Origin of the sequence: Cellulophaga algicola DSM 14237, from assembly GCF_000186265.1 — a bacterium.
Lineage (GTDB): Bacteria > Bacteroidota > Bacteroidia > Flavobacteriales > Flavobacteriaceae > Cellulophaga > Cellulophaga algicola.
Map to the genome: position 1 here is coordinate 1,845,486 of NC_014934.1, position 57,671 is coordinate 1,903,156.

Genomic DNA, 57,671 nt, shown 5'->3' on the forward strand with positions numbered 1-57,671 from the left:
CTTCAAAATCATCGCTTCTATAGCCATTTAGCGTAACGTATACGCGTTCCTTTTTATATTTAGAAGCTAAAACTCGTGTAACCCAAAGGTTTTTTGGTAAGGAGTTAGCGATGTTGTCCCAGCTGCCGCCACCATTTTGTGACATGTACACCAAGCCATCATCACTACCGGTATAGATTAATCCAAATTTAAAAGGAGACTCTGATAGCGTAGTTAATGTCCCGAAAGCTACATTTCCTTCTTTTCCGCCGTTTGTTAAATCCGTAGAGATTGTTTCCCAATCTGTTCCTTGATTTAGAGATCTATGTAATTTATTACCTCCCAAGTAAAGTATATCTTGGTTATGAGAGGATAGTAAAATAGGAGTTTGCCAATTAAAACGATAGGGTGTTTCTCCTAATTCATGTTTAGGCTGAATATAATCTTGCTTTTTGTTTTCTAAATCTAAACGAAAATAGTTTCCAAACTGAAAACCTGTGTATACAATATTTGCATTGCGACTGTCTATTTGAACCTGCATACCATCGCCACCCATAATGGATTTCCAAGGGTAGTCTCCGCTTTGATGCCATTCTACATTCTCTTTTGCTGTATGTGCACCTTTCCAAACACCATTATCTTGAAGGCCACCATAGATGTTGTAAGGTTTTTCATTATCTACATTAATGGCATAGAATTGGCCTACTGCAGGTGTATTGCTTTTAATCCAATTAGCACCATCATCGTATGAGATGTTAATACCACCATCATTTCCATTGATTAAATGACCAGGCATTTTAGGATTTACCCATAGGGCATGATGATCTGCATGAACATTATCACCATTTATAGAAGTATAAGTTTTTCCGCCATCATCAGATTTAATAATAGGTACACCAGCTAAATAAATCTTATTTACATTACTAGGGTCTACATTTATTTGAGCAAAATAATAGCCGTAGCTATAAAACAAATCATCTATATAGTTTTCATTTTGTTTTTTCCAGGTAGTACCACCGTCGTTACTTCTGTAGACTTCAGCACCAATTACTGGAGTATCAAAAAGCATAGAATTGGCATCTTCTAAATATTTGGCTAAATCTATTGGTTTAACGCTCCCGCTTCTTACCAATTGTTTTACATTGTCTGCGCGGTATTTTTCTTGAAATCCATTGGTTTTTAGGTATTCATTTAGTTTTTTGTCTTCTGTCTTTAAAAGGTCATCAGCAGACATTGTTTTAAAATCTTCTTTTGTTAATCCTTCTGATTTTTTTAAAGATCCTGATTTCTCTCTTCTAAATTGATTGTCGTGAACCGCATATACTGTGTTTTCATCAAAAACAGCTAAACCAATTCTTCCGACACCTTTACCTGTAGGAAAGCCGCTTTCTGGCGTAGTTATTTTTTTCCAAGTAGCACCTGCGTCCTTACTTTTATATATTCCTGAACCATTGCCATTCCCAGAAAAATCCCAAGCTTTTCTATTTTTTTCCCAGGTTGCTGCATACATGATGTTAAAATTATTAGGGGCAACAGCAACATCAATAACGCCTGTGGCTGCATTAATAAATAAGGTCTTTTTCCATGATTTACCACCATCTGTTGTTTTGTAAATTCCGCGTTCTTCATTGTCAGAATACAAATGACCAGTAGCGCCAACAATTACATCGTCTGCATCGTTAGGATTTATCAATATTCTACCAATATGTTGAGCATCTAATAAGCCAACATTTTCCCATGTTTTTCCCTGATCTGTAGATTTTAAAATACCAATACCGGCATAAGAAGATCTAGAAGCGTTATTTTCTCCAGTACCCACCCAGATAATGCCGTTATTCCAATCTACAGCAATATCCCCTACATTCTGAGTAGGAGCATTGTCTAAAATAGGGGTAAAAGTGGTACCATTATTCTTGGTATGCCAAACCCCTCCAGAGGCATAACCGACATAAAATTCTGTTGGATTTTGTGGGTTTACATCAACATCTACTACGCGGCCACTCATTACAGTAGGTCCTACATTAGTAAAAGGAATGTTTTTTACAATAGAACTATTTGTTAATTGTTCTTTTTGGTGTAACGCATTTAATACATCTTCTGAGCTTGAAGGTGAATTCTGAGCAAAGATAAATGTAGCAGAAAGTAATAGGGGTAAGCCTAGAAATTTGTTCATTTGGAGTTGGTTGTAATTAGTCATCGGAAAGTTAAGAAATCTAACGCATAAATTATAAGGTCCTGCGTGTAAAAGAGAAAAATATTACCTTTCTATTACTAAGGGCTTGTCTGTATTAATTCTTATTTTTGAAGTGGTTAAAAGTAGTAGCCGCTTTATTTCACAAATCTCGTGATTTATATGACCAGGCAAACTCTAGCCGATTTTAATAAAAAAAATACCAGTTATAATGAAATACGATTTAATACCAAATACCCTTTTTATAAAAAACAGAAAGAAATTTATGGCGGCTATGCTTCCAAAAAGTATTGCTGTTTTTAACTCTAATGATGTGTATCCTATAAGTGCAGATAGTACCATGCCTTTTGAGCAACACCGGGACATATTTTATCTTTCAGGAGCAGATCAAGAAGAAACTATTTTACTTTTATTTCCAGATGCATTAAATAAAAAACACCGTGAAGTACTCTTTGTTCGTGAAACAAATGAACATATTGCTGTTTGGGAAGGAGAGAAGCTAACCAAAGAAAAAGCAACTATAGTTTCTGGGATAGAAACAGTATACTGGTTAGAAGATTTTGAAAAGATTTTCTTTGATGTAATGACGGAAGCTAATACCGTTTACTTTAATACAAATGAGCATTACAGACAGGCGGTAGAAACACAAACAAGAGAAGATCGTTTTATTCAAAAATGTAAATTGCAGTTTCCAGCACATCAATATGCAAAAAGCAATCCTATTTTACAGGAAATTAGAGGTGTAAAAGAACCAGAGGAATTAGCGTTAATGCAAACGGCGTGTACTATCACGGAGAAAGGTTTTAGAAGATTGCTTAGTTTTGTTCAGCCAGATGTTTGGGAGTATGAGATTGAAGCAGAACTATTGCATGAGTTTATTCGCAATAGGTCAAAAGGTTTTGCGTATACGCCAATCATAGCATCGGGAAATAATGCTAACGTACTTCATTATATTGAGAATAACCAACAATGTAAATCGGGTGATTTAATTTTGATGGATGTTGCAGCAGAATATGCAAATTATTCAAGTGATTTATCTAGAACTATTCCTGTTAATGGAAAATTCACACCACGGCAAAAAGAAGTTTATAATGCCGTGCTTCGGGTAAAAAATGAAGCGACCAAAATGTTAGTTCCTGGAACTATTTGGGCAGAATACCATAAGGAGGTAGGTAAAATGATGACCTCTGAATTAATCGGACTTAAATTACTTGATACGGCAGATGTTCAAAATGAAAATCCAGAATGGCCTGCCTATAAAAAATATTTTATGCACGGTACTAGTCATCATATAGGATTAAACACCCATGATTATGGGGCACTTAAGACTCCGATGAAAGCCAATATGGTTTTTACTGTTGAACCAGGAATTTATATTCCTAATGAACATATGGGAATTCGTTTAGAAGATGATGTGGTAATTCAAGAAAAAGGAGCTCCTTTTAATTTGATGCAAAATATTCCTATTGAAGCAGAAGAGATTGAAGATTTAATGAATAAAAACTAAAATTTTACCTATGATTATAGATGTTCATACACACATAAATAACTATCACGAAGATCGGGTGGTTTCTCTTGAAGAGTGCTTAGATAAGCTTACCGAAACCATGATTGAAAATAAGGTAGATTATTCTTTGGTATTAACCTCGTATAAGGTAAATGAACATAGACCTAGCACAAAGCAAGTGGTTGAGGCTATTAGTGGTAGAGATAATTTGGGTGTTGTAGCGGGGATTAGTTATTTGAATTATACCTACCGGGATTTAAGAGAAATAGGCGATTATCTGGAACAAGGACTTATAAAAGCTTTGAAATTTTATCCTGGATACGAGCCATTTTATCCCAATGATATTCGGTTAAAAGTGGTGTATGAAATGGCATTGGAGTATGATGTTCCGGTAATGTTTCACTCTGGAGATACCTACGCACCAACCGGTAGGATTAAATATTCTCATCCTATACATATTGATGATTTAGCGGTTGATTATCCCGATTTAAAAATTGTTATTTGCCATGTAGGAAATCCGTGGATAAAAGATTGTATGGAAGTGGTCTACAAGAATAAGAATGTATACGCAGATATTTCTGGTCTGGTTTTGGGTGATTTTTCTACGAAGTTCGAAAAATACATGAAAAAAGGGATTGAAGAAATGATTACCTATGCAGGGAATCCAAAATACTTACTCTATGGTACAGATTGGCCCATCTCTAATATGAAATCATATTTAAAGTTTATGAAACACTTAAATATTCCAGAAGATAAGAAAGAATTAATTCTTTGGCAGAATGCTGCAGAGTTGTACAAGATTGATGTTTCTAAATTAAAAAAATAAAAAAAACGACCCTATAGGGTCGTTTTTTGTTTCAGAAAGCGCTTGTATTACATGCCTGGTAAGACTACAGTGTCAATGACATGTATAACTCCATTCGATTGGTTTACATCTGCAATGGTCACTGTACCCATATGCCCTGTTCCATCTATAATTTTAATGGTATCCCCATCAAGCATTACTTTTAAAACACCTCCATTTACAGTTTTAAATTCGGCTTTGCCTTTTCCTTTGTTCACAGCTTTCATAATATCCTTAGCAGCATATTTCCCTGCCAATACATGATAGGTTAGAATGTCCTGTAATTTCTCTTTATTTTCCATCATCAGTAAGTTGTTTACTGTGCCTTTTGGTAGTTTTTCAAATGCAGCATTAGTAGGTGCAAAAACGGTAAATGGTCCTTCACCTTGTAATGTAGTTACCAAATCGGCAGCCTTCACGGCGGCAACTAGCGTCGTATGATCTTTAGAATTTACAGCATTAGAAACAATATCTTTAGAAGGGAACATTTCTGCTCCACCAACCATTTTTGTTTCCACATTCATTTTTTTATCTTTTGCCATTGACATATCTTGTGCCATTGATAAACTTACGGTCATAAATGCCACTGTTAGACTCACAGATTTTATAATTGCAATAGTTTTCATACGTATATTTTTAGTTAAGTATGTCTTATCTACGAGCTTGTTCTCTTTAAGGTTTGCTTTTAAAATATCTTTATGAAGAGTTTAACAAAATGAGCAGTGTAATTTTAGGGTATGTTTTTTTAATTTGGAGCCTTGGTTTGGCATGTATTCGTGTTTTAACCTTTGGTACTATAATGTAGGTTTATTATGAAAGAAATAATTACGACTATATTTTTCTTAATTGCGGTTATTGATCCTTTAGGTTCAGTACCTGTTTATTTAGAAGCAACTAAGAATTTTGATACCAAACATAAAAGAAAAATAGCGGTAAGAGCTTCGTTAATAGCTTTTATGATTTTACTCTTTTTTATAGGTATTGGTCAATTTATTTTAGAAGGAATGGAGGTTTCTTTAGATGCATTTCAAATTTCGGGAGGTGTTATTCTTTTCTTGTTTGCCTTAACAATGATTTTTGGTGATGGAAAACCAGAAAATGAAAAAAATCAGATTAAAGACTATAAGCACGTTTCAATTTTTCCAATTGCAATTCCTTCTATTGCATCGCCAGGAGCAATTATGGCGGTAGTATTAATGACAAACAACAATATTTACTCCTTAGAACAGCAGGCGATAACCACTATTTTAGTTTTGATTGTAGTGGCCTTAACCTGTTTACTATTATTGGCTGCCAATGTAGTCCAGGAAAAAGTTGGAGAATACGGTATAACGGTAATTAGTAAAGTGATGGGGTTAATTTTGGCATCTTATGCTATCCAGAGTATTTTGACAGGTTTAAAAGAATTTTTTACAATACTACATTAATTTTGATTTTTCAAAAATGAAAACTATAAAATTTCCCACTGCTCAAACCATCTTGATGGTAATTGCATTATTAGTAGCAATTTTAACTTGGTTTATTCCTGCAGGAAAATATGACTCCTTAAAATACAATACTACCAACGACACCTTTGAAATAAGCAGTACTACCGAAACAGAAACTATTCCTGCCACGCAAGAGAGTTTAGCGCAATTAAATATTCAAATACCTTTAGAGAAATTTACAAGTGGAGCAATCTATAAGCCCATAAACATTCCGAATACCTACACGCAATTAGAAGCAAAGCCACAAGGCTTCTCTGAGTTTGTACAAGCGCCAATAAAAGGAATTATTGAGGCGTCTGATATTATATTCTTAGTCTTAATTATTGGCGGGTTAATTGGAATTATGGATTACACCGGTGCCTTTGATGCTGGAATAGCAAGTTTAGCAAAAACACTGGATGGCCGTGAATATATTCTAATCATTGTGGTTACGACCTTAGTGGCAATTGGAGGAACAACTTTTGGTTTGTCAGAAGAGACAATGGCCTTTTATCCAATATTAATTCCTGTCTTTTTAGCTGCAAAATACGACGCTTTAGTGGGGCTGGCATCCATTTTTATAGGATCTGCAGTAGGTTGTTTATTTAGTATTACCAATCCCTTTGCCACCATTATAGCTTCTGATGCTGCGGGAATAAGCTGGACAACTGGTATGATGGGGCGCTCTATAATGTTACTACTCTGTTTAATTGTTTGTATTGTTTATATTCTTAAATATGCTAAAAAAGTAAAAAAAGACCCAACAAAGTCCTTAATTTATGATCAGAAGGAAGAAATGAATGCGGCTTTTGGATTAAAGTCAGGGCATCAAAAAGAATTAACCGTAAGATTAAAATTAATTCTTCTAGTATTTTCCTTATCCTTTGTGGTTATGATTGTTGGCGTATCTTTTCTGGATTGGTGGTTTGTAGAAATGACGAGTACTTTTTTAGTAGCAGCAGTTCTTATTGGGATTATAGCTAAGATAAAAGAGCATCAATTTGTTGCAGCATTTGCAAAAGGTGCGGGAGAATTACTGAGTGTTGCTTTTATTATCGGGATTGCACGCGGGGTTACCATTCTTATGAATGATGGATTAATAAGTGATACCGTATTGTATTATGCAAGTACGGCCACTGATGGAATGAACAAAGGGGTGTTTGCAAACCTGCTGATGTTTATCTATTCTGGATTGGCATTTTTTATTCCTTCACAATCAGGAATGGCAGTATTGACTATGCCAATTATGTCTCCTTTAGCGGACACGGTGGGGGTTGGCCGTGAAGTGGTAGTAAATGCTTATTTGTATGGGATAGGGTTATTTTATTTTATAAACCCCACGAGTATGATTTTGGCGGCACTTTCTGTGGTGAAAATTGGTTATGATAAGTGGCTTAAATTTGTTTGGCCTTTGCTATTAATTTTAACGCTACTGGCGATGGTATCCTTAACTATTTCAGTTTATCTGTAATGTTATGTTGCAAATGGTTTTCCGCTTCTGATACTGTATCTTTGCGGTAGTATCTAATTCAAAAAATAAAAAATTATGCTTGGTTTAAAATTGGCAACAGACCCACGTTGGGCTAAATTAGTTGAAACCAATATTGAAGAAATATTGACAGACCATGCCTGGTGTGAGCAAAAAGCAGCCACCAACGCCATTACGATAATTTCTTTAAATTCTGAGCATGAAGAATTAGTGACAGAATTATTGAAGTTGGCACAAGAAGAGTTAGAGCATTTTCAAATGGTGCATGATATTATTAAAAAACGTGGATACACTTTAGGAAGAGAACGTAGAGATAGTTACGTGAATGAATTGTTTAAGGTACAAATGAAAGGTGGTAGCCGCCAACAAGCTTTAGTAAATAGGTTGTTGTTTTCTGCTATGATTGAAGCACGTAGTTGTGAACGTTTTAAAGTGCTCTCTGAAAATATTAAAGACGAAGAATTATCTAAATTCTATAAAGATTTAATGATTAGTGAGGCTGGACATTATACCACATTTTTGGGTTTTGCACGAAAATATGGTGAAGGAATAGATGTAGATAAACTATGGAAAGAATTGCTGGTTGCCGAGGGCGAAATTATTAAAAACTACGGCAAGTCAGAGACTATTCATGGATAGGTTTTTTACTGCCTAATACATTAACAATAGCAAAGCTTAGAAATCCAGGTATTACCCACCCCATATTGTATTTGCTTAATGGGATAAGTTCTTCAAGAAAGATTACTTCATTATCATACCCTATAGTACTTAAAAAATCTGGGATACTAAAAATTGCCGTTACGATAACAACACTTCTAAAAACTAGTGTAGACGCATATTTTTCGGGTAGAATATTAAGCAAGATTAGCACTATAGTAATGGGATAGATAAACATTAATGCTGGCAAAGCCACATTAACGATGTATGCTACATTAAATTGTCCCATAACTACACCTAAAACACAACCTAAGACTGCTGTAATGATATAGGCTATTTGAGAATCATTAAACAAATGCCTAATAAAATCGGAGGTTCCTGTGACGATACCTACGGCTGTGGTAAAGCATGCAAGACTCACTAAGATGCTCAAAAATAGATTTGCAGTACTTCCTAAGGTTTTTATACTAATACTATTTAAGAGTGCGGTTCGGGTAATGTCTGCATCAAACTGATTGTGCATTACCGCTCCCGTAAATATAAGTCCTGCGTAGATAACAAATAAGGCAATACCAGCTAACCAGCCAGCTTTTCGTATTAGAACTCGTTTTTCTTCAAATGTCTTTTCTTTATTACTGATATTTACAGAAACGATAATTACACCTCCTACCACAACAGCACCTATAGCATCAAATGTTTGATAGCCTTCCAATATTCCGTAGGTGAATGGGTTATCAAAATGCGTAGTTCCAAAATTAAAATCGAAATAAAATACGGTGATGCCTATAATGGCTAATAAAATAAGGATGATGGCCGGAGTTAGGACCTTTCCTAAAATATTTAAGAGCTTAGATCTGTTCATTACAAAAATAAACACCAAGGAAAAGTAGATAATACTGGTGACGATGTAAGGAGAGTCAAAGAAAGGCTGTACTGCTATTTCATGCGTTACAGATGCTGTTCTAGGGGAAGGTAAACTTACTGAGATTGCATAAATTAAAATGGAATACATTAAGCTAAAGGTGCGGGACACTTTCTTTCCAAAATCGAATATGGTACCTTGAATTTTAGCGTGGGCTAAAATTCCAAATAAAGGGATAAGGACAGCAGATAAGCAAAAGCCTAAAGCCACTAACCACCACATGTTCCCAGACTGGAATCCTAGAAGTGGGGGGAATATTAAATTACCAGCTCCAAAAAATAAAGAGAAAAGAGCAAAGGCTGTTACTAAGGTTTCTTTAGTATTCTGCATGATCAACTAAAATAAAGGAGGAAAGATACTAGAAAATATATTAGTTTCGCAGTGTATTTTATCGATGATTTAAGTATTTAGACGAATAAATGTGCGTTTTATCATTTTCGTAAAAAAATAATAGCGTGGTATTCAATAAAACACTAAGAACATCGTTCTAACTACAGAGCAATTACAAAATGTTTTTGCGACCCAATTTTATAACAATCATTTGCAATACTATAAGTTCCCAAAGCTTACGTGCATCATAAAAAACTAAACTATGAAGAAAGTAATTTCTAGCTGCGGCTCAAGATTTAACGCCTTTTGCTGCTCTATTTTCGGACATCATTATACCATGTCTAGAAAAGTAACTTCTCATATTAAAGAATACAAATGTCTTCATTGTGAAAAACAAGTGACTACAGATGCTAATGGAAAATTAGCACGCTTAACCCCTGAAATGCAAGATATTAATGCAGCTTTAGAACATATATATCAAAAAAGACATTCAACGTCACACCAACAGGTGGCGTAATTTATGCTTGGCAAATGAATTTCAGCCCTAAATGGCTTAGAAATTTAAAAGTAATTCCTGATTATATTCGATACTTTGTTTTTCGTCTTGTGCCCTAAGACTTTACAAAGATATGTCGTTTATTCTCGGGAATTCTTCTTTTTACTATGCTCCAAATGAGTTCCAGCCCTGAGCGGTTAATCCAATTTTTGACCCGCTTCTCGTAACCATATTTGCGCCTAAACTCTTGTCGGTCATATGACCAATAACAGTCAGGTTAGGATTTCCTTTTATTTTATCAAAGTCTTCTTGATCTACGGTGAATAACAGTTCGTAATCTTCGCCACCACTTAAGGCTACAAGAGTACTGTCTATTCCAAATTCTTCACAAGAAGAAATAACGGTAGGATCTAAAGGTATTTTATCTTCATATAAATCACAACCAACTTGGCTCTGCTTGCATAAATGTAATACTTCAGAAGAAAGACCGTCACTAATATCAATCATTGAAGTTGGTTTAACTTCTAGTTTTTCTAACAATTCTACAATATCTTTTCGTGCTTCTGGCTTTAATTGTCGCTCAATAATATAGGAATACGGTTCTAAATCTGGCTGGCTGTTAGGGTTAACTTTATAGACTTCTTTTTCGCGTTCAAGAACCTGGAGCCCCATATAAGCGCCGCCTATATCGCCAGTAACCACTAATAAATCATTTGGTTTAGCGCCATTTCGGTAGGTAATATCAGCCTCATTGGCAACCCCAACAGCGGTTACGCTAATTAATAAACCTGTTTTTGATGAGGTAGTGTCTCCGCCTACAAGATCTACATTGTATGTTTTTGTAGCTAATTCTATGCCTGCATAAAGTTCTTCCAAAGCTTCTAAAGGAAACCTGTTTGATACAGCTACCGAAACCGTAATTTGGGTAGGAATCGCATTCATAGCGTAGATATCAGATAAATTAACCATAATAGCCTTGTAGCCTAAATGTTTTAAAGGCATATAGCTCAAATCAAAGTGCACGCCTTCAATTAATAAATCAGTAGAAAGAATAGTCTTTTTATCTTTCAAATCAAGTACTGCGGCATCATCACCAATAGCTTTAAGTGTTGATTCTTGTTTGCTTTCAAACGATTTTGTTAAATGTTCTATTAAACCAAACTCGCCCAATTCTTCTAACGAAGTTTTTTTCTGATTTTTATCTTCTATCATGCTGCAAAAGTACATAGTATTCCCTTAAAATGAAATGCTTTACGGATAAAGTGATGCGTTAAATTGATTATAATTGCCGCTATAGATAATCATTATGTTATCATGCATTATATAAATGTTAGTTAACATAGAAAAAAGCGACATATACCTTATATTTGTATAATTATTTAGAATAAATCCAATTAATATGATTCAAGTATCGGAGACGGCAAAAAAAAGAGTGATTTTGCTTATGGAAGATGAGGGTTTCGATGCAACTAAAGACTATGTACGCGTTGGCGTAAAGAGTGGGGGTTGCAGCGGACTATCTTACGAGCTAAAATTTGATGATAAAATAGGGGAAACGGATAAAGTTTTTGAAGACAATAATGTTAGAATTATCGTTGAGAAAAAAAGTTTTCTTTATTTGGCAGGAACAGTATTAGAATATTCAGGAGGACTAAACGGTAAGGGTTTTGTATTTAACAACCCTAATGCACAGCGTACTTGCGGTTGTGGAGAAAGTTTTTCATTATAGACTAAGTTTAGAATAGATAGATTAGAAAATTAAATTTCCCTTAGGGGGAAGTAAAACGGGCTTATGGCATATACAGAAGAAGAGCTAAAAAAAGAATTGGAAACCAAAGAGTATGAATATGGTTTTTATACAGATATAGAGTCAGATACATTCCCAATCGGATTAAGTGAAGATATTGTTCGTGCTATTTCAAAAAAGAAAAACGAACCACAGTGGATGACCGATTGGCGTATTGAAGCGTATCGTGTTTGGGAAAAAATGGAAGAACCAGAATGGGCAAACGTTCATTATACTAAACCAGATTTCCAGGCAATATCTTATTATTCAGCTCCAAAAAAAGCAGATCCTAATAAATCTTTGGACGATGTAGATCCGGAGTTATTAGAAATGTACAAGAAATTAGGAATTTCTGTTGATGAGCAAAAAAAACTGCAAAATGTTGCTGTTGATATTGTAGTGGATTCTGTTTCTGTTGCGACAACGTTTAAAAAGACATTAGGTGAAAAGGGAATTATCTTTATGCCTATCTCTGAAGCAATTATAGAACACCCAGAATTGGTTAAAAAATATATGGGTTCTATTGTTCCAACAACAGATAATTTTTATGCAGCATTAAATTCAGCTGTATTTACAGATGGTAGTTTCTGTTACATTCCAAAAGGCGTACGTTGCCCAATGGAATTATCAACATATTTTAGAATCAATCAAGCAGGTACAGGTCAGTTCGAAAGAACTTTAGTCATTGCAGATGAAAGTAGTTATGTTTCCTATTTAGAGGGTTGTACTGCTCCATCGCGTGATGAAAACCAATTACACGCCGCTGTTGTAGAGCTTATTGCTTTAGATAATGCTGAAATTAAATATTCTACCGTACAAAACTGGTTCCCTGGGAATAAAGAGGGTAAAGGTGGTGTTTATAACTTCGTGACTAAAAGAGCTTTGTGCGAGAAAAATGCAAAAGTTTCTTGGACACAAGTAGAGACTGGTTCTGCAGTAACTTGGAAGTATCCTTCTTGTATTTTAAAAGGAGATAATTCTATCGGAGAATTTTATTCTATTGCAGTAACGAATAACTACCAGCAAGCAGATACGGGAACTAAAATGATTCACTTAGGGAAAAATACTAGAAGTACTATTATTTCTAAGGGTATTTCTGCGGGGAAATCTCAAAACAGTTACCGTGGTTTAGTGCAGGTAAGTAGTAGAGCAGATAATGCGCGTAATTTCTCGCAGTGTGATTCGCTTTTGATGGGGAATGAATGTGGTGCACACACATTTCCATATATTGAAGTAAAGAATAAAACTGCGCAGATAGAACATGAAGCTACGACTAGTAAAATTGGTGAAGATCAATTATTCTATTGCAACCAAAGAGGGATACCTACAGAAAAAGCAATTGCATTAATTGTAAATGGTTTTAGTAAAGAGGTGTTGAATAAGTTGCCAATGGAATTTGCTGTTGAAGCGCAGAAACTATTGGAAATTAGTTTAGAAGGCTCAGTAGGATAAAAAATAATTAGAAAAAGATATTAAATCACAATCAGGATGTTACAAATAAAAAACCTACATGCAAGTGTAGAAGGTAAAGAAATCTTAAGAGGAATTAACTTAGAAGTTAAAGCAGGAGAAGTTCATGCAATTATGGGGCCTAATGGTTCTGGTAAGAGCACCTTGTCTTCTGTAATTGCTGGTAAAGAAGAGTTTGAGGTTACGGAAGGTCAAGTTATTTTAGAAGGTGAAGATTTAGAAGATGTTTCTCCAGAAGAAAGAGCACATAAAGGTATTTTTCTTTCTTTCCAATATCCTGTAGAAATTCCAGGAGTATCGGTTACTAACTTCATGAAAACCGCAATTAACGAAGGACGTAAGGCTAAAGGATTAGAAGATATGCCAGCAAAAGATATGCTGAAATTGATTCGTGAAAAATCTGAAATGTTAGAAATAGACCGTAAGTTCTTATCACGATCGTTAAACCAAGGTTTTTCTGGTGGAGAGAAGAAGCGTAATGAAATTTTTCAAATGGCAATGTTAGAACCAAAATTAGCCATCTTAGATGAAACTGATTCTGGTTTAGATATTGATGCGTTACGTATTGTAGCAAGTGGTGTTAATAAACTAAAAAGTAAAGACAACGCAGTAATCTTAATTACACACTACCAACGTTTATTAGACTATATCATTCCTGATTTTGTGCACGTTTTGCACAATGGTAAAATAGTTAAGTCTGGCGGTAAAGAATTAGCGTTAGAATTAGAGGAAAAAGGATACGATTGGATTAAAAATGAAAATGAAGAGGTAGTTTAAAAAAGTACCTAGTACAAAGTAATAAGGCCATCGTACTTATATACTTAATACTCCCTACTTAAAACTTATAATAATGGATTTAAAAGATAAATTAATTTCTTCATTTATGGCTTTTGAGAACAATGTTGATGTAGATCATCCTGTTCACGAAGTACGCTCAGAAGCAATGAAGAATTTTGAGACAAAAGGTTTTCCTTCTAAAAAGGATGAAGCTTGGAAGTACACTTCTTTAAATGGCTTGCAGAAAATAGATTTCAGTATTTTTCCTAAAGAGGTAAATGCTTTAGAGTATAGAGAGGTTAAAAAATACTTTATCAATGAAATTGACACCTATAAAATTGTATTTATAGATGGTATTTTTAGCTCTAATTTATCTGAAACTACGCATGACGGTGTTGATATTTGTTTAATGAGTTCGGCTTTAAATAAGCCAATGTACAAGCAAATCATCGATGTGTATTTTAATAAAATAGCGTCAAAAGACGAGTCGCTTACCACGTTAAATACTGCATTTAGTAAAGAGGGAGCTTATATTTATATCCCGAAAAACAAAATGCCTAAAAAGCCTATCGAAATATTACATTTCGCAACAGGTAATGAAGCTTCTTTAATGTTACAACCGCGTAACTTAATTATTGTAGAAGAGCATGCTGAGGTTCAAATTATAGAACGTCATCAAAGTTTAACCTCAAATGAAGTGTTGACCAATTGCGTTACTGAAATTTTTGCAGCTAAAAGTGCTATTGTAGACTATTATAAAGTTCAGAATGATGACGCTAATGCATCATTAATAGATAATACCTATATTGATCAGAAAGATAAAAGTGATGTAAAAGTACACACGTTTAGCTTTGGAGGAAAGTTAACAAGAAACAATCTTAATTTCTATCAGAATGGTGAGTATATAGATTCTACCATGAAAGGAGTTACTATTTTGGGTGATAAACAACATGTGGATCATCATACGTTAGTACATCATATAGAACCTAATTGTGAAAGTCACCAAGATTATAAGGGTATTTATAATGATAGCTCTACTGGTGTTTTTAATGGGAAAATTATTGTAGAAAAATTAGCGCAAAAAACCAATGCTTTTCAGCAGAATAATAATATTTTAATTAGTGATAAGGCGTCCATCAATACAAAACCTCAATTAGAGATTTTTGCAGATGATGTTAAGTGTTCTCACGGTTGTACTATTGGCCAGCTAGATGAAGATGCTTTATTCTATTTACAGTCTCGTGGTATTCCTAAAAAGGAAGCTAGTGCCTTATTAATGTATGCTTTTGCGAATAATGTTTTAGAAAGCGTTCGTATTCCAGAATTAAAAATTAGAATTAATAAACTGATTGCAAATAAATTAGGGGTTAATCTTGGGTTTGATTTGTAGTTGATATTTTAAAAATAACTAGTATAAGCCTCGTATTTTGTTCTCAAAATGCGAGGCTTTTTGTTTGAGGAGTATTAGTTGAGTAGTTATATGAAAATTAGACGTCTCATGCGCTTTTTTTTTTCACCTTAGAAGATTCTATAGGCTTTGTTTTTTAATGCTAATTGGGGTGTAATTTTAACAGATGATGTTAAATTAGCGGTCCTTTTTTTGTGAGAAACAGTCTTATAAACCATTTAATTTTCAATGGATTCTAAGCTTTAGTCGGTATCTTTGTATTCAATTATTTGAGCTATGATAGACGTTACTAAAATTCGAAAAGATTTTCCAATATTAAAGAGGGAAGTTAATGGAAAACCCTTGGTTTATCTTGATAATGCAGCAACATCACAAACACCGCAACAAGTTATTGATGTTATTGTAGACTATTACAGCAACTATAATGCAAATATTCACCGTGGCGTACATGCTTTATCTCAGGAAGCGACGGATAAATATGAGCAAGCAAGAATAAAAATTCAAACACACTTTAATGCAGCGAAGGCGTACGAGGTTATTTTTACTTCGGGAACAACGCACAGTATTAATATTGTAGCCAACGGATTTTCTACCTTATTAAAAAAAGGAGATGAGATTATTGTTTCGGCAATGGAGCACCATTCAAACATAGTGCCTTGGCAAATGCTTTGTGAGCGAACAGGTGCAATTCTAAAGGTTATCCCTATGAATTTAGAGGGAGAATTAATATTAGAGGATTATCATTCTATACTTTCTGATAAAACAAAACTTGTATTTTGTAATCATGTATCTAATGCATTAGGGACCATAAACCCTATAAAAGAAATTATTGATGCTGCGCATAATGTTGGAGCCGCTGTATTAATTGATGGTGCACAGGCTGCACCACATATTAAAGCAGATGTACAGGAATTAGGTGCTGATTTTTATACGGTATCTGCACACAAAATTTGTGGGCCAACTGGAGCGGGAATTTTATACGGAAAAGAAGAATGGCTAAATAAATTGCCTCCCTACCAAGGTGGTGGAGAAATGATTGCAGAGGTTACTTTTGAAAAGACCACCTATGCAGATTTACCGCATAAATTTGAAGCAGGAACTCCTAATATTTGTGGCGGTATTGCAATGGCTGCAGGATTAGATTATATGAATGCCATAGGTTTTGATGAAATAGCAGCTTACGAGCATGAGCTTTTAGAATATGCTACTGAAAAATTGTTGGCGATTGACGGATTAAAAATCTATGGTACTGCTAAAGAAAAAACAGCAGTCATCTCTTTCAATGTAGGAGCAATACACCCTTATGATATAGGTTCAATATTAGATAAATTAGGGGTTGCAGTTCGTACAGGGCATCATTGTGCACAACCAATTATGGATTTCTTTAAGATTCCGGGTACGGTAAGAGCTAGTTTTAGTTTTTACAATACACTACACGAAGTTGATGTGTTGGTGGAAGCCGTGAAAAAAGCAAAATCTATGTTAGAATAAAGTGCGATTTTAAGGTGTGGTAATCATTTCCTTATTCAAATAAATCAAATCAATACTTATTGTATTTTTGTACAATACTAGAAGCCATTTTTTTAGTGGTTTTAGAACTTGAAATAGTAAAAAATGAACATTAAAGAAATACAAAACGATATCGTAGATGAGTTTTCAATGTTTGATGATTGGATGCAGCGATATGAGTATATGATAGACTTAGGTAAGTCATTACCTTTGATTGAAGCGCAATATAAAACCGATGATAATATCATAAAAGGATGCCAAAGTAAAGTTTGGGTTCACGCAGATTTAAAAGATAATAAATTGGTATTTACGGCAGATAGTGATGCCATTATAACAAAAGGAATTATTGCTATTTTAATCCGAGCATTTAGCAACCAAAAACCTAAAGATATTATAGACGCAGATACTGCGTTTATTGATGAAATAGGTTTAAAAGAACATTTATCACCTACAAGAGCTAATGGTTTGGTTAGTATGATAAAACAAATAAAATTATACGCAATAGCGTATCAAACTCAGGTAGGTTAATTAGAATACCTTAAAATTTAAAAGATGAGCGAAGAAGCAACAATAGATACAGCAGAATTAGGAGAAAAAATAGTAGGTGTTTTAAAAACAATCTATGATCCTGAAATACCAGTAGACATTTATGAATTAGGATTAATCTATGACGTTTTTGTAAATGAAGACAATGAAGTTAAGATTCTAATGACCTTAACATCTCCTAACTGTCCAGTAGCAGAATCATTACCTGCTGAAGTTGAAGAAAAAGTAAAATCTCTTGATGCTGTTAAAGATGCAGAGGTAGAAATTACTTTTGACCCGCCTTGGACCCAAGAATTAATGAGTGAAGAAGCTAAGTTAGAATTAGGAATGCTTTAATAGGGACTATTTAAACATTTTCTTTATCATTTCTTTAAGCTATTAAACTCAATTTTATGGATGAAATATTAAATAAAGTCTCTCAGAGCAAATTAATCACTTTTGATTTGGAAGATTATTATCCAAAGGGAGAGCGCGTAGTTTTAGATATTAAAGACTGGCTTTATGAAGGTTTTATTCTTCGTGAAAAAGATTTTAGAGAAGTAGTAGCATCACACGATTGGAACCAATATCAGGACAAATTTGTAGCGTTAACTTGTTCTACGGATGCCATTATTCCTGGGTGGGCTTATATGCTTCTTACAACTAGGCTTCAGCCCTTTGCTAAAAAGGTTGTTGTGGGAAGTTTAGAAGATTTAGAGACCTCACTCTATCAAACTATTATAGAAAACATTGATGTATCTTCTTTAAAAGATCATCCTGTAATTATTAAAGGATGTAGTAAAAAACCTGTTCCAGCTAATGCATACCTACAAGCTACAGCTAAAATACAGACTGTTGCGAAGAGTATTATGTATGGTGAGGCATGCTCTTCAGTGCCTTTATTTAAAAGAAAATAGGCTTTTCTTGTTTAGGTTATAGCTGCAATTTGTAAATTTGCGCTTCAAAATTTTAAACGCTAAACATTAAATTATGAAAAAATTAGTATTCACAATGATTGCAAGTTTTGCAATCACAGCAGGTTTCTCGCAAACTGTTGAAGAGCTTAAAGCAGAACAAGGTCCTAAAAAGGATTCTATTGCCGCTCTTCAAGGTAGAGTAGATGCCCTTCAAGCTCAAATTGATGGTATGCCAGGTTGGAAAATTGGTGCTTTTGGTACTATCGGTGGTAGTATTTCTAGCTTTAGCAACTGGTACGCACAAGGTACGCCAGACAATAGTTCAGGAAACATTGGTTTTACGGTTAATGCTTTTGCAAACCTTAAAGAAGAAAAATTCTTCTGGAGAAACTCTGCAAATGTAAATTTTGCTTGGGTAAAATTAGATGATAAAAATGATCCTACAGATGATGATAGCTTCCAAGCAACATCAGATGTATTTCAATTAACTTCATTATACGGTCGTAACATAACAAAAACTTTAGCAGCTTCTGGGTTGGCAGATTATAGAACTACGGTTTTAAACAACTTTAACGATCCAGGATACCTAGACTTGGGTATTGGTGCTACGTGGACTCCAATTCAGGATTTAATAGTTGTAATTCATCCTTTAAACTATAATTTTGTATTTAGTAAAGGCGATGATTCCATTTTTGAATCTTCTTTAGGGGCTAAAATTGTTGCAGATTATACTAGAAAAATTGGAGCAATAAACTTTAAAACAAATTTATCTATGTTTCAAAGTTATAAGAGCGCTGATTACTCTAACTTAACTTGGACAAACTCTTTTGGATATACTTTATGGAAAGGTATTGGAGTAGGATTTGACTTTGGTTTAAGAAGCAATAAGCAAGAAGCATTAAATTATGCTATTAATACTTTAGAAGAAACAACGACAACTTTTGATACTGTTGACAATAAATTACAAACATATTGGATGGCAGGTTTAAACTATTCTTTCTAAGAAAGTTTAAAATCTATTCTAACAAAAAACGCCCTTCGAAAGAAGGGCGTTTTTTTTGCTTTGTTAAGTAGGTTTTTGGTAATTTGGAACTTATACTTATTGTTAATCATGTGCTTCGATTGGGGAACCGTTACACGGGTTTTTAATTTAATAGCTTCATTAATTTGGGGAAAAACTCCGCTATTAAATACGATGTAAAGGTACTGAGGAAGATGGGTTTTTGAAGAAGTTTTGTTGTGAAGCTGTCCTATTTTGTTGTAAGACATATAAACGGTTCAATTTTATCGATAAGAGGTTTTTATTCCTTATTTTTTCCTACAAATTAAAGTTGCTTACGTGCTAACTATTGAATACAAAAAAAGCCTGCGAGTTTAATTTCTTAAACATGACAGGCAAATTTTTTGGCTAGTCTTGGGGGACTAATAATTTTTTGTAAGCTTTCGTAGGTCAAGCACATGATTTGGGAATCTCAATGCTTTTCGGTTAATACATAAAGTGTAACTTGGGGTAAACACGATAGGTTAACTACACCTCAAAGATAGTAGCAAATACCGTAAGTGACACTTTTATGTTGTGAACCCCTGCTTTTTTGTTGCGAAAATGTCAACGGTATCATTTCTTCGATTAAATGCCTATTTTATGATTATAGGAGGTAAGAAAAATAACCTAATACTCGTCTAAATGCTCTGGATAAAGAAAATTATTATACGGAAAACGAGTTACATGAATATCTCGTACTTCGTCATAGATTCTTTTTCTAAATTCGTCTAGATTTTCTTTATTAATAGCAGAAATAAATAAAGCTCTATCTCCAACTTTTCGCATCCAAGTTTGTCGCCATTCGTCTAAGGTAAAATGTTCCTCTGTTCGTTCCGTAATAAGGTCATCATCATCTATCGTTTCATGGGTAAACTGGTCAATTTTATTAAAAACCATAATGGTCTTCTTATCGCCACTTCCTATTTCTCCTAAAATTTTGTTTACAGAAGCTATATGCTCTTCAAATTGGGGGTGAGAGATGTCTACTACATGAAGTAATAAATCTGCCTCCCTAACTTCATCTAGCGTACTTTTAAAACTTTCGACTAATTGCGTAGGAAGCTTACGTATAAAACCAACAGTATCACTTAATAAAAAAGGTAAGTTGCCAACAACTACTTTCCGTACGGTAGTATCTAGCGTTGCAAATAATTTATTCTCTGCAAAAACATCACTTTTACTAACCACATTCATTAAAGTAGACTTCCCAACATTGGTATATCCTACTAAAGCTACACGAACTAATGCACCGCGATTTCCTCTTTGAGTTTCCATCTGTCGGTCTATCTTAAGGAGCTTCTTCTTTAATAAAGTAATCCGGTCACGTACAATACGTCTATCTGTTTCAATTTCTGTTTCTCCAGGTCCACGCATACCAATTCCCCCTTTTTGACGCTCTAAGTGGGTCCATAGACCTTTTAAGCGAGGTAGTAAGTATTCATATTGTGCTAGCTCAACTTGTGTTCGAGCATAGCTTGTTTGGGCCCTTTGCGAGAAAATATCTAAAATTAGGTGTGTACGATCTAGAATTTTACACTTTAATTGCTTTTCAATATTTCGTTGCTGTGCAGGAGAAAGTTCATCATCAAAAATAACACAACCAATTTCGTGCTCTTCAACATAAGCTTCTACATCCATCATTTTACCACTACCTATGTATGTTTTAGGGTTTGGTAAGTCTACTTTTTGAACAAATCGTTTATAAACTTCGCCTCCCGCAGTATAGGTAAGAAATTCTAGCTCGTCTAGAAATTCTTTTACCTTGACTTCGTTTTGATCCTTATTGATAACACCAATAAGTATCGTTCTTTCATAATCTATTTCTTTTTGTTCTAACATATGTCAAATTAAAGTACAAATTTACGGAATACTAGTGTAGCTATTTTGTATTTTTGAAAAAGAGGCTATTAATTTAATAATAGCCTTGTACCTTTTGTATTTAGCCGTATTCATTAATTAAGGTTATATAAAATTAGGCAACAAAACTTCATTCTTTATTTTATGTTCTTTTCAAAATTTTTTAAGAAAAAAGTACAAGATAGTATGCATACTGTTGCATTCTACAATTTAGAAAATCTTTTTGATACAGAGGACAATCCTGATAAATTAGATACAGATTACACGCCTAACGGAAAATTGAAATGGACTCCCGAGCGCTATCATTCAAAACTTTTTAAATTAGCATCTACTATATCTAAAATTGGTTTTGATGCTATAGGCAAAGCTCCAGTATTAATTGGTGTGGTTGAAGTGGAAAATAAAAAGGTATTAAAAGATTTATTGGCAGAACCTGTATTAGCATCCAATGCGTATGATTTTATTCATTATGATTCTCCTGATGAACGAGGAATAGATAATGCCTTAATTTTTGATAAACGTTTTTTTCAAGTTATACATTCTGAAGCGATACCTCTAAAAGTTTTTAATTTAGATGGTCAACAAGATATGACTCGAGACATTTTATATGTTCATGGAAAATTGAATGAAGAAGAAGTACATATTTTTGTGAACCATTGGCCGTCTCGAAGAGACGGTGGCGATGAAACAGAGTATAAAAGAATAAAGGCTGCAGCTACAATTATTAACTTTATGAAGGTTCTTGAGGAGAAGTATAGCGAACCTAATTATATTGTTATGGGAGATTTTAATGATGGACCCCAAACAGCTAGCGTTAAAAAACTCGTAGGTGAAAAAAATCTTTTTAATCCTATGGAAAAACTTTTAACACCTAAAAGAGGAAGTGCCAACTATAAGTTTAAATGGTCTTTATTTGATCAAATTCTTATTTCTCACAGTTTTTTGAACTTCGAAAAAAAGACACATAGTTTCAATTCTTCCAATATCTTTGATGATCATTTCCTAACGGAGTTTAAAGGAAAATTTAAAGGGAGCCCTTTTAGAACCTACGTTGGGAGACGGTATATGGGAGGGTATAGTGATCATTTTCCAGTGTACATACACCTAAAATTTAACAAATAAGACACTTAAGTGTTAAAAAATGATAAACGTATTTCGTCGAATATAAGGTGTTACTTGTCGGTAGTTTAGTGGGTTTGGTGTATGTTTGTAATCCAAATCTTACTAAACAAACTATCATGGACTACAGTAGACTTTCCCCAAACCGGGTTTATTCGTGTGTTTTAATGGCCATAACAATGTTGAGCTTATCAGCTATTCAGGCACAGTCAAAATCCAAAATTCAACATATTCAATCTAAATACAATAAAAGTGCTTTAGCCAAAGTACAGGATGAATTTTCTAGAGATTTCACAAAAAAAGATATCACCCTTAGAGCTTTTGCTAAAAACAATGGCCTAAAAATTTCTGAAACCTTAAATGATGGCAACCAAATAGAGCTTGTTGATATAGGAGCAGATGGTACCCCCTTATATTATAGCACATTCAGTGATAATTCAAGTATGGTGTCCAGAGCAAATACCTTGTATACAGGCGGTGCGCTAGATTTAGGCATCAGTGGACAAGGAATGAAAGTTGGTGTTTGGGATGCGGGAATAGCGTTACTTACCCACCAAGAATACAGCTCTAGAGCAATCGAGGGAGACAATACCTCAGAAATAAATGCTCATGCTACTATGGTATTGGGTAGTATGATTGCCAAAGGAATTAAATCTCAGGCTAAAGGGGTTGCTTATAATGCTACTGCCATTTCTAGCGATTGGAAAGCAGATAAAGTAGAAGTGATTACAGCGGCTGCAAACGGATTGTTATTGTCTAATCATTCTTATGGCATTAGGCCTGATTTTGTGCCTGATTGGTATTTTGGTGCGTACATTCAAGTAGCTAAAGATTGGGATAGAATTATGTATAACGCTCCTTACTATTTAATGGTAACTGCAGCAGGAAATTCTCAAAAATTAAAATTTAACGATGCACCTATTTACGGTAAGACTACAGATGGGTTTGATTTGTTGCTAGGCTTTTCTACTACTAAAAACGGAATAAACGTTGCCGCTGTAGAATCAGAGATTGATAATAATGGAAACTTAGTAAATGCTGCTGTAGCTAGTTATAGTAGTCATGGACCAACAGATGATGGCCGTATAAAGCCAGACATTGCAGGTTGTGGTGCAAATATCTTATCTACACAATCTAGTGGAGAGAAAAATTATGATACCTATTCTGGTACTTCAATGGCTGCTCCAGGAATTACAAGTGCAATGCTATTGCTACAAGAATATTATGATAGACTCAATGGAGACTTCATGAAAGCATCTACCTTAAAAGGTTTAGTATTACATAGTGCTGATGATGTGGCTGCACCAGGACCAGATTATAAAATGGGCTGGGGTGTCATGAATACTAAAAAAGCAGCGGAATTAATTGTAAATAATGAATACTCTTCTTTAATCATCGAAGAAAGTTTAGCTCAAGGGGAAACCTATAGTATTACTGTTGATGCTAGAGTAGGCGAAGAATTTTTGGCTTCTGTCTCTTGGACAGATCCTGTTGGAGATTTTGTAAATAAAGGAGAATTAAATAGTATGACTCCGGCATTGGTTAATGATTTAGATATTAGAGTTACAAAAAACAATGTGGTTTCATTGCCTTGGAAGTTAGATCCAAGAAATGCTAATGCTGCAGCTGTAAAAGGAGATAATCTTGTAGATCCTTTTGAAAAAATTCAACTAGATAATGCTACAGGTACCTATACAATTACTATTTCGCATAAAGGTAAATTAACGAATGAAAATCAGGTGTTTTCATTAATCGTTTCCGGTGCATCTACTTCTAAATGTAATGCAATTTCTCCTTCAGAATTTACGATGAGTTCTACTTATTCAGATGCCATAGACATCAGTTGGGAAGCTATAGCAGATTCTTTTTTTGAAGTTCAGTATAAAAAAGAAAATGATGTAGAGTGGAATACTAAATTTTCAGAAACGAATGATGTTTCTCTTGAGAATTTGGTTAATGGCGGTACGTATATCGTAAAATTAAGAACAAACTGTACTACAAATATTTTCTCGGAATATACAGAAGCTTTTAAATTTACTTTTGATGGCGTCCTTACGGATGATCCTTTTAAGGCAGAAGCACAAGAGGTTGTAGTTATATCAGACAAATTAAAGTTTTCAGTACATCCTAACCCTACAACAGACCAAATTACCATTGACGGTCCATTAAGTGATAATGCCTATTATAGCATTGTATCTAGTACGGGAACCTTGCTTAAAAAAGGGAAGGCGAAATATAATGATATTCAGGTAGATGATTTGTCTTCTGGCTTTTATTCACTAACAATTTTTGAGGATGGCGAACAACAATCAATGAAGTTTATAAAGAATTAGAATTAGATTTGGATATGGAGTTAAAAGGGAAGTTTTTTAGTAAGATGCTTCCCTTTCTTTTTAAATTTTTTTAATCTCTTCTGCCGTTAATAGTGCGTCATTTCTTAATCGTAGAAATACTTGTGCCGTAGTGACTACATCTAACTCGCAATAGGTCACAATACGGTCTAGATCTTTATCCTCGTAATACACGTTTCTTACCATACTCCCATCAATATCACCTTTAGGAGAAGGTATTCCCAATACATTAGCCATAAGTTTTAACGAAGAATAATGTTTATAATCACCAAATTTCCATAATTCCATGGTGTCTAAATGTTCTATTTCCCAAGGTTTTCTACCGAATAAATTTAGTTTATTAGGTAAGTCTATGGTATTAATAAGCATTCTTCTAGCGATATACGGAAAATCAAATTCTTTAGCATTATGGCCACAAAGTAAATATTTTGGCTGGCTAAAGTGACTATCCAATAAAGCTTTAAATTCATTCAAAAGTTGCGCTTCTTCTCCATGAAACGTGGTAACTCTAAACGTTCTGCTTTCGCCGCTAAACTTAAAATATCCAACAGAAATACAAATAATTTTTCCGAACTCCGCCCAAATACCTGCCCGATCATAAAACTCCTCAGCCGTAAATTCATCTTTTCGTTGGTATTGCGATTTATGATTCCATAAGTCTTTTTTTTCCTCATCTAGTTCCTGAAAATTTTCTTTTTCAGGAACTGTTTCAATGTCTAAAAAAAGGATATGTTCTAAGTTTAGTTTCTGGAGCATGTTAGTTTTGCTTTAAAAGTAAAAAGGCACTCATATTTTGCAATTCAATACCCTCTTTCGTTTTTCTGAAACTCAACTCAGAAAAAATTAATTTACAGGTTAGAGTCGTTGAGGTAATTTCTAGCGTTAATTCTGTTGTAGGAGCTCTATCTAAATTGTTTCCATATTTAGATAGTTCTATTAGTTTTTCAGTCAAGGGTATTTCTAAAGCAAGCGTATCGTTCTTTGTACTATAAATTCTTAAACTTTGATTGCTTGGATAGCGTGCTAAATAATGGGAATCCATTTCGATGCGTTCTTCAGAATTCATGTAAAAATTTATGTACGTAAAAGAATCAAAACCGTTTATACTCGTATAGGTATTTCTTGTGTTAGAAGAATATAAACTGTAATAGGAGTCATACTCATCTTCTGGTATGGATGTAGTATCTACTATAAACGCAATACTGTCCCATATTTTTGTAGTATTTAACCAGCCAGTCTCATAGGTATTGTCGGTTACAGAATCCCTAAAATTTTCTAAATCTAGTTGTGTACTGCTATTAAGGCTAGAAACTTCCTTGCGATCTTCTAAGTAATCCATTATCTCTTGCAAACGATCTAACTCATCACTAGTAGCTATATTATCATTGCTTTTAATAGTAGTAAATAAGGTGTCAAACTGTTTTACTTGACTTGTTTTGGAGATATTAAAGGCACTCCATACGCCCACAGAAGATAGTATCGCAATGATAAATAAAGAGATAGGAATTACCTTTAAAGCTTTCTTAGAGCTAAATAATAGGTAAAGTATAATTCCCAAATTCCATAACGCAATAGCAAGCACAAAATACCTGTTTTCCGTAACACCATAATCACTAACCCTGCGTAAAATAGCAATAAACAGTAAAATATTTAATGGAATAAGAAGGATGTAAAACCAAGGGTAGAATTTATTAATTGTCCATGACTTTAGTTCTTTCTGTACGGGGTTAATAATAATTTGTATGATATAACCTAAAAGAGATAAAGCAATTACTAAATAAGATACCCAGCCCTTAGGAAGTTCCCATTCTATGATTATTTTTCCGCTATAGGCATAAAGAATTAGTATATAAAGAATGACTAAAGGAATGAGAATAAATTTAACCAGAACTTCTAGGGTTTTTTCAAAATAGATGGTCGTCTCCTTGAAAATATCTTTTGGGAAATCTGATACGTAAATCCATGTGTTTACAGTTCCTAAGCAGAAAATAAACAATTGTCCATACCTTCTACTTTGAATGTGAATTTCAAACAAAGCATCAATTGCCGCTAAAGCTAAGATTAGCCCTAAGTATAGAATACCAGAGTAGAACAAGCTTCTTAGGATAGCTATGCTTGTGTTTTTAAGGTAATTCCAATAGGCATTTTTCTCCCATTTTAAAATAAAAGGGGCAAAAAGTACAAATAGATGCCCAGCAATTAAATAAAGAAAAAATCTAAAGATATAAATAGGAGAGTCACCGTAATACTGAACAGCAGGCATATACCAGTAAAACAGCCCCAATAAGCCTAAAACAATTAGTTTAAGCCATTGCCATTTCTTAGGGTTTTTACACTGTTCAATAAAGAACTGTATCCCTATTAACCAACTAAGACCTACAATTAGGGTTAAGAGCTCGTCATTATGCTCTTTGAAGTAATTGTAGCTACTATCTTCCATGATTTTTATGAAAAAAGTAGACCCACCAACTGCCCAAAGCAGTGTAAGTGGGAAGCGAATAATAGCATTTTGTGCCTTAGCGCTTATTTCGGATATAGAGGGTATTTTCATAATGTAAGTGCTGTTAAATATAGGTCAAAATTATGAATCTTACTACGATGACGCTACCCTGAATATTGGGAATTCTATTATTTACGAACTAATGTTATTTCAAATAGCATTACCGATATAAGGTAATTTGTCGAAAATAGCATATAGGATTCAATATTTAGTAAAGAATGGAGTTATCAAGAAAACACCTAAATCTAATGATAATGAAATTCAAAAATGTAGCATTTATATTTTTAAGCTTAGGACTCTTTTCGTGTACGAATGATAGCTCTGATAACGAAGAAGCAATTGATATTATTTCTCCCGAAGATCCAGGGGATAGTGCAGCGACTTGTACAGATGTTGCTAATTATGTTTTTAAAGAAAAAGATGGCTTGGTAAAAATTGAATTTGAAAATGCTGTTTTTGATAGCAATTGGAAATTAAAAGAGGATGATAATGCAGCTTCAGGGAAAGGGTATATGGTCTGGGAAGGCGATCAATCTTTAAGTCAGCCAGGAAATGGTTTAGCCACATATGCTATTGCAATAAATGAAGCAGGAACCTATAGATTTGTTTGGAGGTCATCGGTGAAAACAGGGACTAGTGGTTCTGATCACAATGACACTTGGTTGCGTTTTAATGATGTAAGTAATTTTTTTGCTCAAAAAGGAGAAAGTATCGTTTATCCAGCAGATTCTGGAAAAACACCTAATCCAGAAGGTGCCTCTAAAGACGGTTGGTTTAAAATTTATAGAAGTGGTAGTGATTTAAACTTCAAATGGCAAGCAAGTACATTTGATAATAATTCTCATGATATATTTGTGACTTTTGATCAGGCGGGAACCTATACAATGGAAATTTCTGCACGTTCTTCTGGACATGCAATAGATGAATTTGTTTTGTTTAATGAATCCATTTCTTTGGCTGATGCCACTGCAGATACTGCTGTACAAAGTGCAATAACGTGTAATAATTAACCGTATTCTAAAACAATACCAGGAATATATAAAACCGACTAGCTAGTCGGTTTTATGTTTTGTATAGTTGTTGTTTAGTTGTGCTGTTATCGCCGTTTTACTAGGGTGTATCGATAAAATACAGCTTTTCTATTGTTGGATTGTAAGATAAGCTTCGTTGCAGACTAGGTAGTATGTAAAAATTAAAACAAAGAGGTCTGTTTAAATGGACTTTCATGTTCTAAAAGCCATTGTTTACGGTATAATCCTCCGGCATAACCTGTAAGAGATCCGTTACTGCCAATAACCCTATGACAAGGGACGATAATCCAAAGTGGATTTTTACCATTTGCATTAGCAACTGCTCTAATTGCTTTTGTATCTCCTAATGTTTTTGAAAGCCCAAGGTAAGATGTAGTTTTTCCAAAAGGTATTTCTTCTAAAGCTTTCCAAACACGTTTTTGAAAATCTGTTCCTTCTGGATTTAAATCTAAACTAAAAGCTTCGCGTTTTCCTTCAAAATATTCATTAATTTGATAGACGGCATCTTCCAACACCTCAGGGATTACATCCGTAACTATCTCTTCAGAATTGAGGACTATAAATTCAGAAATTCCTTCTTCGTTGCCTACTAATTTTGCAATTCCTAAGGGAGTTTTAATGTAGGCAGTTTCCATCTATTTATCTTTTTCAGGATCTAATACCCCTGCTTGTTGTGCTCTGTTTTCCCAATTTTTACGGGCCAGTGATTGTAGATCTGCTACATTATCACTTTCATCCATGATTTCAAGTCCTAAGAGTGTTTCAATAACGTCTTCTAGACTCACCAAGCCGCTCACAGAACCATATTCATCTACCACTAAAGCAATGTGTTCTCTTTTGGCAATAAACGTCTCAAAAAGCTCTGGTATAGGTGTGTTTCTTTTTGTCGTTAAAATATCTCTTCGAATTTCAGATAACGGAATGTCATCATTCTTATTAATAATTTCCTCTAGGATAACATCTTTCAGTACAAAGCCTGTAATATTATCTACTTTGTCTGTATATACCGGAATACGTGAAAATCTCAACTTAGGATTTTCTTCAAAAAAAGCACGGATAGTTTTTTTATCAGAAGCAATTTTCATAACTGCTCTAGGGGTCATCACATCTTTAACCAAAACTTCATCAAAACGAAGTAAATTTTTAATTATGGTAGATTCTGACTTTAGAAAAACACCCTCTTCATGGGCAATATCTGTCATTGCTGTAAAATCTTCTCTACTCAATACACTGCCGTGGTGCCCTTTTCCGCCAACCAGTTTGGTAAATAATTGAAGCACCCAAAGTAACCCTGTCCACTTTAACCCTAAAACCATTATTTTTAATGTTTTAGCGGTAAAATTTGCCAGTTGTCTCCAATAGGTTGCACCTATTGTTTTTGGGATAATTTCCGAAGCAATTAAAATAAGGATGGTCATCACCGTAGAAACAATACCCACCATAAGATCTTCGGTAAACGTAATGCCGAAAAAAGAGCGTTGCGTTGTGCCATATAATTCTGTATAGGCAACTTTTGCTTGTACCCCAACTAAAATTGCCCCTACGGTATGAGCAATGGTATTTATAGTAAGAATTGCAATTAGTGGTTTATCTACATCTTTTTTTAATTCTTCAAAAGTTACAGCATATGATTTACCATCTTTTTTTGCGACATTGATAAATGTAGGGGTAATGCTTAGCAATACCGCCTCTAAAATAGAACACAAGAACGAAAAGAAGATTGATATTACTGCGTAAAAAACCAGAAGACCCATAAAACTATATTTGAATGACTAAGATACTATTTATTTAAAAACTCGATGTTGCTTTAAAAAAGATAAAATTAAAGCTATCACTATAAGAAACGGCCCTTACGGCTTACATTAATTTTACGGCATCCTTTGCAAAGTAGCTTGCTATAATATTTGCTCCAGCTCTTTTGATGGCCATTAATTGCTCAATCATTACGGCGTCATGGTCTAGCCAACCTTTCTCTGCAGCAGCTTTTAGCATGGCATACTCGCCGCTTACTTGGTATACTGCAACAGGAACATCTACTTCATTTTTTATTTCACGAACAATATCTAAATAACACAATCCTGGCTTTACCATGACAATATCTGCTCCTTCTTCAATGTCCATTTGTGTTTCTCGTATGGCTTCAAAACGGTTGGCATAATCCATCTGATAAGTGCTTTTATTTTTGGGAACATTTTCCTGATCTACAGGAGCAGAATCTAAAGCATCTCTAAAAGGGCCGTAAAAGGCACTAGCATATTTGGCGCTGTAACTCATAATACCGGTATTGATAAAACCTTCATCCTCTAAGGCTTCACGAATAGTAAGTATTCTTCCGTCCATCATATCACTAGGGGCTACAAAATCTGCTCCTGCTTGTGCATGTGAAATACTCATCTCTGCCAAAAGCTCGGCAGATTCATCATTTAGTATTTGTCCATTAGCAACAATTCCATCATGGCCAAAAGAAGAATACGGATCTAAAGCCACATCTGTCATCACTAACATATCTGGGCACGCATTTTTTACGGTTTTAATAGCGCGCTGCATTAATCCCGCAGCATTTAATGCTTCGGTTCCTTTATTGTCTTTCAATTTATCAGGAACTTTTACAAAAAGTAAAACAGAACATAGACCCATGCTCCATAGTTCCTTTACTTCTTTTTCTAAAGTATCTAAACTTAGCCGAAAGTAATTTGGCATAGAAGCTATTTCTTCTTTTACACCTTTACCTTCTACCACAAAAAGCGGTACCAGAAAGTCACTCGGCGTTAATATAGTTTCGCGTACTAAGCTTCGTATTGCCTCTGATGTTCTAAGTCTTCTATTTCGTATTAATGGGTACATTGTATGATAATTTTAGATACAAATACAAAGATAAAGTAACCAATAGTATAAATCTTACGATATCAAGTTTTAAAAAAAGCATATTTACTGTAACAATTAGTACATTGAGGCTACTAACGATACAATCACAGTTAATAAGAAAAACCAGAAGACTATGCTTTCCATCAAAAATTTGAATAAAACCTATCCGAACGGAACAAAAGCGTTAAATAATGTAAACCTTGAAATTAGTAAGGGTATGTTTGGTTTACTAGGACCAAATGGTGCGGGTAAATCTACTTTAATACGTACTATTTCTACCTTACAAGTTGCAGATAGTGGGACTATAGAATTTGATGGAATAGATGTTTTTAGTCATCCAGAAGAATTACGCAAAGTACTCGGGTATCTACCTCAAGATTTTGGGGTATATCCTAAAGTATCTGCAGAAATGATGCTGAATCATATTGCTAAAATTAAAGGAATTCATACGACGAGTGATCGTAAAGCATATGTGGCAGATTTATTAAATAAAGTAAACCTCTATAAATTTAGAAAACGAAATTTGGGAGATTATTCTGGTGGTATGCGCCAACGTTTTGGTATTGCTCAGGCCTTAATAGGGAATCCGAAGCTTATAATTGTAGATGAACCTACAGCAGGTTTGGATCCGCTAGAACGGAACCGCTTTCATAATTTACTGAGTGAATTAGGAGAAGATGCGGTAGTGATTCTTTCAACTCACATTGTAGATGATGTGGTTAACCTTTGTACAAACATGGCAGTGTTTAACGAAGGTTCTGTGGTAGTGCAAGGACATCCGCAAGAGTTATCTAATTCATTAAATGGAAAAGTGTTTAGAAAGAGTATCGATAAAAGTGAGGTCGAAAAATACCAATCAGAATATGCTGTATTATCTACTTATTTGCGTAGTGGGAATATGAATATTAATGTTTTTAGTGATGCACCTCTGGTGGGTGGTTTTGAACCCGTGAATAATGACTTAGAAGATTTTTATTTCTACAGTATTAATCAACCTCAAACCGTATAGTTATGAAAGAGATATTCGTATTTGAACTCAAGTATCGGTTAAGAAGGCCGGCGACTTACATTTATATTTTCTTGATGTTTATTATTCCGTTACTAATGGCGGTATTTGCAGATTCATCAACAGCACAATTTACCAATAGTCCCAATGCAATTATAGGAGTTTTAGGGGGTATGAGTGTGTTAGGTTTATTCTTTTATGCGGCTATAATGGGAGTTGCTGTATTCAGAGATGAAGATCATAAAACTGCACAAACCTATTTTACATTTCCTATTACCGAGAAGAGTTATATACTAGGGCGTTTCTTTGGTAGTTTTACTATTGTAACCTTTATGAATATTGCCGCAATGTTTGGTGCAATAACTGGTTTTGTTATTGGTTCTTTGCTAGATCGGCCAGATTATGGAACCTATACAGGTTTTAATTTTGCTTCTTACTTTTGGCCTTTCTTATATTTTATGATGTTTAACGCATTTTTCATCGGAAGTTTATTCTTTTCCTTGATGACCTTTTTTAAGCGCATGTCTATTTTATATTTAGGCGGTATCGTATTGCTTATTTTAACCATTGCTTCTTCTCAATTATTGGCTAGTTTAGATACAGAATGGCTTAGCATATATGTTGATCCTTTTGGAGAAACAGCACATGGGTACTTAACTAAATATTGGTCTATTGATGAGCTAAATACAACGCAATTATCATTAACGGGCAAACTGGCTATAAACAGACTGCTTTGGTTGGGTATTTCCTTGATAATCTTTTTTATTACCTTATTTAGTTTTTCATATAAGGGTTTTTTAAATGCTTCTAAAAAGAAGAAGTCTGTTGAAAGTAAAGAGGAATATGTTCCATCAATTGTCGCAGGGAATATTACGCAGGTATTTACTAAAAAATCGCGTTGGGAAAACCTTTTATCTTTGAGTAAAATAGAATTTATTTCTATTGTTAAAGAGACAGTTTTTGTTATTTTAATAGTAATTGGGGTTATCGTTGCAGGGTTTATAACCTATCAATCTAATCAAACCTATGGCACACCATCATTGCCATTAACGCGCTACATGGTTTTGCAGATATCTAGTGGAATATCTTTGTTTTCTGTAATAATTTTGGTGCTTTATGCAGGCGAAGCCGTTCATAGGACTCGTAAAAACAAAACCTTTGAGTTTTATGATGCTTTACCGGTAAGTAACTTAACCTTATATGTTTCTAAAATTGTTGCTTTATTTGGGGTAGCTGTCGTACTTACACTTTTAAATGTAGTAGTAGGTATGTTATACCAAACCTTCAATGGCTATTTTAATTATGAGCTAGGAATGTATTTGACCTATAATTTCACGAAAATATTCCCAACGTATTTAATGACGGTATTGTTGGCTTTCTTTATTCATGTTTTAGTGAATAATAAATTTTTAGGTCACTTTTTAGTGATTGTTATTTATGTTGGCCTACCTATATTATTTGGTTTAGCTTTTAAAACGTCTAATCCGTTAGTAATTTTTGGTAATACACCTGGGAGTTTTTTAAGTGATTTAAATGGTTTTGGTCATTACATGGCGGGAGAATTTTGGTTAAACTTATACTGGATCTTGTTTACGTGTATTTTGGCTACTATAGGTAATGTCTTTTGGAATAGAGGATTTTATTCTTCTGCGAAAGAGCGCTTAAAAATAGCGAAGTCTCGTTTTTCAGGAAAAATTATGGCGCTAGCAGTATTCTTTTTATTGGCTTTTGCTTCTGTTGGTGGGTATGCTTATTATAACCTAAAAGTGTTGAACCAATTAGAAGATGGTAATTATGCAGATAAACTTAATGCTGAAGCTGAAAAGAAATATGGTAAGTATATTGATAAGCCGCACCTTCAGGTTATCGCTTTAAAAGCATCTATAGATATCTATCCTAAGGAGCGAAGTGTTAATGCCAAGGGAGAGTTTACGGTGACCAATAAGTTTAATGTTCCTATTGATACACTTTTAATGGAGCTAAAATTCCCGATTGCAGATACAAAAATTGAGCAGGTAATGTATAACGGACAAGAGCTAAAACCTTTTCTAAAGGATGAAGCTTACCGCCTATTTATGTATAAGTTGCCAGCTACATTGCAACCAAAAGATACGGCACAATTAGTCATCAAAACTTCTGCCAAGACGCATGGTTTTTCTAGTGATAAAGAAACAGCAATTTTAGAAAATGGTTCCTTTTTTACAGATGCTATTTTTCCTTCTTTTCATTATGATCGTGTTTTGAGTGATAACGGAGTTCGGAAAAAATATGGTCTAGAGGAATTAGATTATTTAAACGCCCCGCGAACAGATAGTATCGCTTTACGTAAAAATTTATTTAATGAAGATGGGGATTATATGACTTTTGAGGCCACGGTAAGTACCAGTAATGATCAGATAGCAGTAGCTCCGGGAAAACTAACTAAGCAATGGAAAGAAGGAGAACGTAGTTATTTCAATTATAAATTGGAAGACAAAACAGATTATTTCTTCAGTTTCGTTTCTGCAGCTTATGCTATAGAAAATGATACTTGGACGGCACCTAGTGGAAAAAAAGTAACTATTGAAATCTACCATTCGCCAAAACATAAAAAGAACTTAGCCTATTTTATAAAAGGGGTAAAAATTGCCTTAGACTATAATTCTAAGAATTTCTATGAGTATCCATATTCCGTAATTAGGGTAATTGAGTTTCCTGCACATTCTAATTATGCGCAATCTTTTGCGACTACGATACCTTATTCTGAAGATTTTGGATTTGTAGCAGATTTTTCAAAAGCAGAAGATTATAATTATGCCTTTAGAGTTACCTCTCATGAGGTTGCACACCAATGGTGGGGGCATATCGTAACACCTAGTAAAACTTCAGGTGCCAATATTATCTCTGAAACTTTAGCGGAGTATGCTTCTTTAATGACAATGAAGCAAGAGTATGGTGAAAACGGAATTAAATCATTTCTAAAAAATTCTCTAGACACCTATTTACGCGGTCGTCAGTTTAGCTTTAAACCAGAACGCTCTTTAATGAACGTAGAAACCGGTCAGTATATTTGGTATGAAAAAGGTTCCATGGTGATGTATGATTTACAGGATGTATTAGGTGAAGACGTGGTCAATAGAGGTCTTAAGTCTTTTTTAGAAGAATATAAATACAATCAAAAAGGAACTTACGCTACATCGGAAGATTTATATAATGCATTATATGCGGTTACTCCTGATACTTTAAAATATAAGGTTGATGACGGATTTAAAGAAATTGTCCTATATGAAAATAGGGTGATGAGCGCCAAAACTAAAAAATTAGAAACGGGTAAATGGGAAACTACATTTATCGTAAACTCTAAAAAGATCTATTATGATGATAATGGTAAAGAAAAAAGCGTAGATGACAAAAAGAACTTAGTTGATGTTGGTTTGTTTGGAGAAGACACTACCAATGATGAAGGAGTAACCATTAAAAACCCGCTTTACTTTAAGTTAGATTGGTTAAAAGCTGGCGATAATACATTTACGATTATCACAGATAAGAAACCGCTAAAAGCAGGGATTGACCCTTATAATAAGTTAATAGATCGTAATTCTGATGACAATCTATTATCGGTAGAAGAATAATAGAAATGTTAGCGTTGTAGATTACTAAAAGCAAGGATAAGTTCCTTGCTTTTTTAGTCTTCTGCTAAACCTAAATACATCCAATTGCCTTCTTCTTTCACAAATGCAGATTTTTCATGGATTACTTCAACTGCTCCTTGATCAAAATAGTAGGCATTAAAGGTTACAGTTCCTTCTGTATCTGTCGCCTTTCCTTTGGTGGTGGTGAGTACTTCAAGGCGAACCCATTCTACAGATTTAGCCCATTTTTCAATCGCCTTTTTTTCTTTAATAGGGCGTGTACTGCTATGGTGACTCTTCATCAAATAGTCTCCATTGGCCAAAGTGAAAGCAGTATACCTAGATCGCATTAATTGTTCTGCTGTTTCCACGTTAGAAAGCTTGCTATGGGCTAATTTGCAGCAAGTGTTGTAGTTTTTGTTCGCGCCGCAAGGACAATTTATCATAATGTTTGCTTTGTTTGGTTTTTATCGCGTAATTATTCAGAGATTTGCAGCCTCAAAAAAAATAAAAATGAATAATCATTTAAAAGGGGTCTTGTATGTTGGTGTTGGAGCTGCAAGTTATGGAATACTCGCCACTTTTGTAAAGTTTGCCAATAACAATGGTTCTGGAACCGCAGGTCTTGCTTTTGCACAATATTTTGTTGGTGTGGTTGTGCTTACCTTGCTTTCTTTTTTATTTTCTAAAAAGAATACTGCGCCTACCGATAAAAAAGAAATAAGAAAGGATAAGTTAAAGCTAGTTGCTTTTGGTAGTTTTCTAGGGCTTACCAGTAGCTTCTATTACTTGTCCATACAGTATATTCCAGTTTCTGTGGGGATCATACTTCTAATGCAAACCATATGGATGGGAGTTGTCTTGGAGTTTTTTATGAATAGAAAACTAGTGACTCAAAAGAAAATAATTGGGGCTGGTGCGGTAATTATTGGAACATTATTAGCAGCTAAGATATTTGAGGTAGACGCTGCCTTAAATTTTAAAGGACTAATTTTTGGTTTGCTAGCAGCACTATGTTATACTGGTACCTTATATGCAACAAGTAGTATTGCTCTGGAGTTACCTTTATTTACTAGAAGTAAATATTTAATCTTGGGTGGCTTAATAGTCACTATGATTTTCTGGAATGTTCAGATAATTGCTGACTTTGATTGGTGGGTATTTTTAAAATGGGGTACTTTTCTTGGTTTTTTTGGTACAATTTTACCTCCTATATTATTTAATAAAGGTATACCTGTTATTGGCACTGGCTTAGGGAGTATTATATCTGCTTTAGAGATTCCTATTTCAGTAATGAGTGCTTACTTAATCTTACATGAAGAGATTAGCTCTTTGCAGTGGTTAGGAATTCTGATTATACTAATTTCAGTAGTTTACATCAACCTGAAGCCTAAAGCAAAGAAGTGATAGTTGTTTTAGGCAAGAGCATTTTATTATTTTCCAATATTACCAATCCAAGTATAGGCAACCATCATTATAAAAACGGCTAATTGCGTGAATAGTAATGTGGTGAATAAAGGGCAAATCAAGGCTACAAGTATCATTGCACATCCATAAGCAATTCCGAAGATTCTTGGCTTCTTTTTTTGGAGGAGAAGTGCTCCTGGTAACGGAATTAGGGCACAGATAAACGCGATGCCTAATGTTAGGCCGTATTGAATGCCAAATGCGTAAAATAAAGTGATGGAGATTAGGCCTAATAGTGCTAATCCGCCGAAAACCATACCGCTGATTTTTTCATTTTTATTAAGTAAAAACTTCCCGTATTTATCAAAATTAAGAATCGTATTAGATAAGGGCTCCATGATCCATCCACCAAGAGCAAAAAGGAGGTATGCTACAATTAACGGTATGGCTACATAGGATAAGCCTGCACTATCTAATAAGCTAACAGCTACTCTATAAGCAACATACAAGCCAATAATAAATACCCATTGGTTTTTTGATGACTGTTTTGCCATCCAAAAAGAATACTTTAAATACCATCTGTAAATGGGGTTTTTACTTTTTAAGGCAGTTGTCATCCCTTCACGTGCATATTCAAAATTAGGATCAAACTGTAAAGCTTGTTTAAAATGTTCTAAAGCTTTTTTGTGATTTCCATTTTCTAATTCTACCCAACCCACATTTGCGTGCGAATAGCTGTCTTCTGGATTGTCATATAAAATATCTTCAACAGTTTGGTTGGCCTCAGGGATTCTATTGAGTTTTGTAAGTATTTGCGCTCTTAGATTTAAACAATATGCATTTTTTGCATCGATTTTTAAGCCTTCACTTACTGCTGCTAAACCTTCATTAAATTTTTTCTTTTGAAGTAATAACCCCGCTTTAAGGCCAAAATAATCTGCGTCATATGGGTTTATGGCAATCGCCATGTCGATGAATTTTTGCGATTCTGAAAAATCATCTTGTTGTAACTTAATTTTCGCCTTTAAATAAAAAATATTAGCATCATTAGGGGTGTCATGTAATAAGCTATCCGAAATTGCTTCTGCTTCGTCTAGTTGTTTTTCATTCAAATAGCAAATTGCTAAATAAAACTTACTAGTCCAATCTTGATGATCTTCGGTAATTGCTTTCTTAAAATAGGTTATAGCATCTTTTGTGCGTCCTAATTCGAGCAATTGAATTCCTCTATCTCTATGCACGGACTCCATTATTTTTTGATGTTTAAATAGGTCAATATTTCATCATACAAACCGCCATCATTGGAGTATAAGGCATAATTTTTAGCAGAACTAAACCATTCTTTGGTGCTGGATTTCATTTTTTTGGCGGCTTTTAAAATATCTTTTGTAGATAGGGGTTTTGGGATACCGTCTTTGAAGGCTTCTTCTAATTTACTTTCAATAGCAACATCTATAGTCGCTTTAATATCTGCTCCTGAAAATTCTTTAGTAACTTTTGCTAATGAAGAATAGTCGATGGTTTCTATAGGCTTATCTTTCAATTGAATGGTAAAAATCTCCTCTCTTGCCTCAACATCTGGAGGAGAAACAAAAATGATACGGTCAAAACGGCCAGGTCTTCTAAAAGCAGGGTCTAAATACCATGGTGCATTAGTGGCTCCAATGACCAAAATCCCATCATTATCTGCGTCAATACCGTCTAATTCTGCCAAAAACTGGTTGATTACCGTTCGTCCAGAATTTTTATTCATATCATTTCTATTGGCACCTAGCGCGTCAATTTCATCAATAAATATAACGCAAGGGGTGTTTTCTCGTGCGGTTTCAAATATTTCATGTAGGTTGCGCTCAGAGCTTCCTATCCACATATCAAGAATATCATTAATTCCTACGTTAATAAAGTTGGCGTTGATCTCACCGGCCGTAGCTCTTGCTAAGTGTGTTTTACCGCATCCGGGAGGACCATAAAGTAATATACCGCCTCCTATTTTTTTCCCGTATGCTTTATATAAATCTTTATGTTCAAGAGGTTTAATGATTTTTAGTGAAATTTCTTTTTTCACATTTTGCATACCCCCAATATCTTTGAAGCTAACGTCTGGCTTTTTCATAAAAGAAATAGCATCATTATCTGCAAATTCATCATCAATTTCATCAAAAGAAGACGTAGTGGTTATTTTGAGCTTCCGATCAAAATCTTCATTTAAATAGGAAGGATCTATGGTTAATATGTCTTTGTACGTGTCTTGCGCATCATTGTAATTATCTTGGTTCAACTGGCAATAACACAGTAATTCTAAATAGGTGATATTATTAGAATTTTTAGTTATTTCTTCTAAAAGCACTTCTGCTGCTGAGGTTTTTCCTTGTTTGTAAAAACAATTAGCCAGTTCGTATTTTGCATCAGTATGCGTACTATCTAAATCGATACACCCATAAAGTTGTTTCTCGGCATTATCAAAATCGCCATTTTGCATATACAGTTTGGCAATTTGTAATTTTAAGGGAATATTATTTGGAGAAAAATTTAAGGCCTCTAATAAACTTTCAAGCATGTAATTTAATTTTGACGTATAAAAATATCATTTCTAAACCCAATCCTTCGGGTTTTTAAGCACATTTATCAATTTTTCTTCTTCACTGCCTGCTTCTGGCTGATGATCATAAACCCATTGAACGTGTGGAGGTAGGCTCATAAGAATACTTTCAATACGCCCATTTGTTTTTAAACCGAATAAGGTGCCTTTATCATGTACTAGGTTGAACTCTACATAACGACCACGGCGAATCTCTTGCCATTTGCGTTGTTCTGCGCTATAGTCCGCATCTTTATGTTTTATAACGATAGGTACATAAGCATCTAAAAAACTATTTCCTACTTCGCTTACAAAATTAAACCAATCCTCCATTTTCATTTCTTCGGTAACTTTGCAATAATCAAAAAAGAGTCCTCCTATACCACGGCCTTCATCTCTATGAGTATTCCAGAAGTACTCGTCACACCTTTTCTTGTATGTAGTGTAAAAGTTAGGGTTATGTGCATCACAGGCTTTTTTGCAAACGGAATGAAAATGGGTAGCATCTTCCTCAAAAAGATAATAAGGGGTTAAATCTTGACCACCACCAAACCATTGGTCTACAATGTTACCTTCTTTGTCATACATTTCAAAATAGCGCCAGTTTGCATGAACTGTGGGGACCATAGGGTTTTTAGGATGGAGAACTAAACTTAAGCCGCAGGCGAAAAAATCAGCATCTTCGACCCCAAAATATTTTTGCATACTCTCTGGTAAGGCACCATGTACTTCAGAGATATTTACGCCGCCTTTTTCAAAAACCGCACCATTTTCAATGACGCGTGTTCTGCCACCGCCACCTTCTGGCCGCTCCCAGAGGTCTTCCTGAAACTTAACGGAACCATCTACTTCTTGCAATTTAGAAGTGATAGTGTCTTGTAATTTTTGAATATACGTGTAAAACTTATCTTTCATAATGTAATTCATAGAGCTCCATGTCTAAAGGGGCTTCGTTAGGCGGAGTGTGTTCTTTTGGAAGTGTTTTTATCCAGGTGTACTTATTGTTCTCTGCAACCTTTACACTGCCAATATTGGTTTTGTGTGTTATAATCTGTAAAATAGTTAATCCTAATTCTTCATGTGCCCAGTTAGAAATATACCGTACGGTTTTAGAAATAATTCCTTTACCTTCATAATCATAGCCAATACAATAGGCCAGTTCTGCCTGCTTTAATGCTTTATCAATTTTTTTGACATAGATTAAACCGATTATGGTTCTAGTTTCTTTTTCTTTTAAGGTAAAAAGGAATTCGGTTTTAGCTTCTAATTCTTTTACTTTTTGGCTAACGAATACTTCCGAAAGATTTGGGGTAAGATTATGCGCTAAGGTTTTGGGAAAATATCGTTTTAATCGATCAGCGTTTGCTACAGCAAAATTACAAAGGCGCCATGAATCTTTAATTGCAATGGGTTCTATAGTGTAAATTTCGCGCTCTAACATATTCAATTTAAAATTTATATAAAGTGTTCTAATCGGTTGTAATTTATGCTATTATATTTTTTTTAGTATGTTCTTCTATTTCTTTTTGTTTAATTATACCAACTGTTTTAATTGAAGCTGCTGTTACAGAAAGTGGAAGTACTAAAATGATGCCAATAACAGGAATAAATAAGAACAGCATAAAAATTATACCATTACCAATTGCGGCTCCTCTATTTTTTCTAACGAAACGTATACTGTCTTTGTAGTTAAAATGCCGCTCTAAGGTGTAATCCATACTTCCAAAACCTGCATAATATGCTTGTAAAAGGAATAGTGCTATAGCCGAGAAAATATTTACTACAGGTATTATTTTAAGTAAAAGTAAGGGTACTGTATATAAGAGTTCTTTGCCAAGGTTCCGAATATTAAGTTTAATTCCACGCCATAACTGCTCATTAAAAGAGGTTTTCTGATGCTCATGGCTTTCTATACCTGTTAAGTGGGCTTCAATTTTTTCTGAAACAGGACTCATAAATGGTGCAGATAACGCCATTACAATATGTTTATAGAGAATAAAGCCAATTACTAATATAATTAGACCACTAAACAATGTAGAAACAGATGTAAATGTTTCTTTACCAAAATCCCAAACCCATAGTGTTGCAATAAATTCGCCAAAACTGCTCGATAAACTCCATGCGGCTACTCCTATTAGGGCTGCAGTGATTAAGCTAATGACCATTGGAATAAAAAAATATTTCCAGAGTTTAAGCTCTTTCATGAGGCTAAAGGTACCAGAATAAGATTTTATACCTAACAGAATATTCTTAAACATATATTTCTTTTTTTATGGGGTCTATACTATAAATTTAAACTTTTAAAGCTAGACGGTTTATTAGCCTTTATATTCTTTTACTGCATCTATGAATGCTCTAGCATTGTCTACAGGCACATTGGGTAATATTCCATGGCCAAGATTAACTACATATTTGTCTTTTCCAAATTCATTAATCATCTGCGTAACCATTCTTTTTATATCTGCAGGAGGGGATAATAGGCGAGAAGGATCAAAATTTCCTTGTAACGTAATGTTTCCACCAGTTAAGTAACGTGCGTTTCTAGCAGAACAAGTCCAGTCTACGCCTAACGCTGCTGCTCCAGATTTTGCCATATCACCTAAAGCAAACCAACATCCTTTACCAAAAACAATGACAGGAGTTTCTTCTTTTAAAGCATCAATAATTTGTTGAATATAGTTCCAAGAGAATTCAGTATAATCTGTAGGTGAAAGCATGCCTCCCCAAGAATCAAATATTTGTACTGCATTTACACCAGCCTTTACTTTAGCTTTTAAATAAGCAATCGTGGTATCCGTAATTTTTTGTAATAATTGATGGGCAGCAAGAGGTTGCATAAAACAAAACTCCTTAGCTTTATCAAAATTCTTACTTCCTTGTCCTTGTACACAATAACATAGAATAGTCCATGGAGAGCCCGCAAAACCAATTAAAGGTATTTCGTTATTTAATTTCTCTTTCGTAGCTTTAATCGCCTTCATTACGTAGTCTAGAGCTACGTCTACGTCCGGGACTATAACAGCATCAACATCTTTCTGGGTGCGAATAGGGTTGGGTAGGTAAGGTCCAAAATCTGGTTTCATTTGAACTTCTATATTCATTGCTTGTGGTATCACCAAAATATCAGAAAACAATATAGCGGCATCCATACCGAATCGTCGAATTGGTTGTACCGTAATTTCAGAGGCTAAATCTGGAGTCTGACAACGGGTAAAGAAATCATACTCTTTTTTAATTTCCATAAATTCTGGTAAATACCTACCCGCTTGACGCATCATCCATACTGGTGGGCGTTCTACTATCTCTCCTTTTAATGCACGTAAGAATAAATCGTTTTTTATCATTTTGTAAGCTATTTTTTTATTGTTTGTTTTTAGAAAGTGCTATAATATAACACATGGTATATTTATTTTAATAAACGCTTGATGTTTTTATCTTTACCGAAAACGACTAAAATATCACCTTTTTGTAATATTGTCTTTGGATCCGGTGTTCCTAGTACATCTTTTTGGGTATATATACTTCCTAAAATATTTTTTTTCTTTTGATGTCTGATAATGGTAACAATATTTAAATCATAATTTTCTCTAAACTTAGATTCCAATATAGAGATGCCTATTAGGTCTTTTGGAACTTCAATTTCTGAAACTAAATGATCTTCATCAACTTCAAAATTATCAATACTCCCATCCAAATTAATAGTTTTTGTGAATTTTTCTGCAAATTCTCGTTCTGGATGTATAATTTGGTCTACACCCATAGCTTGAAGAATGGTATCTTCTATTGGGGATGAAGCGCGCGCAATTATTTTTGCGTTGGTCAATTTTTTTATAATGGCCGTACTCATAATAGCAGTTCCGTTTCTATCGCCTATTGCTATAATTACTAAGTCTGTATTTTTAAGAGGTAGTGAATTATAAACGGATTCTTTTTTTGCATCAAAGGCTACCGCGTGGGCAACTTGATCTTTTATTTGTGTGATTTTTTCAGGATCAATATCTACTGCAATCACCTCATTGTTTGTGTTTGAAAGATTGATAGCGGCTGCCATTCCAAAATTTCCAAGTCCGATAACTATAATTTTCATACGAGCAATTTTGGTTAATTTATTAATATATTTTCTTCAGGGTAACTATAATCTGCCTGACTCACATTTTTCAGTAATCCTATCATTAAGTTTAAAAGACCAATTCTGCCTAAGAACATAAGAATAATAAGTACAATTTTACTGGCACTAGATAAAGATGCTGTGATACCCATGGAGACGCCAACCGTACTAAATGCGGAAAACACCTCAAATGCAATCTGAATTAATGTAAATTCAGGATTAAATATGAGCAAAAATAATATTCCTGTTCCAATACTAGCTAATGAAATGGCCATTATTGCAAATGCTCGGCGTACAGATTGTGCGGCAATTCTTCTAGTACCTATTTCAATGTAAGGCTGGTCTTTCGCAACGAAAAATACATTAAGAGTGGCAATAGCAAAGGTAGTCGTTTTTATACCCCCTCCTGTAGATGCAGGGGAGGCCCCAATCCACATTAAAAAAATCATAAATAATATTCCTGGAATGCTGAAATCTGCATAATCTACCGTGTTAAACCCTGCTGTTCTAGCGGTTACTGATGAAAATAATGCTGTGGTGAGTTTTCCGAACCAAGTGGTATGTTCTAGTAAATTGGTGTGCTTTTCGGAGATTAAAAAAAATCCGGTTCCCGCAACGATTAAAATAAGCGAGGTGTATAAAACAATTTTAGTATTTAATAAAATAACTCTAGAAATAAAAATTTTGTTTTTTGATCTAAAGAGATTGGTCGTAAAGCGTTTTAAATATTGAATAACATTATAGGCAATATGGTACCCTAATCCTCCAAAAATGATAAGTGCCATAACCACCCATTGCAAATAATAATTATGTCTTAGGTTAATGTCATGTAACCCCATTGATTCTAAAGAAAAACCAGCATTACAATAGGCAGATATTGCATGAAATATAGAGAAAAAGATTTGATTGGGTATTTTGTCTACTTCAGGTAAGGAGGTGTAAATTAATAGGGCGCCTAAGAATTCAATAATTAAAGAAAATGCGACTACCTGCATAACTTTTTTCATAATACCGCCTAATTCATCATTATTGCCCATAATATCTTTCATGTAGAGGCTTTCTCTAAAAGAAGATCCAGATTTAAAAAAATAGGCGAAAAATGAGGTAAAGGTGAGCATTCCTAATCCTCCTAATTGAAAAAGAAATAGTATAATAGTTTGTCCAAAAGGAGTAAAGTCTTTAGCGGTGTCAACTACAATTAATCCGGTCACAGATGTTGCGCTTGTTGCTGTAAACAAAGCATCTATAAATGATATTCCATGGAGGGTAGATGCAGGTAGCATTAATAAAAAGGTGCCCCCTAATGCGATAATTGCGAAACTGCCTACAAATAGGATAGCAGGGTTAAAATAAATGGCATATATTTTTCTAACTAGGAAAGAAATCCGAATAAAAAAGTAGATTAAAAGCCCGTACTCAATAACATACCGAACATTGAAAAAACTATCAAAGAGCGAAATTTCAAAATCAGAAATAATCGTTACAATCTCTACGATAACTAGTATGGAGAGGTAGTATAGATTTATCTTAGGGCTAATACTAGATACACGCTGCCTTTTAAAAAGCCGATACTTATAAAGGTTAAATACAATTAATGCTAATACTAATGTGGGCAGTACAATTAATTTATACTGTCTTAAATCTTGATAGTCTTTAAAACCAAAGTCGTAAATTAAAAAGATTACCAAGCCAAGATCTAAAAATAGAACAGCGAGGCTAGATAATCTAACTTTATTCCACATGTGTTAACTAGTCTAAAATTACTCGTAGTCTTTATTAACTAAGTCAATAACAGACTCTAAGGTAGGCATTTTTGAAATATGAACTTTTGAGAAATGTTTTTTAGCCTCCGCAGCAGTAGTATCGCCAATACAATAGGCAATAACGTCTGTTGAGTTTTCTTGAAGGTAGCTTTCTATGGAAGAAGGGCTATAAAATAGTACACCTTTGATAGCGTCATCTATTTTTAAAGGTGATTTCTTCGTGCTATATGCTTCAATTTCTGTAAGTTCAATTTTATGATCGGCTAAAATAGTTGGTAAATCATCCAAGCGTAAGTTGCTACAGAAATAAGTTGCTGTGCTTCCTTCAATGGAGTCTACTAAATAATCGGCTAATTCTTTAGCGCTATTTTCAAAATGGGTTACCTTTCCTATGCGTTTTTCTATTAAACGTTTGGTTTTGCGACCTACGCAATAGATATTTTCAAATTTAAGCTCATCAGGATTAATGCTTGCGATAAGTGCTTCAACAGCATTCTGGCTTGTAATAATTACATTCCTATGCGTTGCTTTTAGCGCCAATCTTGGAATTCTATTTAGGCTAATCTGAATAAAATCTTCTGAGTCTACCGTGATATCAGTATCAAAACGTGCTACTTGTTCTGTAGTCAGTTTTTTGGTAGAATAAACATCTGGTTTTTTTGAAACTCCAGCAATCTCGCTCATGAGTAGCTTTCCGCCACGGCTAAATACGCGTTCTACACAGGCCTCTGCTAAATTTTCATGTTTGCCAAGCTTAGAGGTAAATTCTACTTCTATCCTCTTTTTTCCGTCAACACTAAGTAAAACTCCTTTTAAGCTTACGTTGGTATCTTTTATTATTGCCAATGCTCCAATAGGAGCAGTACAGCCGCCTTCTAAGAGGTTTAAAAATTTACGCTCTAAAGTGGTGCAAATTTCCGTTTCTTTATGGTTTAGTTCAGCACACGCAGTTTTAGAAAATTCATCATCTTCTAGTGCAACTACAACTACTGCGCCCTGTGCAGGAGCTGGAACCATCCACGTTAAACCTATAGTATTTTCAAATTCTAAACCAACACGTTCTAAACCTGCCGCTGCGAAAATTGCGCCATTCCAATCGTTATCTTCTAGTTTATCTGCTCTTGTTTGAACATTGCCCCGTAAGTCTACAACCTCGTGTGTTGGGTATCTGTTAAGCCATTGCGCTTTTCTACGCAAACTACCTGTTGCAATAACGGCTTCTTTTTGACTAAGAAATTCTTCATTATGCTTAAAAGCTAGAATATCCATGTAGTTGCCACGTTTTAAAACGGCAGCTTGTACTATACCTTTAGGTAATACTGTAGGCACATCTTTCATGGAGTGTACAGCAATATCAATTTCGCCTTTAAGCATTGCGATATCTAAGGTCTTAGTAAATACACCCGTAATCCCTAATTCGTGAAGTGGTTTATCTAAAACTAAATCACCCATAGATTTTACAGGTACTAATACCGATTGGTATCCTTGTTCTTTTAATTGTTTTTGTACGGTTCTTGCTTGCCATAGTGCCAGTTCACTATCACGTGTTCCAATGCGGATTATCTTACTCATTTACTTTCTACTTCTAATTGAAACACTTTTTGAATTAATGCCAAACTATTATCTGCATCAATATCATCGCCTTTTAAGTGATTTGCGAATTGTTTGGTTATTTTTTGAATGATACGTTCAGAGACAATATCTGCTTGAACGGAATTAAAATCTGAGAGCTTTTTACTCTGAAAGTTGAGTTCTTCATCTTTCATTACTTTAAGCTTCTTTTTTAATGCTTTTATAACGGGAGCAAATTTTCTGGTTTCTAACCACTGAATAAATTCATCTTTTATTTGCTCAATAATAGCTTCAGCTTCAGGAATAAATTGTTTTCTTTTTTCTAGAGTTTCATCCGTCATTTGTGAAAGATGGTCTAGATGAATTAATGTTACGTTAGGTAACTGTGTAACATCATCAGCTACATTTTTCGGAATAGATAAATCTAAAATTAATAAGGGTTTTTTAGTGTATATTAATTCTTTAGAAATCGTTGGCGTTTGTGCTCCTGTAGCTACTATTAATACATCTGTATTTCTAATTTCAGTTTGTAAATCTCCATAATCTTTTACAATTAAATTAAATTTACCCGCAACCTTCTCTGCCTTATCTTTAGTTCTGTTGATAAGCGTTATGTGTGAGTTTGCGGTGTGTTTAATTAAATTCTCACAAGTATTTCTTCCAATTTTACCTGTTCCAAATAGTAAAATATTCTTATCAGAAATTTCAGGAATATTTCTCATAATGTACTGAACAGAAGCAAAGGAAACCGAGGTTGCTCCAGAAGAAATTTCTGTTTCGTTCTTTATTTTTTTACTTGCTTGTATAACTGAATTACATAAGCGTTCTATAAACGGATTGGCAATTTCTAATTTTTTAGAGCGATTAAAACTTTGACGTAATTGACTAATGATTTCAAAATCGCCTAGAATCTGACTGTCTAATCCTGTACCTACTTTGAATAAATGACTAATAGCATCATTGTTTTTATACACATAAGCTACTTCTTGAAATTCTTCAACGGTACCTAAGGTATTATCGCAGAGTAATTTTATAAGTTGGAAGGGGTGTTGTGCAAAACCATATAATTCGGTTCTATTGCATGTTGATGTTACTAGTAAGCCGTCTATACCTTGAGTCTTAGCTTCAACCAATAAACTATTTATAGCTGATTCGTTTAAACTGAACTTACCGCGTATTTCAGCATCTGCCTTTTTGTAGTTAAGACCAATGGTGTAAAACGAGTTGTGTTTCGAAATATGATAATCTTTCATGAATTCTTTGCAATCGTGAGCAAAAGTACTCCCATGCTTTTGATAAAAGTAACGCTAGCGGAACAAATAGTGTCGTTTCAAGATTTTTAGAACTTTTTTGGATATTTATTATACTATTTAGCTTAATTTTATAGGGAATATAGGACTGTAAACTAATTAATTTAGAATACTTCTAAATTGGATATAAATATAATTTATATGGATATGGATGAAATAAATGACGCTCAAGGTTCATTTGAGGAGGTGTTGATTGACGAAGGTTTTTTTGCACTAAAAATTCAGAATGATGGTGTTGATACTCAAAAAGTTAGCAAGGAAATAGATAGTTCCTTTATTCAATTTCATTTTTGTTTAAAGGGGAGCGCTAAGTTTATTTTTAATGACGGTCGCTATGCTTTAGAAGTGCCAGAAGAGAATTCTCTCTTGTTATATAATACACAAGTAGATCTTCCGCTTAACCTTGAGTTGAGCCCTAATTCTTGGATGGTTTCTGTGGTTATGACTATTCGTAAGTTTCATTCCTTGTTCTCAAAAGAAGCAGATTATATTCCCTTTTTAAATAAAGACAATAAGGATAAGAAATATTATAGTCAAGAGGGTTTTAGTCCGGCTATTGCCGTTATTTTAAGTCAAATGATGAATTATAACTTGCATCCTTCTATAAAAGAACTGTATATAAAAGGAAAAGTCTATGAGCTTATCTCCTTATATTTTAATAAAAGTACAGATGCAGATTTAGAGCAATGTCCTTTTTTAGTGGATGAGGATAATGTGCGGAGAATCCGTAAGGCAAAAGAAATTATTATTGCTCGCATGGCAGAGCCGCCAACTTTAAATGAACTTTCGGATGAAATTGGCTTGCCCATTAAAAAACTCAAAGAAGGTTTTAAGCAAATTTATGGGGATTCTGTGTTTAGTTTCTTATTTGATTATAAAATGGAATATGCGCGTAAAATGTTAGAAAGCGGGCAACACAATGTAAATGAAGTTGGATTAAAGGTGGGGTATAGTACTTCAAGCCATTTTATAGCTGCATTCAAGAAGAAATACGGTACTACGCCTAAGAAATATTTAATGTCATTAGCAGGATAAACACATTTTTACTCTTTTTTGGGTCATTAGTTATAGTCTTATCAGCTATAATTGCCGATATTTAGTTTTTATAAAATCTAAAAGTTATGAAGTCTGTTTTTTCAGGAATATTGTCCTTGTTTGCATTACTAATGCTAAACTCTTGTGGTACTACAAAAGCTGTAGATCAGCAAGTGATACTAAATCATCCAGAACCTCTAAAAATTTCAAAATCTAAGTTAGCAATTTTGAAACCCAAGGTTTTGGTTTTTACTAAAACAGCAGGGTATAGGCATGGTTCTATTGAAAAAGGGGCGGAAACCATTAAAGAACTTGGTGTAGAGAATAATTTTGATGTTGTGGAAACAGCAGATTCACTACAGTTTAATGCTGCTAACCTTAAAAAATACCAATTGGTTGTATTTTTGAGTACTACTCAAGACGTGTTAGGAGATGAGCAACAAACAGCTTTTGAAAATTACATACAAAATGGAGGTAGTTTTTTAGGTGTCCATGCTGCGACAGATACGGAATATGAATGGCCTTGGTATGGGGAGTTAGTTGGTGCATATTTTTTAAATCACCCAAAACAACAACAAGCCACCTTAAATATAATCAACGGAAATCATTCTGCTACACAGCATTTAGACAGTACTTGGAGCCACTTTGATGAGTGGTATAATTTTAAAAATATTAATCCTGATATTAATGTACTGCTTGCGTTAGATGAAACTAGTTATGAAGGCGGTAAGAATGGAGATAATCATCCTATTGCTTGGTTTCATGAATTTGATGGCGGTAGAGCATTTTATACCGGTTTAGGTCATGCCGATGCTGCTTTTGATGATCCTAATTTTAGAAAACATTTATTAGGTGGGATAGAATGGTGTTTGAAGCGATAAGCTGTTCACTTTTTTATAGCATATATAAATTCGGTATGGCAAGCTGTAGCTTGTTATACCGAATTTTATTTTATGGTAAAGGTGTATCTTGATTTTAAGGTGGGTAACTTATTATGCTACTTACTTTAGCATATGAATGTACCTATTCAGTTTTTTTAATTTACGCGAACTACCATAATTCCAGTATTGCTCTTAATCCCTTTTAGATAGTCTACTAATGGTTTTTCTGATATTTTTACTGCACCTGAAGTAGAGGCATGTAATAAATGAATGCGCCCGTCTTGTTCTCTTGTGGCAATTCCGGTATGTGTAATATCTAAACCTTTAATAGAAGTGGTAAGTGCAATAATGTCTCCAGTTTGTATTAGATGCTCATTGGCAGCGATATTGTCTTTTTCAAGGATGCAAAACTCTTGCGTATTTAGGTAGTCTTCTGAAGCCTTTATTTTTTCTAGGTTAGCGTCATCATCTTTTAAAAAAGGATACAGAGTACGATGTGTACTCATAAAATTAATTTCTTTTTGTATTGGTGTTCCGCCAATTTTAGCCGTAATATCTGTAACTAATCCCTTAAACTGATTGTTGGCTATCCACTCCGTAAAATAATGTAAACGTGAGGGATACCCGTTTAATGAGCCATTTTTATACCGAATGGTTTCAAGTTTCTTTGTAAAGTTGTTAAAAGTGGTAGAATCACTTTTTTTAAGCAATGAAAAAGCTAAGACATTTTCTACAAACGTAGTACAATCTAATCCTTCTAAGTCAACAACCAATGTTTCTGTAGTTCCTATTTCTAATGTTTTAGCAACATAAGGAGTTCCTAGAAATGTCTTTCCAATCGCGGCCATCGATGCGCCTATATCATCCTTTTTTAGCGATTTAATTTCTTTTATTTTAATTTCAAAAGCTTCTTTGTTTTGTGGCGAGCAGGTTATTTGTTGCGCAAAACTGAAGTTTATAAATAGTAGTGCTGTAAGAAAAAGTATCTTCATGGTGTATTATAATTGGTTTAAAATAATTGGTCAACATTCCCGAGGCAGAAGCGTATTTGTTTCTTATTGCTTTGATGATCTCTATGGCTTTTGCTTTCCTTCTTGTTTCAAATGTTAAAAACAAACCGCCTGATAAAACCCCTAAAAGTATAAAAATAGCGCTACTCCCTTATACGATTTCTAGTTTCCAATCTGGAATTTTCTTGACTTAATTTAAGATGAAAGCATCGTCTATAGTAGTAATTAAACACACTTTTTTGGTATGGTAGAATAGTAGGCAAAACTTTCGATGTCTACCATATTCGGTTTGTCTTAGATCATTCTTCCTGCTTGTGCTACGATATCCTTAATTTGGCTTAATACAAAGTTTATTGGCCTAAATTATGATTGGAGCATAATGGCTTTTATTTGCTTTACAATGTCTAAATGGCCAAGACCAAATTCTTTCCAAGCCAATCCAATCTCTTTCATGTCAAAGTGCTTTACGATACTTCCGTAGGTCATTTTTTTACCGTCTACTTCAGGATACCCAATAATGTAGATACTATCTGCTAATTCTACCGCCAATTCAATGTCATGGGTAGAGTAGATAATGGTGTTGTATTCATGGCTCTCTGTAATTAATTTAAATGCTTTTTTTACATCTTCAATATTACCAACATCTAAACCAGAAAAAGGTTCGTCTAAGACCATGTAATGACCAGAAGAAAAGATCTGTTCTATAATTGCCGTTCTTTGACGTTGCCCACCAGAAAGTTCACATGGATATTGATCTTTTGCCTTTTCAAGTCCCCATTCTTTTAAATACGTTAAAATTTGTTCGTTTTTAGCTTCTTTAGATATTTCCTTCTTGCGAAGGGCAAACATTAACGCTTCATAAACCGTTTTGTTTCTAAAGAGGGTATACTTCTGGTCTACAAATCCTATATCTCCTTCGTGAACTTCTTTTGCATCGTTTTCAGCATTTGTAGTTGCCGTATCTGCAATCAATACTTTTCCAGAAGTAGGTTTTACTAAGCCTGTTAATGCTTTGAAAAAGGTAGATTTTCCTGTTCCAGATCGTCCAACCACTGCAATTACTTGACCGGTAACTTCACCGGTTCTAATCGTGTCTTTTTCAACAAGGTTAATATCTTTAATGATGGTTTTGTCACCATAAGCAACACTTAGGTTTTCAACGTAGAGTAATGTATTTTCACTGCTGTAATTCATCTCTAATTATATTTTTGAATATCTGAAAAAGCTTTTTCTTAAATAGTTTAATACAAAATCGATAGAAAGACCCAGTGCTAAGATTACAATTTGCAAAGCAATAATTCTACCGTGATTCATAAATTTGTCTGAGTTTTTAATCAAGAAGCCTAAGCCTCCAGCGGCAACCAAAATAGACTCTACAGTAACGAGCATCATCCAAACAATAGCAAGGTTTTGGCGAATAACATCTATAACATAATCTATTCTTCCTTTAACGACTACTTCCCATAAAACTTCCCATCTATTGCAACCTAGAGATCTCGCATGGTCAAATTCTTCTTGCGGAACACTATTCACCATACTTAATAATGATGTGGTTAAATACGTGCTCATAAAAACCACCAAAACCCAAATTTGCATGGTTCTAGCATCACTTATCAAAATAGCTAAATAGAAGGTGATCCCTGTAAGCGGTAAATACCTTAATTTACTTAGTGTTTTGGCTACCGGTTGTATTACAGGAACCGTAGACAAATAGCTAAATGTTAATGAAATGAAGATGGCGATGATTATGGCAGAAAAACAGAGCAGCAGGGAATTTCCGATGTGTACGACCAAACCTTCGTTATAAAGCTCTGAAAAGCCTTGTAATACTTGTTGAGGTGATGGAAATAGATGTCTATCTCCCATGCTTGAAACAAACCAAATTCCGAAAAGTGCTACAATCCAAACAAGGACAATAACAAGATTGGTATTCTTGCTTACATTTTCAAAGGGTGTAAATATATTTTTCATGATGATTACAAGTTAGTATAAACCTAAAACCGCGCCAAAATACTAGTGTAAAATTGGAGCGGTTTTTTGAGTTTTAAAATTTATTTTATTTTAAAAGAACAATAACTACCCTACGGTTTTTAGCTCTTCCAGAATTTGTTGTATTACTTTCAACAGGCTCATCTTCTCCTTTTCCAATAACATTTTGGAAACGTGTTTGTGGTATACCTTTAGTTCTTAAGAAGTTTACTACAGCTTGTGCTCTTCGTTGCGATAAGTCATAGTTAGCTTCGCTAGAACCTGTATCATCCGTATGGCCTTCTAAGCTAAGCTTGGTATCCTCTGCTTGTATTAAAAGGTTGTAAATAGTTTCTAGTGTACTTTGTGATGAGCTAGAGATGTTTGCACTACCCGTATCAAAACTAATATTCCATTCTCCAGAGGCCATAACTTCACTTGCTTCCTTAGAATAATCTGCTTTGTACGCTGTACCAGATTCTATATCATTAATGTTTTTAATGAAATAAAGGTTTACAGCTTCGTCATAAGGAACAATGCGTTTTACAGATTCATTGAAACCGAATGGATTTAATTCTTTTAAATACGTAGATACTTGGTTGTAAACTGCTTTATAACGATTGGTACCATCTGTAATCCCGTAATATTGCATCACATCAGAATAGTTAAAAACTCTTGACCCACCCATGTTGTAATCAATACCGTTTTTGCTTCCTTTCTGACCTTTAAACATATCATACCAGTACTTAGCACTCTCTAAGTCATAAGTGTCTGCAACAGCTTCAGAAGCTCTTACTTGCCACTCATCATACTGTTTCATTTGGTTTGAAGCCGTTAAAGCCGACTTCAATATATTACTTACAATTTGAGGATGTTGTGTAGACCATTCTTTAACCGCGATAACTGTAGTCGCCATTTGGTTGTTAAACTCTTTGGTAGACGCAACATCTGTAAATCCGCTTAACGCATCAAATACCATTTTGTCACCAGGCGTCCATGTAGCACAACCATCAATCTTTTTGTTGATCGTTTTTCCGGTAAGCTTTCCGTTTTTAACCTCTTTTAAAGGAACTGTCCATCCAGATTTTTGAGATTTAATAAGTTCTTCAGCAGATTTTATATAATCATCATCTTGAGAAGGGTAGAAGTTTACCGCTTCAGGATCGTATGTATTAGAATCAGGATTTACTTTCAATCCGTTTGCAAATGCATAGTTTAAGGCAGTCACCCAGTCACCATCTCCTAAAACAGTAGAGATTAAAGCACCTTTCATACTTTTAGGATCTACTTTCCAACTTGGTGGGCCAATTAATTTATCTTCACCATAACTAATACCTACTGCACCTACTACTTGTACGTGGTATTTATCTTTTCCAAATTTATCATCTAATGCTTGTTGCATGGTACTGATGTAAAAAGGAGCACCATCTCCCATCATAATAATAGCAAAAGCACTTTTATCTGCATCAGGGTATTCTTCGCCACGATCAAATTCTTCAACGAATTTCATCTGCATGTTACGCAATTCTGATAACCAATCCTGACGAATAATTTCAAGATTAACGCCATTTTGCTCCATTAAAGAACCTTTAGTTGTTTTAGGCCCTCCATTTGCTACAATAATACCAGACTGTGCATTCCATGCATAAGCAGCAATACGTACTAAAGGTTTATTTTTTACATCGCTAGATGTGCTTGTAGATGGTAATGCTAATTTCGCGGAAGTAATTACATTATTTACTTCATTCTTATCTACATTAAGTTCGTCTAATGTTTTTGCTTCACCAACGCGTAATCCGGGTGCAAAATAATATACAGCACCAAGAATACCACCTAGTAGTACGACTACGATTAATAATTCTGATAAAGTGGTGAGTTTTTTTGTTCGTAAAATCTTACCCATTGTTATTGTGTTTAGTTATTTAGTATTTAAAAAGTTAATCAAACATGTTTCCAAAACCACCACTTTCTTGTTTATCTTCTTGTGTTAGTTTGTAATTTGGATTCTTGTATTTCTTAGAATCAGGAACATAATCTTTCCCGGTTTTAATTTTATCTGCTAAGGTATCTAGTTGAGAATATAACTCATCACTGTCAATATCATATTTGCTAGTCAGCATATCAATATCAGATAAGTTCTCTTGCGTTCTGGCAATGTCCATGGCGATAGTTTCTGTAATAACGTCTAGGGCATATTCTAACTCCCAATCTTTTGTAAAATGCATGGCAGATTTGGCACCTTCTGTAGCTTCTCTTGCAGATTTGGCAAACGCATATTCTTTTTCTAACATTTGAATAGTAACCTCAAAATCTGATATTTTGATGTCTATTGCTGTTCCTGCCAGCGTAAGTTTACGGTCTAGTTTTCCCATGACGTTAGCACGGCTACCATATTTTTGGATAAAACTTTTACTCTGTTCTAGTTGGTGGGTTACACGTTGCGATTCTGATAATTTCTTAGCCAGTGCACTGTGTAATTCTACATACTCATCGGTATCTTTTCCTGCAGAGCCTTTTTCTCCTACCAAACGCTCCATTTCAGTTTTTATCTTCTGTGCTTGTTTTTGTAGGCTAACCACGCGGTCTTGATAATCTTTAGCTTCCTTTTCAGCTTTAAAAGATTCCGCTTCCATGTTGCTTTTTAGAGCTTTTATTTTTGCTTTAGATTCTTTAAAAACTTTACGGTTGGTAAGCATCTTTTGTTTTTGCTCTTGTAGCTCTCCGAAAGGATCGTATTTTATTAACGATTTATGAAGTGCTCTTGTAAGTCTACGCAATCCTTTAAATATAACAGGAAGCATCAGGATAAAGAATACAATAAAAATAGCAACACCAGCTAAGGCAATAATTTGGCCTAATGCAGTAAAAAGTGGTGGTAAAATGTAAACCCATGCGCCATAACCAACAGCAGCAAATAAAGCTAACTTTATGGCGGTATTTAAGCCTTTTTCACCATTTCTCCAATTATTAGGGTTTAAAGAAATTTCGCCCTTTTCGTCATCAAAATGCTTTAAAATAGGTAAGTCTAGTATATGACTTTTTGATTCTTCAGTATTCATTTAAGGGTATTTATAGGTTGATTTTGATTCCGTCGGCTACTGTGGTAATAATCTCTAGAATTTTTGTTTTTGCGATGTCGTTCGCTATTATTTTTTGTTCTATTTCAGCCATTTCAGATGAGGTTCCGTTTTCAAGCGCATTCAACTGATTTTTTTTATCACTAGCCTGTGTTTGTAATTGAAGAATCTGTTTTTCTAATTCAGATACTTCTTCAGACAAGGTTTTTTTCTGGTGTAATAGACTTGATTCAAATTCTTCTTTTTTGGCATTTCCTTTAGAGTGGTAATTTTCGTGTACATCATTAATTTCTTTGATGTAAAAATTTGCACCGTCTAAAAGGGAGTCTTTGGTTACTTTCGTATCAACACTTTGTGCCATCGTAAATGCCATTTTGTAGACATTGGGATCGTTAGACCCTACAGCTTTAATCGCTTTAAAAAACTCATAAAAATCATACCCAGGTAAATTCAAGGATTCAAATCCGGATTCATACATCTCTATAACACTGTTAAGTACAGAATTATCTACCGAAGAAGTATTAACTTGCTGTTGTGAAGTAGCTCTTTTGGTTTCAGGAAACTTTGTGCTAGCAGCTATTGGCTCCTCCGGGAAGTCTATTTTTTCTTCTGGTTTAGATGCTGTAGACTTTTGTTCTCCGTCATTTACGAAAAGAGATTTCCAATTAAATTTTTCTTTTGCCATGGCAAGTGTGGTTGTCTTTACTATTAAAATATTTTTCTATTTGCGTTAACAGGCTATAAAATTAGGTAATTTTACCAATTATAGCATATTTACTACTTTTAAAATGCTAATTTATTCTTTATTTATTGGTATCGTATCATTCATTTTTGTTACAAGTTATTTGATAAATTTATTCCAAGCAACTCTTAATACTACCATTATAACTGCAAAGACTAATAAAAGTTGTGTAAATCCTCCTAAGAATATTACACCAAAATAGGATCTTTGAAGTACAAACAAAAGAATAAATGATATTCCAATTATAACTATTAAACTAGATAATCTGGTAAAGCCCGGTAATTTAGCCATTTTAATTTTCCTATTTAAGACTATAAGAATTAAAATCATAGCCACAATGGGTAAAAAATAGGTCACTAAACCTAATTGAAGGATGCTTGAGCCTAAAAATAGGATATTGTATAATAATAAGAATAGTGCTAGAACTCCAGGAATGCATACCGCATATACCAAAAAAGACATCACGTATTTTACCGTACTAATGTTTTTTGCATTTACAATGAAGGTAGAAAGTAGTGCCAATACTAGTGCTATGCCAAAATAGTACAGTACGCCAGATTGGTTG

51 protein-coding genes (2 of these 51 cut by a window edge) are annotated in these 57,671 nt (G+C 34.3%); 23 read left to right on the forward strand and 28 right to left on the reverse strand.

Features of this window, described 5'->3' with window-relative positions:
- On the reverse strand, positions 1 to 2,152 hold the 5' portion of the coding sequence (locus tag CELAL_RS07945; RefSeq protein WP_041557627.1) for a VPS10 domain-containing protein. 695 nt of this gene lie to the left of the window's left edge; the window shows 2,152 of its 2,847 coding nt (coding positions 1-2,152); it begins with the start codon at positions 2,150 to 2,152; the stop codon falls past the left edge of the window.
- A 229-nt stretch (positions 2,153 to 2,381) separates the two neighbouring features.
- Between CELAL_RS07945 and CELAL_RS07950 the strand changes: the two genes are divergently transcribed.
- Together CELAL_RS07950 and CELAL_RS07955 are read left to right on the forward strand one after the other, a co-directional pair.
- Positions 2,382 to 3,677 carry an aminopeptidase P family protein gene (locus tag CELAL_RS07950; protein WP_013550393.1) on the forward strand — a complete coding sequence of 432 codons (1,296 nt, stop codon included), beginning with the start codon at positions 2,382 to 2,384 and terminating at the stop codon, positions 3,675 to 3,677.
- Between the two features lie 10 nt (positions 3,678 to 3,687).
- Positions 3,688 to 4,503 carry an amidohydrolase family protein gene (locus CELAL_RS07955; protein WP_013550394.1) on the forward strand — a complete coding sequence of 272 codons (816 nt, stop codon included), beginning with the start codon at positions 3,688 to 3,690 and terminating at the stop codon, positions 4,501 to 4,503.
- Between the two features lie 47 nt (positions 4,504 to 4,550).
- On the opposite strand, the gene CELAL_RS07960 is transcribed toward CELAL_RS07955, so the two are convergent.
- Positions 4,551 to 5,147, reverse strand: coding sequence for a fasciclin domain-containing protein (locus CELAL_RS07960; RefSeq protein ID WP_013550395.1), 597 nt, complete (start codon positions 5,145 to 5,147; stop codon positions 4,551 to 4,553).
- A 186-nt stretch (positions 5,148 to 5,333) separates the two neighbouring features.
- On the opposite strand from CELAL_RS07960, the gene CELAL_RS07965 reads away from it, so the two are divergent.
- From CELAL_RS07965 to miaE, 3 genes are all read left to right on the forward strand, one after another.
- Positions 5,334 to 5,948 (forward strand): MarC family protein, encoded by a 615-nt coding sequence (locus tag CELAL_RS07965; RefSeq protein WP_013550396.1) that lies wholly within the window; start codon positions 5,334 to 5,336, stop codon positions 5,946 to 5,948.
- 16 nt (positions 5,949 to 5,964) lie between these two features.
- Positions 5,965 to 7,458, forward strand: a complete 1,494-nt coding sequence (locus tag CELAL_RS07970; protein WP_013550397.1) for a YfcC family protein — start codon at positions 5,965 to 5,967, stop codon at positions 7,456 to 7,458.
- Positions 7,459 to 7,533: 75 nt separating this feature from the next.
- Positions 7,534 to 8,115 (forward strand): tRNA-(ms[2]io[6]A)-hydroxylase, encoded by a 582-nt coding sequence (gene miaE, locus CELAL_RS07975; RefSeq protein ID WP_013550398.1) that lies wholly within the window; start codon positions 7,534 to 7,536, stop codon positions 8,113 to 8,115.
- Here the strand turns inward: miaE and brnQ are convergent.
- The gene (brnQ, locus tag CELAL_RS07980; protein ID WP_013550399.1) at positions 8,102 to 9,385 is read right to left on the reverse strand and encodes a branched-chain amino acid transport system II carrier protein; all 1,284 of its coding nucleotides are present in this window, start codon (positions 9,383 to 9,385) and stop codon (positions 8,102 to 8,104) included. The two genes, miaE and brnQ, sit on opposite strands and share 14 nt — an antisense overlap.
- 262 nt (positions 9,386 to 9,647) lie before the next feature.
- Between brnQ and CELAL_RS07985 the strand changes: the two genes are divergently transcribed.
- Positions 9,648 to 9,902 (forward strand): hypothetical protein, encoded by a 255-nt coding sequence (locus CELAL_RS07985; RefSeq protein ID WP_013550400.1) that lies wholly within the window; start codon positions 9,648 to 9,650, stop codon positions 9,900 to 9,902.
- 144 nt (positions 9,903 to 10,046) lie between these two features.
- Here the strand turns inward: CELAL_RS07985 and thiL are convergent, their stop codons facing one another.
- Positions 10,047 to 11,093: a thiamine-phosphate kinase gene (gene thiL / locus CELAL_RS07990; protein WP_041557629.1), complete on the reverse strand. Its 1,047-nt coding sequence runs from the start codon at positions 11,091 to 11,093 to the stop codon at positions 10,047 to 10,049.
- Positions 11,094 to 11,280: 187 nt separating this feature from the next.
- Between thiL and CELAL_RS07995 the strand changes: the two genes are divergently transcribed.
- The 9 genes from CELAL_RS07995 (at position 11,281) to CELAL_RS08035 (ending at position 19,276) form a co-directional block, all read left to right on the forward strand.
- A complete protein-coding gene (locus tag CELAL_RS07995; protein ID WP_013550402.1) occupies positions 11,281 to 11,610 on the forward strand; it encodes a HesB/IscA family protein in 330 nt (109 codons plus the stop codon).
- Positions 11,611 to 11,673: 63 nt separating this feature from the next.
- Positions 11,674 to 13,119 carry a Fe-S cluster assembly protein SufB gene (gene sufB, locus CELAL_RS08000; protein WP_013550403.1) on the forward strand — a complete coding sequence of 482 codons (1,446 nt, stop codon included), beginning with the start codon at positions 11,674 to 11,676 and terminating at the stop codon, positions 13,117 to 13,119.
- Positions 13,120 to 13,155: 36 nt separating this feature from the next.
- Entirely contained in the window at positions 13,156 to 13,914 is a 759-nt protein-coding gene (gene sufC, locus CELAL_RS08005) for a Fe-S cluster assembly ATPase SufC (protein WP_013550404.1), read from the forward strand.
- A 73-nt stretch (positions 13,915 to 13,987) separates the two neighbouring features.
- Positions 13,988 to 15,304, forward strand: a complete 1,317-nt coding sequence (gene sufD, locus CELAL_RS08010; RefSeq protein ID WP_013550405.1) for a Fe-S cluster assembly protein SufD — start codon at positions 13,988 to 13,990, stop codon at positions 15,302 to 15,304.
- 294 nt (positions 15,305 to 15,598) lie between these two features.
- Positions 15,599 to 16,813, forward strand: a complete 1,215-nt coding sequence (locus CELAL_RS08015; RefSeq protein WP_013550406.1) for an aminotransferase class V-fold PLP-dependent enzyme — start codon at positions 15,599 to 15,601, stop codon at positions 16,811 to 16,813.
- A 123-nt stretch (positions 16,814 to 16,936) separates the two neighbouring features.
- A complete protein-coding gene (locus CELAL_RS08020) occupies positions 16,937 to 17,359 on the forward strand; it encodes a SufE family protein (protein ID WP_013550407.1) in 423 nt (140 codons plus the stop codon).
- A gap of 24 nt (positions 17,360 to 17,383) precedes the next feature.
- Positions 17,384 to 17,713 (forward strand): SUF system Fe-S cluster assembly protein, encoded by a 330-nt coding sequence (locus CELAL_RS08025; RefSeq protein ID WP_013550408.1) that lies wholly within the window; start codon positions 17,384 to 17,386, stop codon positions 17,711 to 17,713.
- 56 nt (positions 17,714 to 17,769) lie between these two features.
- On the forward strand, positions 17,770 to 18,273 hold the full coding sequence (locus tag CELAL_RS08030) for a DUF2480 family protein (RefSeq protein WP_013550409.1): 504 nt from the start codon (positions 17,770 to 17,772) through the stop codon (positions 18,271 to 18,273).
- A 73-nt stretch (positions 18,274 to 18,346) separates the two neighbouring features.
- Positions 18,347 to 19,276 (forward strand): DUF3078 domain-containing protein, encoded by a 930-nt coding sequence (locus CELAL_RS08035; protein WP_013550410.1) that lies wholly within the window; start codon positions 18,347 to 18,349, stop codon positions 19,274 to 19,276.
- Between the two features lie 666 nt (positions 19,277 to 19,942).
- Here CELAL_RS08035 and hflX read toward each other — a convergent pair.
- Positions 19,943 to 21,154: a GTPase HflX gene (hflX, locus tag CELAL_RS08045; protein ID WP_013550411.1), complete on the reverse strand. Its 1,212-nt coding sequence runs from the start codon at positions 21,152 to 21,154 to the stop codon at positions 19,943 to 19,945.
- 162 nt (positions 21,155 to 21,316) lie between these two features.
- Between hflX and CELAL_RS08050 the strand changes: the two genes are divergently transcribed.
- On the forward strand, positions 21,317 to 22,294 hold the full coding sequence (locus CELAL_RS08050; RefSeq protein WP_013550412.1) for an endonuclease/exonuclease/phosphatase family protein: 978 nt from the start codon (positions 21,317 to 21,319) through the stop codon (positions 22,292 to 22,294).
- Between the two features lie 116 nt (positions 22,295 to 22,410).
- Positions 22,411 to 24,624, forward strand: coding sequence for a S8 family serine peptidase (locus CELAL_RS08055; RefSeq protein ID WP_013550413.1), 2,214 nt, complete (start codon positions 22,411 to 22,413; stop codon positions 24,622 to 24,624).
- A 60-nt stretch (positions 24,625 to 24,684) separates the two neighbouring features.
- Here the strand turns inward: CELAL_RS08055 and CELAL_RS08060 are convergent, their stop codons facing one another.
- Both CELAL_RS08060 and CELAL_RS08065 read right to left on the reverse strand, forming a co-directional pair.
- Positions 24,685 to 25,398 (reverse strand): 3'-5' exonuclease, encoded by a 714-nt coding sequence (locus CELAL_RS08060; protein WP_013550414.1) that lies wholly within the window; start codon positions 25,396 to 25,398, stop codon positions 24,685 to 24,687.
- Between the two features lies 1 nt (position 25,399).
- Positions 25,400 to 27,193, reverse strand: a complete 1,794-nt coding sequence (locus CELAL_RS08065) for a DUF4153 domain-containing protein (RefSeq protein WP_013550415.1) — start codon at positions 27,191 to 27,193, stop codon at positions 25,400 to 25,402.
- A 203-nt stretch (positions 27,194 to 27,396) separates the two neighbouring features.
- Between CELAL_RS08065 and CELAL_RS08070 the strand changes: the two genes are divergently transcribed.
- The gene (locus CELAL_RS08070) at positions 27,397 to 28,152 is read left to right on the forward strand and encodes a hypothetical protein (RefSeq protein WP_013550416.1); all 756 of its coding nucleotides are present in this window, start codon (positions 27,397 to 27,399) and stop codon (positions 28,150 to 28,152) included.
- Positions 28,153 to 28,334: 182 nt separating this feature from the next.
- Here the strand turns inward: CELAL_RS08070 and CELAL_RS08075 are convergent, their stop codons facing one another.
- From CELAL_RS08075 to hemB, 3 genes are all read right to left on the reverse strand, one after another.
- Positions 28,335 to 28,808, reverse strand: a complete 474-nt coding sequence (locus tag CELAL_RS08075) for a methylated-DNA--[protein]-cysteine S-methyltransferase (protein ID WP_013550417.1) — start codon at positions 28,806 to 28,808, stop codon at positions 28,335 to 28,337.
- Positions 28,809 to 29,927, reverse strand: a complete 1,119-nt coding sequence (locus CELAL_RS08080; RefSeq protein ID WP_013550418.1) for a CNNM domain-containing protein — start codon at positions 29,925 to 29,927, stop codon at positions 28,809 to 28,811.
- Positions 29,928 to 30,030: 103 nt separating this feature from the next.
- Positions 30,031 to 31,017, reverse strand: coding sequence for a porphobilinogen synthase (gene hemB / locus CELAL_RS08085; RefSeq protein WP_013550419.1), 987 nt, complete (start codon positions 31,015 to 31,017; stop codon positions 30,031 to 30,033).
- A 154-nt stretch (positions 31,018 to 31,171) separates the two neighbouring features.
- Here hemB and CELAL_RS08090 point away from each other — a divergent pair, with 154 nt between their 5' ends.
- Positions 31,172 to 32,047, forward strand: a complete 876-nt coding sequence (locus tag CELAL_RS08090) for an ABC transporter ATP-binding protein (RefSeq protein ID WP_013550420.1) — start codon at positions 31,172 to 31,174, stop codon at positions 32,045 to 32,047.
- Between the two features lie 2 nt (positions 32,048 to 32,049).
- Positions 32,050 to 35,655 carry an ABC transporter permease/M1 family aminopeptidase gene (locus CELAL_RS08095; protein ID WP_013550421.1) on the forward strand — a complete coding sequence of 1,202 codons (3,606 nt, stop codon included), beginning with the start codon at positions 32,050 to 32,052 and terminating at the stop codon, positions 35,653 to 35,655.
- Positions 35,656 to 35,708: 53 nt separating this feature from the next.
- Here CELAL_RS08095 and CELAL_RS08100 read toward each other — a convergent pair whose 3' ends face one another.
- On the reverse strand, positions 35,709 to 36,026 hold the full coding sequence (locus tag CELAL_RS08100) for a YchJ family protein (protein ID WP_245529686.1): 318 nt from the start codon (positions 36,024 to 36,026) through the stop codon (positions 35,709 to 35,711).
- A gap of 142 nt (positions 36,027 to 36,168) precedes the next feature.
- On the opposite strand from CELAL_RS08100, the gene CELAL_RS08105 reads away from it, so the two are divergent.
- Positions 36,169 to 37,062, forward strand: coding sequence for an EamA family transporter (locus tag CELAL_RS08105; RefSeq protein ID WP_013550423.1), 894 nt, complete (start codon positions 36,169 to 36,171; stop codon positions 37,060 to 37,062).
- Positions 37,063 to 37,088: 26 nt separating this feature from the next.
- Here the strand turns inward: CELAL_RS08105 and CELAL_RS08110 are convergent, their stop codons facing one another.
- The 10 genes from CELAL_RS08110 to hemA form a co-directional block, all read right to left on the reverse strand.
- On the reverse strand, positions 37,089 to 38,312 hold the full coding sequence (locus tag CELAL_RS08110) for a tetratricopeptide repeat protein (RefSeq protein ID WP_013550424.1): 1,224 nt from the start codon (positions 38,310 to 38,312) through the stop codon (positions 37,089 to 37,091).
- Positions 38,312 to 39,619 (reverse strand): ATP-binding protein, encoded by a 1,308-nt coding sequence (locus tag CELAL_RS08115; RefSeq protein ID WP_013550425.1) that lies wholly within the window; start codon positions 39,617 to 39,619, stop codon positions 38,312 to 38,314. Before CELAL_RS08115 ends, CELAL_RS08110 begins: the two co-directional genes overlap by 1 nt.
- A 33-nt stretch (positions 39,620 to 39,652) precedes the next feature.
- Positions 39,653 to 40,555, reverse strand: a complete 903-nt coding sequence (gene hemF, locus CELAL_RS08120) for an oxygen-dependent coproporphyrinogen oxidase (RefSeq protein WP_041558025.1) — start codon at positions 40,553 to 40,555, stop codon at positions 39,653 to 39,655.
- Positions 40,545 to 41,081 carry a GNAT family N-acetyltransferase gene (locus CELAL_RS08125; protein WP_013550427.1) on the reverse strand — a complete coding sequence of 179 codons (537 nt, stop codon included), beginning with the start codon at positions 41,079 to 41,081 and terminating at the stop codon, positions 40,545 to 40,547. Before CELAL_RS08125 ends, hemF begins: the two co-directional genes overlap by 11 nt.
- Positions 41,082 to 41,124: 43 nt before the next feature.
- Positions 41,125 to 41,898: an EI24 domain-containing protein gene (locus CELAL_RS08130; protein ID WP_013550428.1), complete on the reverse strand. Its 774-nt coding sequence runs from the start codon at positions 41,896 to 41,898 to the stop codon at positions 41,125 to 41,127.
- Between the two features lie 60 nt (positions 41,899 to 41,958).
- A complete protein-coding gene (gene hemE, locus CELAL_RS08135; RefSeq protein WP_013550429.1) occupies positions 41,959 to 42,984 on the reverse strand; it encodes a uroporphyrinogen decarboxylase in 1,026 nt (341 codons plus the stop codon).
- A gap of 62 nt (positions 42,985 to 43,046) precedes the next feature.
- Positions 43,047 to 43,754 (reverse strand): potassium channel family protein, encoded by a 708-nt coding sequence (locus CELAL_RS08140; RefSeq protein WP_316928355.1) that lies wholly within the window; start codon positions 43,752 to 43,754, stop codon positions 43,047 to 43,049.
- Complete coding sequence (locus tag CELAL_RS08145) at positions 43,742 to 45,490, reverse strand: TrkH family potassium uptake protein (protein WP_013550431.1); 1,749 nt, start codon at positions 45,488 to 45,490, stop codon at positions 43,742 to 43,744. The genes CELAL_RS08140 and CELAL_RS08145 overlap by 13 nt, the downstream gene beginning before the upstream one ends.
- An 18-nt stretch (positions 45,491 to 45,508) precedes the next feature.
- On the reverse strand, positions 45,509 to 47,083 hold the full coding sequence (hemC, locus tag CELAL_RS08150) for a hydroxymethylbilane synthase (protein ID WP_013550432.1): 1,575 nt from the start codon (positions 47,081 to 47,083) through the stop codon (positions 45,509 to 45,511).
- A complete protein-coding gene (hemA, locus tag CELAL_RS08155) occupies positions 47,080 to 48,336 on the reverse strand; it encodes a glutamyl-tRNA reductase (RefSeq protein WP_013550433.1) in 1,257 nt (418 codons plus the stop codon). The genes hemC and hemA overlap by 4 nt, the downstream gene beginning before the upstream one ends.
- Before the next feature lie 204 nt (positions 48,337 to 48,540).
- On the opposite strand from hemA, the gene CELAL_RS08160 reads away from it, so the two are divergent.
- Positions 48,541 to 49,428 (forward strand): helix-turn-helix transcriptional regulator, encoded by an 888-nt coding sequence (locus CELAL_RS08160; RefSeq protein WP_041558027.1) that lies wholly within the window; start codon positions 48,541 to 48,543, stop codon positions 49,426 to 49,428.
- 86 nt (positions 49,429 to 49,514) lie between these two features.
- Positions 49,515 to 50,309 (forward strand): ThuA domain-containing protein, encoded by a 795-nt coding sequence (locus CELAL_RS08165; RefSeq protein ID WP_013550435.1) that lies wholly within the window; start codon positions 49,515 to 49,517, stop codon positions 50,307 to 50,309.
- 155 nt (positions 50,310 to 50,464) lie between these two features.
- Here CELAL_RS08165 and CELAL_RS08170 read toward each other — a convergent pair whose 3' ends face one another.
- The 7 genes from CELAL_RS08170 to CELAL_RS08200 form a co-directional block, all read right to left on the reverse strand.
- Positions 50,465 to 51,301 (reverse strand): N-acetylmuramoyl-L-alanine amidase-like domain-containing protein, encoded by an 837-nt coding sequence (locus CELAL_RS08170; protein ID WP_013550436.1) that lies wholly within the window; start codon positions 51,299 to 51,301, stop codon positions 50,465 to 50,467.
- A 381-nt stretch (positions 51,302 to 51,682) separates the two neighbouring features.
- Positions 51,683 to 52,513 carry an ATP-binding cassette domain-containing protein gene (locus CELAL_RS08175; protein ID WP_013550437.1) on the reverse strand — a complete coding sequence of 277 codons (831 nt, stop codon included), beginning with the start codon at positions 52,511 to 52,513 and terminating at the stop codon, positions 51,683 to 51,685.
- A 6-nt stretch (positions 52,514 to 52,519) separates the two neighbouring features.
- A complete protein-coding gene (locus CELAL_RS08180) occupies positions 52,520 to 53,290 on the reverse strand; it encodes an ABC transporter permease (RefSeq protein WP_013550438.1) in 771 nt (256 codons plus the stop codon).
- An 85-nt stretch (positions 53,291 to 53,375) separates the two neighbouring features.
- Positions 53,376 to 55,190: an OmpA family protein gene (locus CELAL_RS21430; protein WP_013550439.1), complete on the reverse strand. Its 1,815-nt coding sequence runs from the start codon at positions 55,188 to 55,190 to the stop codon at positions 53,376 to 53,378.
- Between the two features lie 34 nt (positions 55,191 to 55,224).
- Positions 55,225 to 56,346, reverse strand: a complete 1,122-nt coding sequence (locus tag CELAL_RS08190) for an Asp23/Gls24 family envelope stress response protein (protein WP_013550440.1) — start codon at positions 56,344 to 56,346, stop codon at positions 55,225 to 55,227.
- 10 nt (positions 56,347 to 56,356) lie between these two features.
- Entirely contained in the window at positions 56,357 to 57,049 is a 693-nt protein-coding gene (locus CELAL_RS08195; RefSeq protein ID WP_013550441.1) for a hypothetical protein, read from the reverse strand.
- A 156-nt stretch (positions 57,050 to 57,205) separates the two neighbouring features.
- On the reverse strand, positions 57,206 to 57,671 hold the 3' portion of the coding sequence (locus CELAL_RS08200; protein ID WP_013550442.1) for a hypothetical protein. It continues 35 nt past the right edge of the window; 466 of the gene's 501 nt are visible here — the last part of the coding sequence; its start codon lies beyond the right edge, outside the window; its stop codon occupies positions 57,206 to 57,208.

Coding starts and splice junctions, on each gene's coding strand:
- CELAL_RS07950 (WP_013550393.1), top strand. CDS start 2,382: ATGAAATACGATTTAATACCAAATACCCTTTTTATAAAAAACAGAAAG.
- CELAL_RS07955 (WP_013550394.1), top strand. CDS start 3,688: ATGATTATAGATGTTCATACACACATAAATAACTATCACGAAGATCGG.
- CELAL_RS07960 (WP_013550395.1), bottom strand. CDS start 5,147: ATGAAAACTATTGCAATTATAAAATCTGTGAGTCTAACAGTGGCATTT.
- CELAL_RS07965 (WP_013550396.1), top strand. CDS start 5,334: ATGAAAGAAATAATTACGACTATATTTTTCTTAATTGCGGTTATTGAT.
- CELAL_RS07970 (WP_013550397.1), top strand. CDS start 5,965: ATGAAAACTATAAAATTTCCCACTGCTCAAACCATCTTGATGGTAATT.
- miaE (WP_013550398.1), top strand. CDS start 7,534: ATGCTTGGTTTAAAATTGGCAACAGACCCACGTTGGGCTAAATTAGTT.
- brnQ (WP_013550399.1), bottom strand. CDS start 9,385: ATGCAGAATACTAAAGAAACCTTAGTAACAGCCTTTGCTCTTTTCTCT.
- CELAL_RS07985 (WP_013550400.1), top strand. CDS start 9,648: ATGAAGAAAGTAATTTCTAGCTGCGGCTCAAGATTTAACGCCTTTTGC.
- thiL (WP_041557629.1), bottom strand. CDS start 11,093: ATGATAGAAGATAAAAATCAGAAAAAAACTTCGTTAGAAGAATTGGGC.
- CELAL_RS07995 (WP_013550402.1), top strand. CDS start 11,281: ATGATTCAAGTATCGGAGACGGCAAAAAAAAGAGTGATTTTGCTTATG.
- sufB (WP_013550403.1), top strand. CDS start 11,674: ATGGCATATACAGAAGAAGAGCTAAAAAAAGAATTGGAAACCAAAGAG.
- sufC (WP_013550404.1), top strand. CDS start 13,156: ATGTTACAAATAAAAAACCTACATGCAAGTGTAGAAGGTAAAGAAATC.
- sufD (WP_013550405.1), top strand. CDS start 13,988: ATGGATTTAAAAGATAAATTAATTTCTTCATTTATGGCTTTTGAGAAC.
- CELAL_RS08015 (WP_013550406.1), top strand. CDS start 15,599: ATGATAGACGTTACTAAAATTCGAAAAGATTTTCCAATATTAAAGAGG.
- CELAL_RS08020 (WP_013550407.1), top strand. CDS start 16,937: ATGAACATTAAAGAAATACAAAACGATATCGTAGATGAGTTTTCAATG.
- CELAL_RS08025 (WP_013550408.1), top strand. CDS start 17,384: ATGAGCGAAGAAGCAACAATAGATACAGCAGAATTAGGAGAAAAAATA.
- CELAL_RS08030 (WP_013550409.1), top strand. CDS start 17,770: ATGGATGAAATATTAAATAAAGTCTCTCAGAGCAAATTAATCACTTTT.
- CELAL_RS08035 (WP_013550410.1), top strand. CDS start 18,347: ATGAAAAAATTAGTATTCACAATGATTGCAAGTTTTGCAATCACAGCA.
- hflX (WP_013550411.1), bottom strand. CDS start 21,154: ATGTTAGAACAAAAAGAAATAGATTATGAAAGAACGATACTTATTGGT.
- CELAL_RS08050 (WP_013550412.1), top strand. CDS start 21,317: ATGTTCTTTTCAAAATTTTTTAAGAAAAAAGTACAAGATAGTATGCAT.
- CELAL_RS08055 (WP_013550413.1), top strand. CDS start 22,411: ATGGACTACAGTAGACTTTCCCCAAACCGGGTTTATTCGTGTGTTTTA.
- CELAL_RS08060 (WP_013550414.1), bottom strand. CDS start 25,398: ATGCTCCAGAAACTAAACTTAGAACATATCCTTTTTTTAGACATTGAA.
- CELAL_RS08065 (WP_013550415.1), bottom strand. CDS start 27,193: ATGAAAATACCCTCTATATCCGAAATAAGCGCTAAGGCACAAAATGCT.
- CELAL_RS08070 (WP_013550416.1), top strand. CDS start 27,397: ATGAAATTCAAAAATGTAGCATTTATATTTTTAAGCTTAGGACTCTTT.
- CELAL_RS08075 (WP_013550417.1), bottom strand. CDS start 28,808: ATGGAAACTGCCTACATTAAAACTCCCTTAGGAATTGCAAAATTAGTA.
- CELAL_RS08080 (WP_013550418.1), bottom strand. CDS start 29,927: ATGGGTCTTCTGGTTTTTTACGCAGTAATATCAATCTTCTTTTCGTTC.
- hemB (WP_013550419.1), bottom strand. CDS start 31,017: ATGTACCCATTAATACGAAATAGAAGACTTAGAACATCAGAGGCAATA.
- CELAL_RS08090 (WP_013550420.1), top strand. CDS start 31,172: ATGCTTTCCATCAAAAATTTGAATAAAACCTATCCGAACGGAACAAAA.
- CELAL_RS08095 (WP_013550421.1), top strand. CDS start 32,050: ATGAAAGAGATATTCGTATTTGAACTCAAGTATCGGTTAAGAAGGCCG.
- CELAL_RS08105 (WP_013550423.1), top strand. CDS start 36,169: ATGAATAATCATTTAAAAGGGGTCTTGTATGTTGGTGTTGGAGCTGCA.
- CELAL_RS08110 (WP_013550424.1), bottom strand. CDS start 38,312: ATGGAGTCCGTGCATAGAGATAGAGGAATTCAATTGCTCGAATTAGGA.
- CELAL_RS08115 (WP_013550425.1), bottom strand. CDS start 39,619: ATGCTTGAAAGTTTATTAGAGGCCTTAAATTTTTCTCCAAATAATATT.
- hemF (WP_041558025.1), bottom strand. CDS start 40,555: ATGAAAGATAAGTTTTACACGTATATTCAAAAATTACAAGACACTATC.
- CELAL_RS08125 (WP_013550427.1), bottom strand. CDS start 41,081: ATGTTAGAGCGCGAAATTTACACTATAGAACCCATTGCAATTAAAGAT.
- CELAL_RS08130 (WP_013550428.1), bottom strand. CDS start 41,898: ATGTTTAAGAATATTCTGTTAGGTATAAAATCTTATTCTGGTACCTTT.
- hemE (WP_013550429.1), bottom strand. CDS start 42,984: ATGATAAAAAACGATTTATTCTTACGTGCATTAAAAGGAGAGATAGTA.
- CELAL_RS08145 (WP_013550431.1), bottom strand. CDS start 45,490: ATGTGGAATAAAGTTAGATTATCTAGCCTCGCTGTTCTATTTTTAGAT.
- hemC (WP_013550432.1), bottom strand. CDS start 47,083: ATGAGTAAGATAATCCGCATTGGAACACGTGATAGTGAACTGGCACTA.
- hemA (WP_013550433.1), bottom strand. CDS start 48,336: ATGAAAGATTATCATATTTCGAAACACAACTCGTTTTACACCATTGGT.
- CELAL_RS08160 (WP_041558027.1), top strand. CDS start 48,541: ATGGATGAAATAAATGACGCTCAAGGTTCATTTGAGGAGGTGTTGATT.
- CELAL_RS08165 (WP_013550435.1), top strand. CDS start 49,515: ATGAAGTCTGTTTTTTCAGGAATATTGTCCTTGTTTGCATTACTAATG.
- CELAL_RS08170 (WP_013550436.1), bottom strand. CDS start 51,301: ATGAAGATACTTTTTCTTACAGCACTACTATTTATAAACTTCAGTTTT.
- CELAL_RS08175 (WP_013550437.1), bottom strand. CDS start 52,513: ATGAATTACAGCAGTGAAAATACATTACTCTACGTTGAAAACCTAAGT.
- CELAL_RS08180 (WP_013550438.1), bottom strand. CDS start 53,290: ATGAAAAATATATTTACACCCTTTGAAAATGTAAGCAAGAATACCAAT.
- CELAL_RS21430 (WP_013550439.1), bottom strand. CDS start 55,190: ATGGGTAAGATTTTACGAACAAAAAAACTCACCACTTTATCAGAATTA.
- CELAL_RS08190 (WP_013550440.1), bottom strand. CDS start 56,346: ATGAATACTGAAGAATCAAAAAGTCATATACTAGACTTACCTATTTTA.
- CELAL_RS08195 (WP_013550441.1), bottom strand. CDS start 57,049: ATGGCAAAAGAAAAATTTAATTGGAAATCTCTTTTCGTAAATGACGGA.